General features: G+C 44.6%; 48 protein-coding genes and 1 tRNA gene (1 of these 49 running past the window's edge). 38 read left to right on the forward strand and 11 right to left on the reverse strand.

Features of this window, described 5'->3' with window-relative positions; all coding sequences use genetic code 11:
- From AC27FN_RS08685 to AC27FN_RS08745, 13 genes are all read left to right on the forward strand, one after another.
- Positions 1-178 carry the 3' portion of a glycoside hydrolase family 73 protein gene (locus tag AC27FN_RS08685; protein ID WP_487167589.1) on the forward strand. It extends 506 nt beyond the left edge of the window, so the window shows 178 of its 684 coding nt (coding positions 507-684); the start codon falls outside the window, past its left edge; its stop codon occupies positions 176-178.
- A gap of 179 nt (positions 179-357) precedes the next feature.
- Positions 358-1554, forward strand: a complete 1197-nt coding sequence (locus AC27FN_RS08690; protein ID WP_487167590.1) for an ATP-grasp domain-containing protein — start codon at positions 358-360, stop codon at positions 1552-1554.
- Positions 1555-1754: 200 nt separating this feature from the next.
- A complete protein-coding gene (pcrA, locus tag AC27FN_RS08695; protein WP_487167591.1) occupies positions 1755-4061 on the forward strand; it encodes a DNA helicase PcrA in 2307 nt (768 codons plus the stop codon).
- Positions 4062-4083: 22 nt separating this feature from the next.
- The gene (gene ligA / locus AC27FN_RS08700; protein ID WP_487167592.1) at positions 4084-6123 is read left to right on the forward strand and encodes an NAD-dependent DNA ligase LigA; all 2040 of its coding nucleotides are present in this window, start codon (positions 4084-4086) and stop codon (positions 6121-6123) included.
- A gap of 25 nt (positions 6124-6148) precedes the next feature.
- The gene (locus AC27FN_RS08705; protein ID WP_487167593.1) at positions 6149-7285 is read left to right on the forward strand and encodes a CamS family sex pheromone protein; all 1137 of its coding nucleotides are present in this window, start codon (positions 6149-6151) and stop codon (positions 7283-7285) included.
- A gap of 223 nt (positions 7286-7508) precedes the next feature.
- Positions 7509-9569, forward strand: a complete 2061-nt coding sequence (locus AC27FN_RS08710) for a KUP/HAK/KT family potassium transporter (protein ID WP_487167594.1) — start codon at positions 7509-7511, stop codon at positions 9567-9569.
- A gap of 242 nt (positions 9570-9811) precedes the next feature.
- A complete protein-coding gene (gene gatC, locus AC27FN_RS08715) occupies positions 9812-10123 on the forward strand; it encodes an Asp-tRNA(Asn)/Glu-tRNA(Gln) amidotransferase subunit GatC (protein WP_487167595.1) in 312 nt (103 codons plus the stop codon).
- Complete coding sequence (gene gatA, locus AC27FN_RS08720) at positions 10123-11592, forward strand: Asp-tRNA(Asn)/Glu-tRNA(Gln) amidotransferase subunit GatA (protein ID WP_487167596.1); 1470 nt, start codon at positions 10123-10125, stop codon at positions 11590-11592. Before gatC ends, gatA begins: the two co-directional genes overlap by 1 nt.
- Positions 11592-13019: an Asp-tRNA(Asn)/Glu-tRNA(Gln) amidotransferase subunit GatB gene (gene gatB, locus AC27FN_RS08725; RefSeq protein ID WP_487167597.1), complete on the forward strand. Its 1428-nt coding sequence runs from the start codon at positions 11592-11594 to the stop codon at positions 13017-13019. Before gatA ends, gatB begins: the two co-directional genes overlap by 1 nt.
- Positions 13020-13124: 105 nt before the next feature.
- Positions 13125-14150 carry a diacylglycerol kinase gene (locus AC27FN_RS08730; RefSeq protein WP_487167598.1) on the forward strand — a complete coding sequence of 342 codons (1026 nt, stop codon included), beginning with the start codon at positions 13125-13127 and terminating at the stop codon, positions 14148-14150.
- A gap of 174 nt (positions 14151-14324) precedes the next feature.
- On the forward strand, positions 14325-15692 hold the full coding sequence (gene rlmD / locus AC27FN_RS08735; protein ID WP_487167599.1) for a 23S rRNA (uracil(1939)-C(5))-methyltransferase RlmD: 1368 nt from the start codon (positions 14325-14327) through the stop codon (positions 15690-15692).
- Positions 15693-15874: 182 nt separating this feature from the next.
- Entirely contained in the window at positions 15875-17341 is a 1467-nt protein-coding gene (locus tag AC27FN_RS08740; RefSeq protein ID WP_487167600.1) for a gamma-glutamylcysteine synthetase, read from the forward strand.
- 59 nt (positions 17342-17400) lie between these two features.
- A complete protein-coding gene (locus tag AC27FN_RS08745; RefSeq protein WP_487167601.1) occupies positions 17401-19215 on the forward strand; it encodes a DUF2207 family protein in 1815 nt (604 codons plus the stop codon).
- A 210-nt stretch (positions 19216-19425) separates the two neighbouring features.
- Here AC27FN_RS08745 and AC27FN_RS08750 read toward each other — a convergent pair whose 3' ends face one another.
- The 3 genes from AC27FN_RS08750 to gntK all read right to left on the reverse strand — a co-directional run bounded on the left by AC27FN_RS08750 (position 19426) and on the right by gntK (position 24228).
- Positions 19426-20784, reverse strand: a complete 1359-nt coding sequence (locus AC27FN_RS08750) for a gluconate:H+ symporter (RefSeq protein WP_487167602.1) — start codon at positions 20782-20784, stop codon at positions 19426-19428.
- Between the two features lie 197 nt (positions 20785-20981).
- A complete protein-coding gene (locus tag AC27FN_RS08755; RefSeq protein WP_487167636.1) occupies positions 20982-22337 on the reverse strand; it encodes a gluconate:H+ symporter in 1356 nt (451 codons plus the stop codon).
- 337 nt (positions 22338-22674) lie between these two features.
- Positions 22675-24228, reverse strand: a complete 1554-nt coding sequence (gene gntK, locus AC27FN_RS08760; protein ID WP_487167603.1) for a gluconokinase — start codon at positions 24226-24228, stop codon at positions 22675-22677.
- 472 nt (positions 24229-24700) lie between these two features.
- Here gntK and AC27FN_RS08765 point away from each other — a divergent pair, with 472 nt between their 5' ends.
- From AC27FN_RS08765 to AC27FN_RS08785, 5 genes are all read left to right on the forward strand, one after another.
- Positions 24701-25525 (forward strand): MurR/RpiR family transcriptional regulator, encoded by an 825-nt coding sequence (locus tag AC27FN_RS08765; protein ID WP_487167637.1) that lies wholly within the window; start codon positions 24701-24703, stop codon positions 25523-25525.
- Between the two features lie 66 nt (positions 25526-25591).
- Positions 25592-26374 (forward strand): GH25 family lysozyme, encoded by a 783-nt coding sequence (locus AC27FN_RS08770; RefSeq protein ID WP_487167604.1) that lies wholly within the window; start codon positions 25592-25594, stop codon positions 26372-26374.
- A 37-nt stretch (positions 26375-26411) separates the two neighbouring features.
- On the forward strand, positions 26412-26843 hold the full coding sequence (locus AC27FN_RS08775; protein ID WP_487167605.1) for a hypothetical protein: 432 nt from the start codon (positions 26412-26414) through the stop codon (positions 26841-26843).
- Positions 26843-27640: a D-alanyl-D-alanine carboxypeptidase family protein gene (locus AC27FN_RS08780; protein WP_487167606.1), complete on the forward strand. Its 798-nt coding sequence runs from the start codon at positions 26843-26845 to the stop codon at positions 27638-27640. Before AC27FN_RS08775 ends, AC27FN_RS08780 begins: the two co-directional genes overlap by 1 nt.
- A gap of 25 nt (positions 27641-27665) precedes the next feature.
- Positions 27666-28088, forward strand: coding sequence for a hypothetical protein (locus AC27FN_RS08785; protein ID WP_487167607.1), 423 nt, complete (start codon positions 27666-27668; stop codon positions 28086-28088).
- Positions 28089-28150: 62 nt separating this feature from the next.
- On the opposite strand, the gene AC27FN_RS08790 is transcribed toward AC27FN_RS08785, so the two are convergent.
- Entirely contained in the window at positions 28151-28561 is a 411-nt protein-coding gene (locus AC27FN_RS08790; protein ID WP_487167608.1) for a DUF4828 domain-containing protein, read from the reverse strand.
- 281 nt (positions 28562-28842) lie between these two features.
- On the opposite strand from AC27FN_RS08790, the gene AC27FN_RS08795 reads away from it, so the two are divergent.
- From AC27FN_RS08795 to AC27FN_RS08815, 5 genes are all read left to right on the forward strand, one after another.
- Positions 28843-29844 (forward strand): Gfo/Idh/MocA family protein, encoded by a 1002-nt coding sequence (locus tag AC27FN_RS08795; protein ID WP_487167609.1) that lies wholly within the window; start codon positions 28843-28845, stop codon positions 29842-29844.
- A gap of 25 nt (positions 29845-29869) precedes the next feature.
- On the forward strand, positions 29870-31201 hold the full coding sequence (locus AC27FN_RS08800) for a DEAD/DEAH box helicase (protein WP_487167610.1): 1332 nt from the start codon (positions 29870-29872) through the stop codon (positions 31199-31201).
- Positions 31202-31203: 2 nt separating this feature from the next.
- Entirely contained in the window at positions 31204-31587 is a 384-nt protein-coding gene (locus AC27FN_RS08805) for a tautomerase family protein (protein WP_487167611.1), read from the forward strand.
- A 40-nt stretch (positions 31588-31627) separates the two neighbouring features.
- A tRNA-Arg gene (locus AC27FN_RS08810) sits at positions 31628-31700 on the forward strand.
- A gap of 211 nt (positions 31701-31911) precedes the next feature.
- The gene (locus AC27FN_RS08815) at positions 31912-32205 is read left to right on the forward strand and encodes a hypothetical protein (protein WP_487167612.1); all 294 of its coding nucleotides are present in this window, start codon (positions 31912-31914) and stop codon (positions 32203-32205) included.
- Positions 32206-32318: 113 nt separating this feature from the next.
- Here the strand turns inward: AC27FN_RS08815 and thiD are convergent, their stop codons facing one another.
- A complete protein-coding gene (gene thiD, locus AC27FN_RS08820; RefSeq protein WP_487167613.1) occupies positions 32319-33125 on the reverse strand; it encodes a bifunctional hydroxymethylpyrimidine kinase/phosphomethylpyrimidine kinase in 807 nt (268 codons plus the stop codon).
- A gap of 176 nt (positions 33126-33301) precedes the next feature.
- On the opposite strand from thiD, the gene AC27FN_RS08825 reads away from it, so the two are divergent.
- The 3 genes from AC27FN_RS08825 (at position 33302) to AC27FN_RS08835 (ending at position 35799) form a co-directional block, all read left to right on the forward strand.
- The gene (locus tag AC27FN_RS08825) at positions 33302-33871 is read left to right on the forward strand and encodes a MarR family winged helix-turn-helix transcriptional regulator (protein ID WP_487167614.1); all 570 of its coding nucleotides are present in this window, start codon (positions 33302-33304) and stop codon (positions 33869-33871) included.
- A gap of 242 nt (positions 33872-34113) precedes the next feature.
- A complete protein-coding gene (locus AC27FN_RS08830; protein ID WP_487167615.1) occupies positions 34114-34734 on the forward strand; it encodes a DNA-3-methyladenine glycosylase in 621 nt (206 codons plus the stop codon).
- Positions 34735-34896: 162 nt separating this feature from the next.
- Complete coding sequence (locus AC27FN_RS08835) at positions 34897-35799, forward strand: YihY/virulence factor BrkB family protein (RefSeq protein ID WP_487167616.1); 903 nt, start codon at positions 34897-34899, stop codon at positions 35797-35799.
- 75 nt (positions 35800-35874) lie between these two features.
- Here AC27FN_RS08835 and AC27FN_RS08840 read toward each other — a convergent pair whose 3' ends face one another.
- Positions 35875-36282 carry a GtrA family protein gene (locus tag AC27FN_RS08840; RefSeq protein ID WP_487167617.1) on the reverse strand — a complete coding sequence of 136 codons (408 nt, stop codon included), beginning with the start codon at positions 36280-36282 and terminating at the stop codon, positions 35875-35877.
- A 154-nt stretch (positions 36283-36436) separates the two neighbouring features.
- Here AC27FN_RS08840 and AC27FN_RS08845 point away from each other — a divergent pair, with 154 nt between their 5' ends.
- Complete coding sequence (locus AC27FN_RS08845; protein ID WP_487167618.1) at positions 36437-36862, forward strand: GtrA family protein; 426 nt, start codon at positions 36437-36439, stop codon at positions 36860-36862.
- A 61-nt stretch (positions 36863-36923) separates the two neighbouring features.
- Here the strand turns inward: AC27FN_RS08845 and AC27FN_RS08850 are convergent, their stop codons facing one another.
- From AC27FN_RS08850 to AC27FN_RS08860, 3 genes are read right to left on the reverse strand one after another with little or no spacing between them, the layout of a single operon-like run.
- Positions 36924-37091 (reverse strand): hypothetical protein, encoded by a 168-nt coding sequence (locus AC27FN_RS08850; protein WP_487167619.1) that lies wholly within the window; start codon positions 37089-37091, stop codon positions 36924-36926.
- Between the two features lie 15 nt (positions 37092-37106).
- A complete protein-coding gene (locus tag AC27FN_RS08855) occupies positions 37107-37562 on the reverse strand; it encodes a flavodoxin (protein WP_487167620.1) in 456 nt (151 codons plus the stop codon).
- An 18-nt stretch (positions 37563-37580) separates the two neighbouring features.
- Positions 37581-39011 (reverse strand): oligosaccharide flippase family protein, encoded by a 1431-nt coding sequence (locus AC27FN_RS08860; RefSeq protein ID WP_487167621.1) that lies wholly within the window; start codon positions 39009-39011, stop codon positions 37581-37583.
- Between the two features lie 312 nt (positions 39012-39323).
- Between AC27FN_RS08860 and AC27FN_RS08865 the strand changes: the two genes are divergently transcribed.
- From AC27FN_RS08865 to glf, 8 genes are read left to right on the forward strand one after another with little or no spacing between them, the layout of a single operon-like run.
- Positions 39324-39953, forward strand: coding sequence for a sugar transferase (locus tag AC27FN_RS08865; RefSeq protein ID WP_487167622.1), 630 nt, complete (start codon positions 39324-39326; stop codon positions 39951-39953).
- Positions 39954-39974: 21 nt separating this feature from the next.
- Positions 39975-40607 carry a Wzz/FepE/Etk N-terminal domain-containing protein gene (locus tag AC27FN_RS08870; protein WP_487167623.1) on the forward strand — a complete coding sequence of 211 codons (633 nt, stop codon included), beginning with the start codon at positions 39975-39977 and terminating at the stop codon, positions 40605-40607.
- Between the two features lie 27 nt (positions 40608-40634).
- Positions 40635-42020 carry a hypothetical protein gene (locus AC27FN_RS08875; protein WP_487167624.1) on the forward strand — a complete coding sequence of 462 codons (1386 nt, stop codon included), beginning with the start codon at positions 40635-40637 and terminating at the stop codon, positions 42018-42020.
- Complete coding sequence (locus AC27FN_RS08880) at positions 42021-42785, forward strand: DUF4422 domain-containing protein (protein WP_487167625.1); 765 nt, start codon at positions 42021-42023, stop codon at positions 42783-42785.
- Position 42786: 1 nt separating this feature from the next.
- The gene (locus AC27FN_RS08885; protein ID WP_487167626.1) at positions 42787-43710 is read left to right on the forward strand and encodes a glycosyltransferase family 2 protein; all 924 of its coding nucleotides are present in this window, start codon (positions 42787-42789) and stop codon (positions 43708-43710) included.
- Positions 43711-43729: 19 nt separating this feature from the next.
- Positions 43730-44683 (forward strand): glycosyltransferase family 2 protein, encoded by a 954-nt coding sequence (locus AC27FN_RS08890; protein ID WP_487167627.1) that lies wholly within the window; start codon positions 43730-43732, stop codon positions 44681-44683.
- Positions 44680-45636, forward strand: coding sequence for a glycosyltransferase family 2 protein (locus AC27FN_RS08895; protein WP_487167628.1), 957 nt, complete (start codon positions 44680-44682; stop codon positions 45634-45636). Before AC27FN_RS08890 ends, AC27FN_RS08895 begins: the two co-directional genes overlap by 4 nt.
- Before the next feature lie 27 nt (positions 45637-45663).
- On the forward strand, positions 45664-46788 hold the full coding sequence (gene glf / locus AC27FN_RS08900; protein ID WP_487167629.1) for a UDP-galactopyranose mutase: 1125 nt from the start codon (positions 45664-45666) through the stop codon (positions 46786-46788).
- A 55-nt stretch (positions 46789-46843) separates the two neighbouring features.
- Here the strand turns inward: glf and AC27FN_RS08905 are convergent, their stop codons facing one another.
- On the reverse strand, positions 46844-47752 hold the full coding sequence (locus AC27FN_RS08905) for a glycosyltransferase family 2 protein (protein WP_487167630.1): 909 nt from the start codon (positions 47750-47752) through the stop codon (positions 46844-46846).
- Between the two features lie 170 nt (positions 47753-47922).
- Here AC27FN_RS08905 and AC27FN_RS08910 point away from each other — a divergent pair, with 170 nt between their 5' ends.
- From AC27FN_RS08910 to AC27FN_RS08920, 3 genes are all read left to right on the forward strand, one after another.
- Positions 47923-48474, forward strand: a complete 552-nt coding sequence (locus AC27FN_RS08910) for a DUF402 domain-containing protein (RefSeq protein WP_487167631.1) — start codon at positions 47923-47925, stop codon at positions 48472-48474.
- Between the two features lie 75 nt (positions 48475-48549).
- Positions 48550-49665, forward strand: coding sequence for an AI-2E family transporter (locus AC27FN_RS08915; protein ID WP_487167632.1), 1116 nt, complete (start codon positions 48550-48552; stop codon positions 49663-49665).
- Positions 49666-49758: 93 nt separating this feature from the next.
- Positions 49759-50889 carry an acyltransferase family protein gene (locus AC27FN_RS08920; protein WP_487167633.1) on the forward strand — a complete coding sequence of 377 codons (1131 nt, stop codon included), beginning with the start codon at positions 49759-49761 and terminating at the stop codon, positions 50887-50889.
- 254 nt (positions 50890-51143) lie between these two features.
- Here the strand turns inward: AC27FN_RS08920 and AC27FN_RS08925 are convergent.
- The coding region (locus AC27FN_RS08925; protein ID WP_487167634.1) for a glucosaminidase domain-containing protein at positions 51144-51951 on the reverse strand (808 nt) is incomplete at its 5' end.

The raw sequence follows: 51951 nt of genomic DNA on the forward strand, positions 1-51951 counted from the left end.
TGTTAATGGCGTGGATTGGAATCCAAATAAGTATGCAGACGTTTTAGCCGCGACTAATTATCATGATGGCGCGATTGCGCTGCAAAAGGATGGGTATGCAACAGATCCTGCTTATACCGCGAAAATCATCGCCATTATTGAAAAATATCGACTAGACCGTTATGACCAACCGACATAAATGGCTTCGGCTTCAAACGTGGACCTAGTTGCTAGGTAATAATCGACAAGAGGACCGATCAGAAACGGTCGGATCAGACAAGGGCACCCCGGCTGAGCGCATCCGAATTTTAAGCGGGTAACTTGTCAATTGCTTACATATCACCTACACTAAGTGCGAAAAACAGGAGGAGATACATTTTGGCAGAGCAAGCGCTTTATCCAGGACATACGTTAGGGATCATTGGCAACAGTTCAAATGGACCGCTGTTGGTCAACGCTGCACGTCGCGTTGGGCTAAACGTGGCAACATTTACATCTGAATCTAACAGCGAAATTGCAAGTTTAGCCGATGCCGTTTTTATTGGCGCTTTTTCAGATCGGCAACGCTTGCAGGCGTTTGCCGAAAACTGTGACGTCGTGACCTATGAATCAGAGCATGTTCCTGCCAGCGTCATTGAATTTATCAGTCAGTTTACCCGCGTGCCACAAGGGGCAGAAACATTGACGATGATGCAAGATCGTTCTTTGGAACGCGCCTTTTTTGAAAGTTTAAACATCAACATCCCGCCGTATGCAACGGTGGTTGAGTTAGATGATATTTATGCTTCAGCTGCGGCTATCGGCTATCCAGCTGTTTTAAAGCCACTTCAAAAGGGGATCGAGACCGAGCAACAATTGACCTTGCGCTCACAAGCTGATGCACCTTTGGCTGCGGATATGTTACAGCAAGGACCGCATATTTTAGAAGCTACGATTCCCAAGGCCCAAGAAATTTCGGTTCTTGTTGCCAAAGGGTATCCGCAAGTTAATCAACTAGATGATCAAATCCAAGTGTTTCCAATCATTGAAACTAATTATCAACAAGGGCGGCTGTTACGTGCACTGGCGCCAGCACGTTTGTCAGCTGATGTTACTGCGGAGATCAAACGTATGACGGTCAATATTGCGACGCATCTTCATTATTACGGAGTATTTCAACTGAGCTTTTTGCTGACTGAGACTGGCAATCTATTCTTGCGGGATTTAGTGCCCGCCATGGATCGATCAGGGTTAGTTTTTGATAAAGGGGCCACCCAAACCATGTTTGAAGTTCATTTACATGCAGTAGCTGGTTTACCATTGGCAGCCCCAACTCAATACGCGGCCACTGTGCTGGCTTCCTTTGACGATGATCAACTTGAAGCCATTCGTACGCAATGGCTGCTGAAAGCAACTTGGGAATTTGTTTTTTATCATAAAAGTGGACGACAAATTTCACCAGCGGCGGGGCACGTGTTAATTCAAGCGCCGACCGTGCAAGATGCATTGAATCAATTGTCAGCAACGACAATTTGGGATCCGGCGCGGCCAGTTCCGCCAACACCGAGTCGAATTGAACGAAACCAGTCGTTGTAAAAGGGTGCATAACAGACAAAACGTTCCAACTTTTTAGAGTGCGGAGCGTTTTAATTTTGGCAAAAATCAATGGTCTCGGTGTTAAGTTTGCTGAACATGGACCGATAAAATGGTGAAACGTATGTTCGCAATGATGGTTTGCTTGGCGTGAATTTGGTATACTTGACCTACTGATTTTCAATGAGAGGGAGACAAAATTCGTGAGTGCAAGCACATTATTAGCAGGTTTAAATGACAAACAAAAAGAAGCGGTGCAAACGACGGCAGGACCGTTATTAATTATGGCAGGTGCTGGATCAGGAAAGACGCGAGTATTAACGCATCGAGTTGCTTATCTGATCGAAGAAAAAAATGTGATGCCTTGGCGAATTTTAGCGATCACATTCACGAATAAAGCAGCGCGAGAAATGCGTGAACGAGTCGGGCAGTTGCTTGGTGAGAGTGGAGAAGCTGTGTGGGTGTCAACCTTCCATGCGCTTTGTGTGCGAATTTTGCGGCGCGATATTGATCGTTTAGGCTATAACAAGGCATTTACGATCACTGATACAGGTGAACAGCGAACCTTGGTTAAACGTATTTTACGTGAGCAAAATATTGATCCTAAGCAGTATGATCCGCGGTCGTTACTAGCGGCGATTTCCAATGCTAAAAACGAATTACAAACTGCTGCGGATTACGCGCAGGTAGCGAACACTCCATTCGAAAAAATTACGGCAACCGTTTATGATAATTACCAACGTGAATTAAAAGCTAATCAAGCGCTAGATTTCGATGATTTAATCATGTTAACCATTGAATTGTTTGAAAAAGCACCGGATGTTTTAACCTTTTATCAAGAGCGGTTTGAGTATATTCATGTGGATGAATATCAGGATACTAACGATGCGCAATATAAACTAGTTAGCCAATTAGCTGGTAAATACAAAAACCTATGTGTCGTCGGTGACGCCGATCAGAGTATTTATGGCTGGCGTGGTGCCAACATGAATAATATCTTGGATTTTGAAAAAGATTATCCGCAGGCCCATACGGTAATGCTCGAACAAAATTATCGTTCCACCCAGACCATCCTAAATGCGGCCAACAATGTGATCGAAAACAATGTGTTACGGCGAAAAAAAGCCTTATGGACAGATAACGGTGACGGCGAAAAAATCGCCTATTACCGTGCTCAAAGTGAACGTGATGAGGCCCATTACGTTATTAGCAAAATTGAACAACAGATGCGTGATCACCACCGAAATTATGGTGATTTTGCGATTTTGTATCGGACAAATGCTCAATCGAGAACGATTGAAGACGCGTTAGTCAAAAGTAATATTCCATACAATATGGTTGGTGGACACAAGTTCTACGATCGTAAGGAAATTCGTGATATTTTAGCTTATTTAACCCTTGTCGTGAATCCAGATGATAACTTAAGCTTTGAACGAATTATTAACGAACCTAAACGCGGCTTAGGTAGTGGTTCCGTTGAAAAATTACGAGCTTTCGCTAATGAAAACTCGTGGTCGTTGCTGGCGGCCGCGCAAAATGTCACCATTGCCAACGGAATTCCGGCGCGAGCACGCAATGCGTTTGAAGAATTTGGCCGATTAATGGCCGATTTTGCTAAAATGCGTGAATTTGTTAGTGTTACGGATTTGACTGAGCAGCTTTTGGATAAAACCGGCTACTTGCCGGCGTTAAAGGCGACCCATTCGTTAGAAGATGACACACGTGTTGAGAACTTAGAAGAGTTCTTGTCCGTGACTAAGCAGTTTGATGACAACTATGAACCGAGCACGGCGCTACCGACCGACGTGGAAGCGGCCAGTGAACCGATTCCGGAAGGCAGTGGCGATAAGTTCGTTGATTTTCTGGCTGATCTGGCGTTAGTTTCCGATTTGGATGATGTCGATGATGATAACGGTGCAGTGACTTTGATGACTTTACATGCTGCCAAGGGACTTGAATTTCCGGTCGTCTTCCTAATGGGGCTTGAAGAAGGTATTTTTCCACTCTCACGCGCCATTATGGAAAATGATGAGCTTGAAGAGGAACGACGATTGGCTTACGTGGGGATTACCCGTGCTAAGGAAAAATTGTATCTAACAAATGCATTTTCTAGGTTGTTGTACGGACGGCCGCAAACTAATCCCGCTTCGCGTTTTATCGATGAAATTAATCCAGAATTATTAGCCAGTGAGAACCAAAGTGCCGGTAGTTTGACATCAAGCCGATTGCAGACACCATTTGATCGCCGGACAGAAGGTGGTGTTTCAACGACTTATCGGCGGCAACCAGTCGGTACGAAAGCCACCAAAGTTGATCGTACTCAGGGTACGGGAGCTGATAAAGTAAGCTGGGCGGCTGGTGACAAAGTAACCCATAAAAAATGGGGCGAAGGCACGGTCGTTAAGGTCAGTGGTGAGGGCGAGGGTGCCGAGTTAGACATCGCTTTTCCTCAAGAAGGGGTTAAGCGGCTGTTAGCTGCATTTGCGCCGATTACAAGAGTAACGAAATAAGTTAGACAAAGGAGCAGACACAATGGCAGATCAACCGGTCTCAGACATGGATGTGCAAACCGCCAATGAAGCGGCTAGCAAGTTACGTGATCAGCTAAATTTGTGGCGACAACAATACTATGTCGCCGATTCTCCCACAGTAGAAGATCACACCTACGATATGGCTTATCAGAGATTATTGGAACTAGAAGCTGCTTTTCCTGAAATCGTGACGCCAGATTCACCCACCCAGCAGGTGGGCGATGTCACTTTACCGGGCTTTAGCAAGGTTACGCATGCTGTCCCAATGCTGTCGATGGGCGATGTGTTCTCTGTTGGCGAACTGGCGGAATTTGATCAACGCACCAAGAAGAGTCTCGGCCAGGACGAAGTGACCTATAACTGTGAACTTAAGATTGATGGTCTAGCCATTTCCTTAGTTTACGAAAATGGTCGCTTCGTTCAGGGATCAACCCGTGGCGACGGTCGAATTGGCGAAGATATTACGGAGAATTTGCGAACAGTGGCGTCCATTCCAACGACATTACCTGAGCCGTTGTCGATTGAAGTTCGTGGTGAATGTTATATGCCAAAAGTTGCGTTTGCTAAATTAAATGAACGACAAGAGGCTGAAGGTAAGACGCCGTTTGCAAATCCGCGTAATGCGGCGGCGGGATCGTTGCGGCAATTAGACACACGAGTGACAAAAGCTCGCGAGTTAGCGACTTTTATTTATTACACGCCCGATTTTGGCGGACTGGGTGTCGACACCCAAAGTGCAGCACTAAAACGCTATGAGGCCCTTGGATTTACCGTTAATCCGCACGCACGGGTTTGTCATAATATGGCTGAAATTCAACATTACATTGATGAATATACAGCTCAGCGAGAAAGTCTAAGTTACGGCATTGATGGTATCGTCGTCAAAGTCGATCCTGTTGATCAGCAGGACGAATTGGGTAATACAGTTAAGGTGCCGCGGTGGGAAATTGCCTACAAATTTCCGCCAGATGAGCAACAGACGATTATTCGGCAGATCGAATGGACCGTGGGTCGTACTGGCATTGTGACGCCCACGGCGATTATGGATCCAGTGCAGTTAGCGGGAACCACGGTGGCAAGAGCGTCGCTACATAACCCGGATTATTTAAATGAAAAAGGGGTCCGTCTAGGGGATACGGTGACCTTGCACAAAGCTGGCGACATTATTCCAGAAGTTGGCGAAGTCATCCTCAGTAAACGACCGGTTGATAGTCAACCCTATCCAATCCCGACTGAGTGTCCTTCTTGTAGCCGAGAACTCGTTCATGTAGACGAAGAGGTTGCGTTGCGGTGTATTAATCCCAGTTGTCCGGCTCAAGTGACCGAGGGTTTGACCCACTTTGCGTCTCGTGATGCGATGAATATTGATGGATTGGGACCGGCGATTGTTACCCAACTGTTGGAACGACAACTTTTAACGGATGTCGCTGGTTTGTATCGACTTAAATTCGAAGATTTGTTAACTTTAAATAAATTTGGCGAAAAATCGGCTCATAATCTGTTGACAGCGATTGATAATAGCCGCAATAATTCGTTGGAGCGGTTATTGTTTGGCTTGGGCATTCGTCATTTGGGTGCGAAAGCTGCGCAGCAGGTTGCTGCCCACTTTCATACCTTGGCAGCAGTCATGGCGGCGACACCTGCTCAGATTGCGGAAATCGACGGCATGGGTTTAGTCATCGGTGACGCTGTTAGCCAATATTTTCACACATCCGCTGCAAAAGCATTGGTTGATGAATTAACGGCTGTCGGAGTTAATATGACATATACGGGTGTTGACCAACAACAAGCGGCAGACGATCCTTTTTTTGGTGGTAAACGGGTCGTCTTGACGGGTAAACTAACTCAGTTTACTCGCCCACAAGCAACCTCTTGGTTAACTAACCATGGGGCAATAGTGGTTGGCAGTGTTTCAAAAAAGACTGACTTAGTGATCGCTGGAACCGATGCAGGTAGCAAGTTAACAAAAGCAGAAACATTAGGTATCACGGTGTGGGATGAAGCACAATTTGTTAAAACCATGGCTGCTGATCCAGATTGAGTGAAATGAAGAGGAGACTGAAACGGTGAAAAAGGTGCGCATTTTGGTGGCATTGTTGTCAACCATGATGGTGCTTGCTGCGTGTGGCAATATTAATACGACGCAACAATCCCCATCGACCACGAATAAAAAGAAAACACAAACGACTGGTCAGACCGATAGTGGGAATTACCAAGGGGTTATTACCAATGGTCATTATTTGACCAGTAAATCGCGGGGTGTGACCAATGATCAGGATGCTAACCAACTTAATTTGAAGAGTTTTGAAAACGGGCTATTGAACGTTTCCAAGAAACAATTTAAACCGAGCAAGTATGTCTTTCAGGAAGGTCAGTACTTGTCTTCGGGCACCGTTACCGATTGGCTAGGGCGAAAATCAAAGGATAATCCGGAGGGGTTGAACCCTGTGGATAACGGACAAAAGGATGCAGATAAGCGCAATCCGTTGTATTTGCAGGCGATTGAAGAGCAAGATTACATGACCCAAAATGGGAATGATTTGAAGCTGGGTGGCATTACAATCGGGATTGGCCTCAATTCAGTGGACTATTATACAAAGGAAAAGTATGGCGCTCAATATTCGACCAAAATTTCCGATGAGCAGATGAAAACGCAGGGGCGTGAAATTGCCGCCAAGGTGCTTCAACGGTTGCGACGGACCAAAGGCGTTGGCGCTGACACCCCAGTTGTAATTGCGTTATACAAACAAGCGCCAGATGACAGTTTAGTTGGTGGCACGTTCTTTAGTTACGAGGTTAGCGATGGAAAAACGCTTGGCAATTGGCAAGCAATTAATCAGCGGAATGTTGTATTCCCTTCAGCCGGTGGCACTAGTGAGTCAGGCACGAGCAATGATGAAAGTAATTTTGAAAACTTTAAAACTCAGGTCCAGAATTTCTTTCCTAACTTAAGCGGTGTTACCGCGCAAGCTCAGTATCAAGACAATAATCTAGCGGGGATGAACGTCACGATTACCACCCAGTTCTATAGTGAAACAGAAATTATTAGCTTTACGGAATATTTGGCTCAAGTGGCACCGAAATATCTGCCAGCAGGTGTGCCAATTGATATTACAGTGCAATCCACCGAAGGCGTACAGTCATTTTTGAGTCGAGATGCTGGTCAGCGTAAATTCACTACGCACGTCTTTGGTTCGTATTAGTTGGTTGTTGATGTAGACGGGTTATTTCAATGAATTCACAGCCCTTTTAGGGTGCAGGGCACAAGTTGCAGTAAGCGACTGGTGCCCTGCGCTTTTTGTTTTAGCTGCGCCGCTGGCAATAAGAAAATAATGAGAATAGGCGTTTGGCTTTTCTTTTGTCTGAAAATGGTTAGAATTGATTCGAGTTTCAAAAATAGCCAAATTAATTTGGGGTAAAGAAAAAATGGGAAGCAAAGCACGGACAAAACTGTCGGCCGCTGGATTGCTGGTCACACTCGGGATTGTATACGGAGATATTGGGACTTCACCGCTGTATGTTATGAAGACCATTTTGACCGACAATGGCGGGTTAACGACCGCCAGTCGGGAATTAATCATCGGCAGTATTTCACTGATTTTTTGGACGGTCATGCTGTTGACAACCGTTAAATACGTTTTGATCGCCTTGAATGCGACGAACCATGGTGAAGGTGGCATCTTTGCCCTTTATACGCTGGTTCGACGGCAGGCTAAATGGCTGATCTTTCCTGCTTTGATCGGTGGCGCAGCGTTACTAGCCGATGGAATGCTCACACCAGCCGTAACGGTCACGACCTCAATCGAAGGTTTAAAAGGGATCGTCTTTCATCACTTTGAACCAGTTCACGACCAAACTGATGTCATTGTCATCACCATTGCTATTCTGTCACTGTTATTTGTTATTCAACGGTTTGGGACGAAAGCCATTGGCCATGCTTTTGGTCCGATCATGACGATTTGGTTTACTTTCATTGGGGTCGTGGGCTTCATCAATGTGATGCCAGATCTGAGCATGTTTAAAGCCTTAAATCCTTACTATGCGGTCGCAATTTTAACTAGTCCTGATAACAAAGTGGGCGTGTTTATTTTGGGGAGCGTCTTTCTAGCAACAACTGGGGCGGAAGCGTTGTATTCGGATATCGGGCATGTCGGCAAAGCAAATATTGATGGCAGTTGGCCATATGTTTTCGTCTGCTTAATGCTGAATTATCTGGGGCAAGGCGCTTGGGTGCTCAACAATGTCAATAACACACAGTACGCTAAGATGGTTGACTTTAACCCGTTTTTTGAAATGTTACCGGGAGATTGGCGCTTTATTGGCATTGTGTTGGCGACGCTGGCCGCAATTATTGCTTCGCAGGCTTTAATTACCGGTTCGTACACGTTGGTCGCTGAAGCGGTTCGCTTAAAACTATTGCCACGTTTAAAAATCAGTTATCCGACGATTAAGCAGGGGCAAATTTATGTGCCAATGGTCAATGGTATTCTGTGGATCGCTTGTATTGGCATTGTCCTATACTTTCGCACGTCAGCGCACATGGAAGCGGCCTACGGATTGGCGATTACAGTGACGATGCTGATGACGACACTCTTGTTGTACCAATATTTGCGGCTTCGTCACACAAACGTTGTCTTAGCTTGGATCATGGTGCTATTTTTCGGTACTTTAGAGAGCATGTTTTTCTTAGCTTCGATGGTTAAGTTTGTTCACGGTGGGTATGTAACTGCGCTCTTAGCTGGTCTGATTTTGCTAGTGATGTACATCTGGTATTACGGTAATAAGATTCGTGATCGTGATGAGTTCGAGTCTGCTTATGTTGATTTAGATGACTACACAGATCAATTACAAGCATTGAGTCATGACGAGAACTACCCAACGTTTGCAACAAATTTGGTTTATATGGCCAAGGTGCGTCCGGGTCATTTAATTAAACGCGAGATGCTGTATTCGATTTTGGATAAGCGGCCTAAACGAGCCCAGGCTTATTGGTTTGTGACGGTTAATGTGACCGATGATCCTTATACGGCCAAGTATGATGTGGATATGCTCGGTACAGATAACGTGATCAATGTGCAGCTATATTTGGGTTTTCGTCGGGAACAACGGGTCAACGTTTATTTGCGGGCGATTGTTCAAGAATTGATTGAAAGTGGTGACTTACCTGCGCAACCGCAGAAATATACGATGATGAAGGATCGCAATGTTGGTGACTTTAGCTTTGTCGTCATTCAAGAAGAAATTTCGCCAGAGACCCGGATTAAGCCGTTTGATAAATTAATGATTCAGGCCCGAGTTCGCTTACAAAATCTGACCGGTTCTCCTGCTTCATGGTTCGGCTTGGAGTTCGCCGATGTTGTTGTCGAACATGTGCCCTTAATTTTAGGGCGCCGACGACGGCCAATTTTGCGACGGATCAAACACAATCTGGGGCCCGACTCCCACAGTGGCACGGCCCCAGCGGGAAGCCGAGAATTAAAGAAATAACCAAACCGATGAGTAGTGGCGCCGACTAGGGCGTGCTGATGGCTTATGGGCAAATAATTTGAAGTTTCAAAGGGCGACCATTTCACTAAAGAAATTGGTGGCCTTTTCTGATTTCATCGAAAAGACGATCCTAATTTTTCCCCCGGGCTCCGGTCCTTTGTCGTATAATGTTAGAGATATAGAGCTTTAATCAACATGAGGTAAACTTGATTATAAGTTTACGAGAGAAAGAAGGATTAATGATGGCAGTAGAACCAATTTCACGTGAGGAAGTTGAACACGTGGCCGAGCTTGCCAAGCTGTCACTGACAGATGAACAGGCGCAAAAATTTACCAGTCAACTTGATGAAATTATTGAAATGATCGAAGGACTCAATGAGGTCAACACTGACGAAGTGGCGCCAACGACGAATATGGCCGATGCAACGGCGATTTTACGTGAAGATGTGGCGGTTAATGCCCAACAAAAGGCGGCGCTGTTAGCTGAAGCCCCTGATACGGAAGATGGCTTTATTAAAGTGCCAGCTATTATTGATGAAAGTGAGGATGCCTAATGACGCGCCCATATGACAATTTAACGGATTTGCATCAGGCGTTGGTGAAGCAAGAACTATCAGCGACTGAATTGACCAAACAAACATTGGCTAATATTCATGAACATGAGGACCAATTGAATGCTTATGTGACAGTTAATGACGACGGCGCCTTAGCGCAAGCACAGGCAATTGATGCCGCGGGTATCGATCCTGACAACCTGTTTTCTGGGGTGCCGGTTGCTTTGAAAGATAACCTGACGACAAATGGGTTATTGACAACGGCGTCTTCAAAAATTCTGGCTAACTTCACACCGATTTATGACGCGGATGTGGTGGAACGTTTGCAAGCAGCTGGGGCAATTACGATTGGTAAGACGAATTTGGATGAATTCGCGATGGGCGCTTCGACAGAGACGTCATTTTATGGAACGACGCATAATCCTTGGGACACAACTAAAGTTCCCGGCGGTTCATCTGGTGGTTCAGCGGCAACGGTCGCTGCTGGGGATGTTTTAGCCTCACTAGGCTCAGACACCGGTGGTTCGATCCGTCAGCCAGCCGCGTTCAATGGTATTGTGGGCCTCAAACCGACGTACGGTCGGATTAGTCGTTGGGGGTTAATTGCCTTTGCTTCTTCATTGGATCAGATTGGGCCAATGACGGCTAATGTTACCGATGCAGCCGCAATGTTACAGGTTTTAGCCGGTCGTGATGAGCGCGATGCCACATCTTCCAGTCAGCCAGTGCCCGATTATGTTGCTGGCTTAACTGGTGACATTAAAGGATTGAAGATTGGTGTGCCAAAGGAATTCTTGGCCGATGGCATCGATGCTGGCGTCCGTGATCAAATTCGTTCGGCAGTTAAACAGCTTGAGCAACTCGGGGCAAAAGTGGATGAAGTTAGTTTGCCTCACAGTACGCACGGGATTCAGGCGTACTACATTTTGGCACCATCAGAAGCATCCTCTAATCTGCAACGTTTTGATGGCATTCGTTATGGTTATCGGACCAGCGCTGCAAAGAACTTGGAAGAACTGTATGTTAAGACTCGGTCAGAAGGTTTCGGCGATGAAGTTAAGCGCCGGATCATGTTAGGAACGTTTGCCTTATCGGCTGGCGCATTTGATGCCTTCTTTATGAAAGCGGCCAAGATTCGAACCTTGATCATTGAAGACTTTAAACGAGTTTTTGCCGACTATGATTTAATTGTTGGGCCAACAGCACCGACACCAGCTTTTGGCATCGGTGAAGAGACGAAAGACCCAATGACGATGTACATGAACGACATGTTAACCGTCCCTGCTAATTTAGCCGGTCTGCCTTCCATTTCTGTGCCTGCGGGTTTGGTTGATGGCCTACCAGTCGGCTTACAGATTATCGGTCAGGCATTTGATGAAACGCGGGTCTTGAACGCTGCTTATGCCTTTGAACAGAACACTGAATTTCACACGCTAAAACCAACATTGAGTGAAGGAGGTCAGGCTTAATGAATTTCGAAACGACCATTGGGCTTGAAGTCCATGTTGAGTTAAAAACCAATTCAAAAATTTTTAGTCCGTCACCCGTTGAATTCGGGGACGAACCTAACGCGAACACTAACGTCATTGATTGGGGCTACCCTGGGGTTCTACCGACGCCAAATAAAGGTGTCGTTGAATATGGCATGCGCGCTGCTTTGGCTTTACACGCCAAGATTAATCAGCACACCCATTTCGATCGAAAGAATTACTTCTATCCTGATAATCCCAAGGCCTATCAGATTTCTCAATCTGATGTGCCACTGGCTGAAAACGGTTGGATTGAAATTGAGGTTGATGGGCAGAAGAAAAAAATCGGTATTGCTGAGATGCACATCGAAGAAGATGCTGGTAAAAACACGCATAATCCCAATGGCTATTCTTACGTTGATTTGAACCGGCAAGGGACGCCGTTGATTGAAATTGTGTCAAAGCCTGATATTGCTTCGCCAGATGAAGCTTATGCTTATTTGGAAATCTTACGTCAACGGATTCAGTTCACTGGCGTCTCCGATGTCAAAATGGAAGAAGGCTCAATGCGGGTTGATGTGAATATTTCCATTCGACCGTATGGTTCAACTCAATACGGGACTAAAACCGAGCTAAAGAACCTGAACTCGTTTAATTACGTGCGCAAGGGCCTTCAATTTGAAGAAAAGCGGCAACAACAGGTCTTGTTATCTGGCGGAGAAATTCAACAAGAGACGCGGCGCTATGATGAGAATACCAATGAAACGATCTTAATGCGGGTGAAGGAAGGTGCCGACGATTATCGTTACTTCCCAGAGCCAGATATCCCGAACGTTGAAATTGCGGATGACTGGATTGAACAAATTCAAGCAACGATGCCTGAGATGCCTGAAAAGCGGCGTCAACGCTATGTTAACGACTTAGGACTGACCGATTATGACGCGATGGTCTTGACGCAGACGAAGGAAATGGCGGATTTCTTTGAAGCGACAGTCGCGGACGGGGCCGATGCTAAATTGACTTCGAACTATTTACAAGGTGACGTCAACGCATATCTGAATGATAATAAGTTGGATCTGCAGGAGACTAAGTTGACGCCAGCCAATTTAGCCAGCATGATCAAGTTACAAATGGACGGGACGATTTCTTCCAAGATGGCTAAGAAAGTCTTCGTCGCCATTACAAAGGGTGAAGAACCAGCAGCCTACGTCAAAGCACACGGTTTAGTACAACTGTCTGATCCTGAACAACTCCAGCCAGTGATCGACGGTGTCCTTGATGCCAATGAACAGTCGGTTGTGGACTTTAAAAATGGTAAGGATCGAGCGGTTGGTTTCTTGGTTGGTCAAATTATGAAGCAAACGCACGGCCAAGCTAATCCGAAGGTTGTCAATCAATTGTTAATGGCTTCCTTAAATGCCCGTTAAGCTGATTGTTTAATTGAGAAATAACCGTTACAATAAAGCCTCGTTATCTGTTTATAACGAGGCTTGTACATAGCAATAAGATCTTGGTTTATTGGAGGAGCAACGATGGCACAACGCGCACGGGTGATTTATAATCCGACTTCTGGTCGAGAGGCTTTGAAGCGGGATTTGATCGATATTTTAAATGTTTTTGAGCAAGCAGGCTATGAAACCAGCGCGTTTGCGACCACGCCAGCGGCCAATTCTGCCAAAAACGAAGCGCGGCGCGCCGCTAAGGCTGGCTTTGATTTGATCGTGGCTGCCGGTGGTGACGGGACGATTAATGAGGTCGTCAACGGTATCGCAAACCTCAGAAAGCGACCAAAGATGGCGATTATTCCAGCGGGGACGACTAACGACTATGCACGGGCCTTGCGGATTCCCCGTGATGAACCGTTAGCGGCAGCTAAAGTCGTTTTGAAGAATCAGACGGTTAAGATGGACATTGGTCAAGCTGGTGACACGTATTTTATTAACATTGCCGGTGGTGGTTTGCTAACGGAACTGACTTATGACGTGCCATCGGATATGAAGACAATTTTTGGCTATTTAGCTTATTTGGTCAAAGGTGCGGAGCTGTTACCCCAGATCAAACCAATCCAGATGTCGATCGAGTATGATGATGGCAAATTTGAAGGCGAAGCTTCGATGTTCCTATTGGGGTTAACTAACTCCATTGGTGGTTTTGAACAAATCGTCCCTGACGCTTCATTAGATGACGGTAAATTTAGTCTCTTAATCGTGAAAACAGCGAGCATGCCCCAGCTGTTGCGGCTGATGACATTAGTGCTTAATGGCGGGCGCCATATTAACGATCCACATATTATCTATAAAAAGACCCGCAAGGTCATCGCTAAACCGTTAGATCAAAATGACCGAATGATGATTAATTTAGATGGGGAGTATGGTGGGGATGCGCCGATGACATTTATTGATCACAAACAGCACATCGAAATGTTCGCCGATCTAGATGCGATTCCTGATGAACAAATTACCGGTGAAGACCGTGCAATTGAGGCCGATGCCCGTAAGTTTGTCGAGGAAGTGGACAAATTACCGCAGGATCAGGCAGATTCAGAAATGAAGGCCTAATTAAGTGAACGTGAGCCAGGTTGAGTCAGTTATGCATGGGACTCAGCCTGGCTATTTAGTTAGATTGAGCATGCAATTGATGTTTTGCTTTTGTCCCAAGCGCTTTTGCGTTACACTAACAAGGTTATTTTTTCCAACCAATGACCGTCGAAACAGTCGAAAGGAATTTTTAGAATGAAATTTACAGCACCAGTTACGAAGAATGAAACTTACACTGGCACGATTATAGATTTGACCTATCAGGGGATGGGCGTTGCCAAGCTGGATGGTTTCCCGATCTTCATCGCTAACGCATTACCTGGCGAACAAGTGGAATTTGCGGTGACCAAGGTGGCGAAGACATACGCTTTTGGTCGCGTAGTGAAATTTATTGAACAGAGTCCGCAACGAGTGGATAATGTTGATGTCACATACACCCAAACTGGCATTGCGCCCTTGCAACACCTTAGCTATTCAGGACAGTTGACGTTTAAACGTGATCAGATGGTCGAATTGTTTAACAAGGCGCATATTAACGTTAACATCAATGACACGATCGGAATGGCAACCCCATATCATTACCGCAATAAAGCACAGATTCCCGTCCGTGAACTTAATGGTCAACTGGAAACGGGTTTTTATCGTCGGGGCTCACATCAATTAGTGCCAATTGAAGATTTTTACATTCAAGATCCTAAAATTGATGCAGCAATCGTCGTTGTTCGTGATTTATTACGACGTTTTCACCTTGATGCATATGATGAAGTGAACAACACCGGTGTTGTGAAAACAATCATGGTGCGCCGTGGTTACTATAGTCATGAAATGATGATCGTTATCGTAACCAAGACGCATAAATTATCAATGGTTAACGAGTTAGTTGCAGCTATCACTAAAGCGTTACCAGAGGTTAAGAGCATTATCCAAAATGTTAACCCAAAACCAACTAATGTGTTGCTCGGCGAGGTTGACCGGGTTCATTTTGGGAGTCCAGTGATTCATGATCAGCTGATGGGGCTGACGTTTGAAATCTCTGCACATTCATTTTATCAAGTCAATCCGCAGCAGACGGAACGACTTTATCAATTGGCCATTGAAAAAGCACAATTAACCGGTCATGAAACGGTAATTGATGCCTACTCTGGTATTGGGACCATTTCCCTAGCAGTCGCCAACCATGCCAAAATGGTCTATGGCGTTGATATCGTCCCGGCAGCAATTAGTGATGCGAAGACAAATGCCAACTTGAATCACATCGATAATGCTAAGTTTGTGGTTGCCAAAGCGGAAACACAGATGGCTCGTTGGCAAGAGGCCGGATTAAAGCCTGACGTCATCATGGTTGATCCGCCGCGTAAAGGATTGGCCGAGGAATTCATTGAAGCAGCCGCCAAAGTTAATCCGCAACGGATTGTTTATATCAGCTGTAATCCGGCGACATTGGTGCGCGACGTACAACAATTTATGGCTCGCGGGTACCATGTAGATGGACCAATTCAACCTGTTGATCAATTTCCACAAACCACCCATATTGAAAGTGTGACTGTGCTTATTAAGGATTAAGACCTTCCTAGATAAGTAACGTGCATGTCATTTTGAATCGTTGTTAGCCAGAATGCTGTGGCTAACAACGATTTTTTTGGTCAGAATAAATATGCCGTAATTCGCAAGCTTAACCATGTTGCACTTTAAGTGAACTGTGCTAAACTCACCAGCAAATCGATTTAAGCTAAGGTGGCGGTTTGATGGTTACTCAAATGATGGATGATTGGTGGACACCAATCACGGCACGATCACTATGGTCAAGCCAGTTGGGCGTGGAAGTTGAAACGCAACGCATTGATCAACAAGGGCATTTAAGCCAGCAACCATATCCGAATTCATTAGGATCGAGGTCGACACACCCCTATTTGCAGACGGATTTTGGTGAAACACAGACCGAATGGATTAGTGATCCGCAGTCAGATAACCAACGACTGATTGAGCAGCTCACTGCCCTACGGAGCACCTTTTTACATCATGTGTCGACCACTGATCGTCTGTGGTTATTATCGATGCCACCAGCGCTATCAAATGAGGATCGTCAATTTGTTCGCGATCATTTTGGTCGTCCGCAATATCAACGCTATCGCGATTATCTGGATGGCAAATTTGGCATTGCTCATGGGCTGGTGACAGGGGTACATCTTAACTTTAGTCTGCCGCAGTCACTGCTTTTGGAATTAGCAGAGGAGCAAAAGCGACCGGTCAATGCGATTCAGAATCAGGTGTATTGGCGTGTCATCCAGAATTTTTTAAAGGCGCGCTGGTTGTTGACGTATTTTTTCGGCGGCTCGCCGATTGCTGAGGCGGGGTACTTTCCAAGCCAACCCACGGCACTGGCACAGCCGGTCCGCAGCATTCGCAATAGTCGGTTTGGATTTAATAACGGTGGTCGTATCAAAGTGCCCTATACAAGCTTGTCACAGCATGTGCAGGCACTGACAAAGGCAGTTGAGACCGGTGATTTATATGCGCCGATGGAATTTTATGGACCCATTCGGATCAAGGGGCAGGAACACTTGGCTGACTTTTTAACGAAGGGTATTCAATATTTAGAACTACGGACTTTTGATACGAACCCGTTTTTTGCACTAGGCTTTGCGCCACAACAACTTGATTTTATGCGCGCGATGCTTGCTTACTTTACGGTCACTCCAGTGGACCAGGCGTCAATTGGCGCAACGTTGACGGAGGCGGCTACCTTAAATGATCAAGTGGCGCTCCAATCGCCGACTAAATCATTGCCTCAAGCAGCCGTGGCCAACCAATTTTTAGATATGGTGATCAACCGATTGCTGAAACTGGGGGCGCCCGCAGCTTTATTGGCAGCGGTACGTTACTATCAACAGCAATTAAGGCGACCAGAAGATACATTGGCGGCTCAGCTAACCGCCGGCATAGAGCAGGATAGTTTAGCGACATTAATGCTACGGCTAGCTGAACAGTATCAACAGAAGTTTGTCACTGATTCGGCGATTTTAGCAGGTACTGCACTGTCGCCAGCCAATCAGGCATTGTTGCGCGTTGCAATTCAGCGAGGGATCCGCTTTAAAGAACCATTAGTCAATCAGGATGGACTTACATTAATCGTTAATGGACGACCACACCAGCTTCATGGACGAACCACGGACTTAGTTGCCATTGATCACCAATTAGCTTCACTTAATTAAACAAGCTTGATTCGGGTCATGGTACACTTAAGTCGAGTGAATCATGACGGAGGATAGCGATGAGAAAATTAACTAGCAGCCTGCTGGGTCTAACGATTGCCATCATGTTGTTAATGATGGGGACGCTAATCGGACGTGCAGATTCGTATGACATTAAGGGTTATGTTGTTCATGTGGATGTGCTGGACAATGGGGACGCCCAGGTTCAACAGCAAATCACCTATCAATTCGATGGGGCTTTTCATGGGGTTTACTACAATCAGGACCTAAAAGGGATCAAGGGGGTTAGTGATCCCACGGTAACGGTACAAAATCATAACGAGCGGGCAATTCCATTAGTGGCGAGTGCAACTGGGGAAAATAATTCGTTTAGTGTGACGAAAACCGCGTCAGCTATGAAGCTAAAAGTTTATCACAGTATCGAGGACGCCTCAGCGACATTCACTTATCGCTATCGACTTAAGGGGGTCGTGACCAACTATCAGGATACTGCTCGACTAAATTGGAAGGTGATTGGCAGTGGTTGGGATCAATCATTAAGTAACGTCAAAATTGTCATCCAATTGCCTCAACAAAATGTTGCTAAATTACAAGCATGGACGCATGGCCCGTTAGCTGGTCACACAACGGTTGATCGAAAGGCTGGGCAAGTGAAGATAACCTTGGCGAATAATCCGGCAAATCAATTCGTTGAGTCTGATTTATTGTTTCCAACTTCTGTTACATCCAACAATCCTAACCAAGTTGATCAGTCTGTAAAGACACAAGTTCAACAACAGGAGGCGACGTTGGCCAAGCAGGCTAATGCAAAACGTGTTCAAGCGCGACATACGCTATATGTGATGATCAGTATTGTTTTAGGCATGATGGTTGTTTCATTAGTCGGCACGTCGATTTATCTGTGGAGGCGACCGATTCACCACCACACGCCGTTAGTTCCGATTCATCACTGGTATGAGGTACCTAACGTTGGTCCGGCTGTTGCAGAAAGTTTGGTCAATCATAAAGAACCTGATTCACGTGGCTATACCGGCGAATTACTTCAATTAGTCGCCAAAAAGGCTGTTACATTAACTTCTGACGACAATACCTATGTGTTGGCTAAGGCTGGTCAACAGCGTATCGACGAGCCACTAACCGAGTTTATGATTAAACACATTGGTGACGGTGATCAAGTTACGATGGCGGCGGTTGAAAAATATGGTAAAAGAGATCAAAAGGGCCATTTACAACAGCATTTTCTTCAATGGCAACACCGTATTTCCGACCAAGTGGCCACTTACGAAGATGACCATAATCTTGGCGTTCGTCGTTGGCTATTAGCTTTGTTAATTGGCAATCTCGCTTTAGCTGGATTAGTGGCGTTGCTAATTGGCGCTGGTCCGGCTCAAGTTAAGTTGGCTTGGTGGTCAGGATTGGCTGTCTTTGCTGGATTAGTAACCGTAATCATCGTTTGGCAACGGCAACGGATCAACCGATACACTGTTGATGGCGATCAGTTGGTTAATGAGCTGCAAGGACTCAAACGAATGCTCCACGATGTCGGTCATTTTAATACAGCCGAAGTTGGCGACCTAGTCTTATGGGAGCAGTTGTTGCCGTACGCGGCAGCCTTTGGCTTGGCTAGGCAGGTGACTCAAGCAGTGGCGAAGGATTTCGGTTCGGCTACACTTGCCACAACCGGAATTTTGTTCCCGTATTATTATGGCTTCGGAAATCACCCGATTAATTTCGACCAGGCATTTACTGGCACCTTTGCTAATTCAATTTCTGCTAGTAGCAGCGCTTTGTCTAGCAGCAGTGGCGGATCTGGTGGCTTTTCAGGTGGGAGTTCTGGCGGCTTTGGTGGCGGATCCGGCGGTGGCGCTTTTTAAGGCTAAGGCTAGGCGCAGGAATCAGACTTTGTGACATAAGTATACGTGGGACGAACATTGCCTCAATAACGCGCGCTAACCTCATGCCAATTCCGGCCTAAATTAATAGCACTGCTTCCCAAAAATTTCGGGAAACAGTGCTATTTTCGTTGGTCCTTGTTGGCAAAGCAGAGTGATGTTACTGCTCTTTAAAAATCATGAGTGATCTGCTTAATGTAAGACGACGTTCAATAATAAAACCATCAATAAACCGACTACTGAAATAATTGTTTCTAAGACCGTCCAGATACTTAATGTCTGCTTTACGGAAAGATCGAAGTATTCAGAGAACATCCAGAATCCAGCATCGTTAACATGGGAGGCGGCCAGCGAGCCAGCACCAATGGCGAGTGCCATCAAAGCAGGATCAGCACCGGCTGCGTGCATGAGCGGTACCACTAAACCAGCAGCGGTCATACCGGCGACCGTGGCAGATCCGAGTGCAACCCGTAAAATTACCGCAATCAACCAGCCCAGTAAAAGCGGTGAAAGACTGGAATGAGCCATTAACTGCTGGACGGCTTTACCTACGCCACCATCAATGAGGACTTGCTTGAAGGCAGCACCACCGCCAATCACCATCAGTAACATCGCAATCGACTTGATCGCGTCTTCAATCGTGCCACTAATTTGTTTCATTGTCCGACTACGATGAAAGCCCATGGACCAAATTGCAAATAACAGCGAAATGACCATTGCAATGACGGGGTCGCCAAGCATGATCATAATTGAGGCAAAGCCCTGAGGATGAACTGGCTTAACGCCATGCAAGACGGTCATAGTGTAAATGGTCGAAATGGCCATGAAGATAACCGGGAAGAGGGAGGTCAAGGCCGCTAAGCCGAAACTAGGTGTTTCATCAAGCTTGTATTCTTTTACCTCACCAAAAGCCGGTAATTCCTTTTTGATGACAAAGACGCCTGGTTGAAGCCGTTGCATAATTCGGGTAAAGACAGGTCCGGCGATGATGACACAAGGGATCGCTACAATAATGCCAAGTAATAAGACCATCCCAGTATTTGCGCCGAGGGCTGTTGAAACAGCGGTTGGGGCTGGCTGAGGTGGTAAGAAACCTTGGGTGGCCGATAAGGCGGCCGCCATTGATAGACCAAGGTATAAGAACGGCACTTCAGCTTCTAGGGCAACCGCGAAGACAATTGGGGTCAATAAGACCAAGCCGACTTCGAAGAATAAAGACATCCCAATGATAAAGGAGGCAATTACGATTGCTAATTGCAAACGTTTCTTACCAAATGCGCTGATCAGTGTCTTGGCGATCCGATAAGAACCACCAGAATCTGAGACTAAACGGCCAATCATGGCACCAAAACCGAAGACGATGGCTAGTTCGCCTAAAGAACTCCCAATCCCATTCTTAATGGACGTTGCAATGGCAGCCGGGTTCATGCCGAGCCCCAAAGCGACTAAAATCGACGTCACAATTAAGGAAACAAAGGTGTTCAGTTTGAACTGAATAATAAGTACTAGCAATAAAGCAATGCCGAGAATCAAAACAATGAACGGTGACATAAGCAAAACTTTCCTCTCAAATGCATTTGTTAAAATAAAACGACCACACCATTCTACTCGTCTTGAAAACGAAGTAACACAGTTTAGAGAAAACTTTTTTCAGGTTTTAACTCAATCAATACTAATCAATGGACAATAAAAAGTGTTGCTACCCCGATGGCTAGCAACACTTTTGGCATACATTGATGAAATTCGTTTTAGTGGAAAACCATATTCAGCAAGAGCACGCCGATGATTCCGACCACCGCAATGATCGTTTCCAAAACAGTCCAGATACTCAATGTCTGCTTAACTGACAAGTCGAAGTATTCTGAGAACATCCAGAAACCAGCGTCGTTGACATGGGAAGCGGCTAATGAGCCAGAACCAATGGCGATAACCATTAGCGCCGGATCAACTCCTGCCTGAGCCATTAACGGGGCCACGATTCCGGCAGCAGTCAGAGCCGCAACGGTGGCTGAACCAAGTGCGATCCGCAAAATAACCGCGACCAGCCAACCTAGTAGTAACGGGCTGAAGTTAGTGTGAATAAACATGGTCGCAACGGCTTTACCAACCCCACCATCGATGAGGACTTGCTTAAAGGCACCGCCACCACCAATAACTAACAACAGCATCGCAATGGATTTCACCGCATTTTCCATCGAGGTCATAATTTCTTTAGTCGATCGCTGACGGCGCCAACCCATAGCCCACATCGCAAAGATCAACGATAAGACCATGGCAATACTTGGACTACCGATAAAGGCGATAAATTGATCTAAGTTACTTGGGTGTTTTGGTAGTTCACCATTGGTAAAGATGAGTTGATACAAGGTGGTGATTGCCATGAAAATAACCGGGAAGAGGGAAGTTAAGACGGATGAACCAAAGCTAGGTGTATCTTCTAACTTAAATTCTTTAATCTCCCCAAATGAAGAAAGATTACCTTTCCGTTCAAAGGCGCCAGGCGCATAACGCTGAGCGAGCCGGGTGAAAACTGGTCCAGCAATATAAACGGTTGGAATCGCGATGATAATCCCGAACAACAGCACACGACCAGCATTGGCATGTAAAGCCGCTGAGATTGCCACTGGTGCCGGGTGAGGTGGAAGAAATCCGTGAGTAACAGACAGTGCTGTGGCCATCGGAATTCCTAGGTATAAAATTGGAACTTCTGCTTCAACCGCGATGGCGAAGACGATTGGAATTAATAGCACCATCCCAACTTCGAAGAACAAGGCGATTCCGATAATAAACGAAGCCAGCACGATCGCCAACTGCAACCGCTTTTTACCGAATCGTTGGATCAAGGTGGTCGCAATCCGATAAGCACCACCGGCGTCGGCAACTAACCGACCTAACATCGCTCCAAAACCGAAGACGATTGATAATTCACCGAGTTGACTGCCAATCCCGTTTTGCACGGAGAGGGCAATCTTGTCCATTGGCATCCCTAAGCCAAGGGCAACTAACACGGCGGTAATGACTAATGCGAGGAAGGTGTTGATCTTGAAACGAATAATGAGAACCAATAAGAGGGCAATTCCCAAGAACAACACCACAAAAGGCATAACTCCTGACATGATGTATAGCTCCTTCCAAAGAAAAAAATGAATAATGAATAACTTACTTGAAAACGATACCAAAAAAAAGACAAATAAGAAAGCACTTACATTCGTAAAGTGAATAACTTTTTCAAACCAGTAAGCAAAGTTGCTCACACAGATGCGACTAATTAGGGATTACACAAGAAAAAAGATCAGCCGGATCACGAAAACTTTTTTCCTGATGAATTTAATTTACATCAAGATAATTAGACACAATCAGCTACGTTTTTGATAAGATGTTGAATCTTTTTATCAAAAAAAGACCTCATCATTCGATGGGGTCTTTAAACAATGGTTTTGATTAGTCAGTCGTTTCACCAGGTTGAGCATGTTTCTTTTGGAAGTTCGCAATATTTGAGTATTCCGTTTGTAATTGACGACTTAAGCGGATATAAATTGGCACCAATTCACGATACACTTCGAAGTTTGCTGGATTTGGTTGGTACGTGTGTGTTTCGCCGACAAAGCGTTTAACTTCTGAAAGATCATCGATCAAACCTAATGACTTCATGCCGACCACAGCAGCACCTAAACATGAGGATTCAAAGGATTCTGGAATCGTGACTGGTTGCTCAAAAATATCAGACAACATCTGACGCCAGAGCTCTGACCGGGCAAAGCCACCAGTAGCCATAATTGATTTTGGTTCACCGACGACTTCTTCTAAGGCGAGCAACACCGTGTACAGATTGTAGACGATACCTTCTAACACGGCGCGAATCATGTGTGCGCGAGTGTGCATTTGTGTCAATCCGAAGAATGACCCACGGGCGTCGGCATCCCAGATTGGTGCGCGTTCACCACCTAAGAAGGGGTGGAACAGTAGGCCGTTAGATCCTGCCGGAACCCGTTTGGCAATATCAGTCAACAGATCATAGGAGTCTTCTTGTAGTAAGGCCGCGGTGCTCTTTTCAGCATCAAACAGGTTGTCACGAGCCCAACGGAAGACGACACCGCCATTGTTAACGGGGCCCCCGACTACCCATAAATCCTTAGTCAGTGCGTAACAGAAGACACGTCCTTTGGGATCAATAACCGGATGATCAGTAACCACGCGGACGGCACCTGAAGTTCCGATAGTGACAGCGACGACGCCTTTTTCAATGGCGTTAACACCCAAGTTAGATAACGCACCATCAAAGGCCCCTTGAATAAAGGGAACATCCTTGGGGTAGCCGATTACCTTGGCGTATTCTTCGCGCATCCCAGTCGACTGTGCATAACCGTCGACAATTTTTGGCAACTGCGCTTCACTAACACCAGTCAAAGCTAGTGCATCTTTGTCCCATGCTAAGTCGAAGATATTAAAGATCCCCGTGCCACTAGCTACGGAAATGTCCATTTGCCAAACGCCGAGTAAGCGATAGAAAATATATTCCTTAATGCCACAGTAGTAAGCTGCTTGATTATAGATATCAGCTTTTTCGTTCTTAAGCCACAGTAACTTGCTGAGCAAAGACATCGGGTGGATTGGAGTTCCGGTGTGTTCATATAAAGCCTTACCGGTACCATCCGCTTTTAGCTGATCGGCATATTTCGTGGCCCGGGTGTCAGCCCACGTAATTACTCGAGTTAACGGCTTGTGATCTTTGTCTAGGGCGATCAAACTTTGGTTGGCACTTGAGAAGGAAACGCCGTGAAGTTTGCCATTCTTAAGATCGGCCTTGCGTAAAATTTCTTGCAAGCCGTTAACGACAGCTTCAAGGATTTCCTCAGGGTCTTCTTCGGCCATTCCTGTGGCATCCCGGTATAACGAGTACAGTTTGTTGGTGTAGGCCAAGACGTTACCATCTAGGTCGTATAAAACGGCCTTGGTGCTGGTCGTTCCTATATCCATTCCGACCATATAATCCATAGTGAAATGCTCCTTTTTTAGTAGACATGCGATAAAACTCAAACCGGTATCACAGCTGAGTTGCTCACGTGCTTGATTGATGAATCTACGGACACCAGTATAGGTGAAAAGGCGATCATTCACAACCAAAATAGGTCAAATGCAATGCTTGTTATCACAAGGTAGCGTGACTATCGACAAGAATTTAAGCGAGTTGGGGTGAATTAAGCGTCTTGTCGAATGGAATTTACGAAAATGGTTGTACCATTAATGAAACTTGTCCGGAGGCCAACCAAGAATTCTATGTTGGGAGTTCGAGCCACCCAGTGATGACGACTCGTTCATCCTCGTCCTTATATGATGACCTTTCTTAAAGCGCGTGCAAATTTGGTCCGGATACGGCATAATAAGTTTAGAAAATTTTTTACATTAAGAAATAAATTGATTTTCATGAAAGGATGCGAGGATCATCGCACGAACAAGCGTTAGTACGATTCGGGCTAATTATCAGCACCTTACGGGAGCTGATAAAAAAATTGCTGACTATATTTTAGCTAATCCGACGACTGCTAGTGAAAAAACCATTCAAGAGTTAGCGGCCAGTGTGAAAGTGTCCACTGCGACCGTAAGTCGCTTTGTGAAACGAATCGGGTGGCACTCATTTCGCGAGTTTAGTCTGGGTTTTGGGCGGGTAGAGCGCCAGACAGATAGTTTTTTCAGTGAAATTGAGGAGGACGATCAGCCTAATGTGGTGGTCGACAAAGTATTCCAAGGAGCTGAGAATGCTTTAGATGCGACCCGTTCGTTGTTAAAAGAAGCTGATCTAAATGCCGCGATTGAATTGATTACTGAAGCGAACAGTCTAAGCTTTTTTGGCTTTGGTGGTTCTTCGATCGTGGCTTTAGACGGCTATCACAAGTTTTTGCGAACGACGGTGCATGCACAATTTCATCCCGATGTGGATATTCAGTTGATGCAGGCGGTTAATTTAGGCTCCCAGGATGTTGCGATTCTCATCTCTCATTCTGGACGTAATCACGACACATTAATGGTGGCTGATCAGTTAAAGCATAATCAAGTGCCAATGATTGCCATCACGAGTTATCCGGCTTCACCGCTAGCTAAGCGTTGTGACATTGTCTTTCAATCAGTAGCTGAAGAAGTTAATTACCGTAGCGAGTCAATGAGCTCCCTCATTGCTCAGTTGACGATTGTGGATAGTTTATTCACATTGGTCGGTGCTAAAGGCGCCAAGACGGAAAGCGGCGAGGGGTTGCTCAAGGATATTCGTCACGCCATGGAAGTTTCCCGAGAATAATGAACGTGAAAGTATTCAGCGAAAAAATGACCGAAGTTAAGCGATGCGTAGGGTGGTGATTGTTTGATGGCTGAGTCGCAACCAGTTCCAAGTCGTCTGAATCGGCGGCAACATCGACAGCGGCACCCTAAATGGTGGCCTTGGTTAGCAGTTGGCATCACGATCATTGGGATTATGGCGGCTAGTTTCTGGGGGGTGCACTGGTGGCATTTACGGCATCAGATCGTCTTAAAAAAATATCCGGTGACTGGTGTTGCGATTGATCAGGATGCTGGATTCATCGATTTTCAAGCCTTGTCCAAAACTGGCTTGCAATTTATTTACCTGAAGACAACTGTTGGCAATCGTTATACAGATGATGACTTTGCGGATAATTATCAACGTAGCGTTGGCAGTTCCTTAAAAATCGGTGTCTATCTAACTTATAGCCCTAATAGCACGATTACGAGTCAGGTTCGGTATTTTCATCAACAGGTGGGCCGTTCGACCGGCACATTGCCGATCATGATCGTTGTGCCAAGTAGTGTTGGTGATCTCGGCGATCCGGCAGTTCTTAAAAAGACAACGCAACGTTTGACCACGATGCAGGCGCAATTGGAGCAGCTAACTGACCAGCCAGTTGGTTTATGGGTCACGCCTCAACAAGCGACCAAGTTGGCTAAAAGTAAGACGTGGCGAACGTTAACTTTGATCGATGAGCCATTAAAGCAGCATTATCGGTCCGACATTGATTTTATTAGTTACGATGACAACGGTTCAATTATCGTGGACGGTTCTCGGCAATCCTTGAACTTAATGGTCTATAATGGCACCAAGAAAATGTTTGAAACGCTAGCCACTGAGAATTGAGATAAACAAAATCAACTAAGTGAATGTGGGTGATTATATGGCAATTTTTGGTAAAAAGAATTCAACAGATCCTAGTACTAACCAGTCAATGACGATCGACCAAGCCCAAACAATGATTCTTGATGCAGTGACGCATCAATTCGGTGACTCGCAGACCGTCTTGCCAGATTTTTCTGTTGTGTCTGGGTGGGCCAGTGCAGATTTTGTTGCCTTTCGGAGTTTTGATGTACAGATTAAAATTGGTGTTAAACCAGAAAATGCGCGCGATGTTAATCGACTCAAGATTCTGGTGGCGATTGGGCCACGATTGGTTCCTTTATATGATCTATTAGAGAGCGACTTGCGGGGTCAATATGAACGAATTTGTAGTCCGGAACACTTGGCGACGGATGTGCAACTTTTGGAACACTATCTAGCTTGGCGTTTAACATCGGAGCAGCGCCGTAAGTTTGGCCTGACAACGGATTGATGAGGCGGTGGACAGGTAGCCTTATTGGCGTCATTGTCATGGTAGCGCTGTTGTTAGTGGGGCAAACGGCGCGAGCGGCAGTCATGGATCCAACGATTAATAGTCGGGCCGCGATGGTAATTGATGAGCAAACCGGTCAGATCCTAGCTGCTAAAAATCGAAACGAACGATTACCAATTGCTTCCATCTCAAAATTATTGGTGGTCTACTTAGTTGAACAAAAGATTGCTAGCAAGGCATTATCGTTACAGGAGAAAGTTCCAATTGATCCAAAAGTTGCCCGATTAAGTACTTCACCAGCATTGACGAATGTGCCACTGAGTGCAGATCGCCAGTATACAATTGCGGAGTTGCTAGCTGATGCACTGCTACCCTCTGGAAATGCCGCAGCGGTGGCACTGGGAGAGTCAGTGACCGGTAGCGTGTCAGCCACAAATAGCGCCATAACCCGTTTACTAAGACGCTGGGGAATCCAGACACCGAAGTTTGTTTCCCCAGCCGGATTGCGGAATGGTGATATAGGTGAGTTACGCGATCCCAAGCAACCAGATACCGCAGAAAATAAACTATCGGTGACCGAGTTAGCGGTGGTCAGCCGCCACTTACTGATGGATTACCCTGAAGTTCGCGACATTACCAAACACGCTCAGTTAACAACTACCGGGGTCAATGGGGAGCCGTACTCAATTGTTAACACTAATGCGTTGACTAAGCATCAAAGCGGTAAGTACATCTTTACGGGGGGTCAAAACAGGTTCCTCTCCGTCGATCGGTGGAAATTTCGTTGGGGAAACTAAGTTAGCTGGCCAGCAGGTCATTACAGTGGTTTTAGGTAGCGGCGATTATCTTGACCAACACACCCGTTTTGATGAAACCATCCACATGTTAGATCAAGTGGCTGCTAAATTAAGACCGATTCGTCCAGGCAAACGAGGACCAGTCGTTTATTTGCAGCAGGCGAACACATCACGTGGCCGAGTGGACACACAATATCGACGTCGACCAACGTTTTTTGTGGCTCGGCGACAGGCACAACCGAAACCGATGGTGACTGGCAAATTACACGTGAAAGCATCGCGATTATTGCCATTGCGAGCTAAACAGACGCTTGGATGGGCAACACTAACACCAGCCGGGGCACAATTTGTCGATGGGCGTCCGCAAGTTAAAGTCGTTTCCAAACAACAGGTTGGTCAGGCCAGTTGGGTGACACAAATGTGGCGAAAATTGTTTGTAAATCATTAAAATAGCGCAAAAAACGCGATCTCGAAAGAGATCGCGTTTTAGGGCTAGGAATGCTGATTTAATTAGGAATCGGCCAGTGTCGGCTTGGATTGAGATTGTTTAGGCGTCGGTTTAGCTACCACCAAGACATACGTTGCATTGTCGGCTTCATCATAAAGGGCGACGGGGCGCTGCTCATTAGCCTGGATTTTGAGATGATAACCAAAGCTGTCCAGATAAACGAGTTCTTGGCTGTTGATTTGTTCAACTGTGGCCGGTTCAATGTGATTGTCAATGTGTAAACTTAGATCTGGGTTAATTTGAATTCGATGGATGCGATGATCATCGTGATCAGAATAGGTCCATGTGCCAGAATATAATAATGGTAATGATGATTGTTGGGTCGTATGTTTGCGACTTGACCGCGTAAAAACACCTGTTAAGCCCGCAATAACTGATACGCCGAACAATGTCAGATTTCGTTTGACTGACACAGAACCGTCCTCTCTTTCCCCGCTTGGTACGCTCTCTTAATAAATATAAATATAGCACGTTTAAAAAAGTTTTCCTTATTGAAACCATTGACGTAACGGAATTAACACATTTCTGCAACCAATCTGACCTGATTACTGAAACTTGCTGATAAAATTGGTAAACTAGAGACATTAACAGGGACGCACGCGTGCTCGCTTGCAAATAAATGGGGCATGTTAATTACGGATTTGGTCGCTGGTAACCGCATGAAAAAATTCATTTCAAAATGGAGGATTTGCGCATGTTAACTTTAGGTGTTGTTGGGACCAATTGGATTACGCAACAATTTGTCGAAGCCGCTGCTGCTAGTCAGGAGTATCAGTTAACGAGTACGTATTCGCGCCACGAGGATACTGGTCAGGCCTTTGCAGATAAAAATGGCGGTCAAGTTTTCACTGATTTTGGCGAGTTTTTGCGAGATGGCAACGCACAAGTGATTTATATTGCTTCGCCAAATAGTCTACATGCTAAGCAAGCCTTAGCGGCAATTAATGCAGATAAGCAAGTGATTGTGGAAAAGCCACTCGTGTCCAATCCACAAGAGTTTGCTCAGATTAAGGCTGCGTTGGCGGCCCATCCGAATGTTCGCTTATTTGAAGCTGCACGGCATATTCATCAGCCAAACTTCCGGGCTGTTCGTAAACAGATTGCGGCCATGGAGACCTTGAACGGTGCCATGTTAACGTACATGAAGTATTCGTCTCGCTACGATGATGTATTGGCCGGGAAGGATCCGAATGTTTTCACCACAACTTATAGCGGTGGGGCGCTGCAGGATTTAGGGGTCTACGTCGTTTATGATGCCGTGGCCTGGTTTGGCAAGCCGAATCGGGTCCACTATTACGCAACGCCGATTCGCACGGGTGCCGATGGCAAAGGCGTCGCCGTCCTTGGCTATGATAATTTTGACGTCACGCTTAACTTTGGCAAAAACACAAATTCTTATTTACCATCAGAAGTTTACGGCTTAAAGGACACCATTGTGATGGATAATGCCGCCGAATTGAACTCGGTGATCTATCACGCCGCTGATGGATCGACGAAAAAATTGTCAGAAGAACCGGATGACAATCCAATGCTGGCCGAGGTTCGTGACTTTGCGGAAGTCATTAATAACCCTAAAGATCCAGACAACGCGCGCCATTATCAAACTTGGTTCCATCTGAGTGAAATTGTGAATGGCGTGCTCTACGATTTGCGGCGGAAAGCCAGTCTTGTCTTTCCAGCCGACAGTCAGGATTAATTGATAAACAGAAATGAGCGTGTTCATGGATAAACGTTTTGAAACCCATTTTCAAGAATTGGGTTATTCAGCACCAACAATGATTCAAACGGCGGTGGCAATCCCCTTAGCTTCCGGCGAGAACGTGGTCGGCTTGGCGCCCACTGGTTCTGGTAAAACGGTCGCTTTTACCTTGCCATTATTAGCAAAATTATTACCAGGAGATGGGACTCAGTTATTAGTCTTAGCACCTAGTCAGGAATTAGCACAGCAGACAGCCACGGTAATGCGCGACTGGGCCAGCCTGATTGGTTTAAAAGTAGCGGCCCTGACTGGCGGTGCTAATGTTAAACGTCAGATTGAGAAGTTAAAGCAAAATCCTGAAGTTGTCGTCGGTACACCGGGACGCGTGCTTAATCTGGTCTCAGATCGACGGCTAAAACTTCATTTATTGGTCAGCATTGTCATCGATGAAGCGGATGAGTTATTAGTCGGCGAAACCCGGACTGATGTTGAGGATATTATTCGCGAAGCACCTGGTGATGTGCAACTGAGTTTTTTTTCAGCCACCGCTTCAACGGCATTGGGCGAGTTAACCCAGGAATTCGGCGTGGATGTCACCACTATTGATGTTCGTGACCAAGATCAGACACAAGGTGAGGTTACTCATGGTTTGATGGATTTACCAGCCAATTTACGGGCGACAATGTTACGGCGCTTTTCACGAGTGGCTGGCTTTCAAGCCTTAGTCTTTTTTAATCAGTTGGGAGCCTTGGAGAAGGCCGCCGCAACCCTACGTCATGAGCACGTGGAGGCCGTTTCATTAGCGGGCAAGCAGCGTCAGGTACAACGGGCAGATGCCATGCGTAACTTCCGACAAGGTAAGGTGAAGTTTTTACTGACAACCGATGTGGCTGCGCGAGGTCTCGACATTCCCAACTTACCCGCAGTGATTAACTTTGACTTACCCGATTCGGCAGTGACTTATACACATCGAGTTGGACGAACCGGCCGGATGGGAGCCCATGGTTTAGTCATTAATTTTGGTAATGACCATGATTTACGGCGCTTAAAGCAAACCTTGAAGACCACTGATTATCAGTTAAGCCCACTGTATTTCGCCGAAAATACGTTTGTGGATCATCGACCAACAAGCGAGCGCCCGCATGTACAGGATCGGCTAGGTGCGACGGAGCAGCCGGTCCAATCAGAGAAACAACACGGTGGTCAGCCAACCCACAGGGTCAAAGCGGAAAAGCAGCGGCCGGCAGCCCAATCCCCGCAATCCACTAAGGCAACAGTAGCCCATCGTAAAAAGAATAAACATTCTAAAAATAAAGGCATGCGGCATAAACACCGGATGCACCAGGAGGATTAACCATGCCACTAGTGAAATTTGACGTCCAAAAGGGGCGCACCGCTGCAGAATTAAAGGCATTATTGGATGCAGAACACAAAATCTTAGTTCAGGATTTTGGGGTTCCAGAACGTGATCGTTATCAAATTGTGACCCAACATGAACCTGAAGAAATGATCATTGAGGATACTGGTTTTGGCATTGAACGAACTGAACGCTTTGTGATGATTCAAATTACGATGCGTGGTGGGCGGACTGAAGCGCAAAAGCAAGCATTTTACAAAGACTTAGTTGCTGAATTGCAAACGACGGCTGGCACGAAGCCTAATGATGTGATGGTGGTTATTTCAGAAAATGGCAGTCCTGACTGGAGTTTTGGTAACGGTGAGGCACAGTTTTTGAATTAGTGTATACTAAAAGCCGATCAACAATTTGATCGGCTGTTCTGACCCTATAGTTTAACTGGATAAAACTGCCGCCTCCTAAGCGGCTGCTCCCAGTTCGAGTCTGGGTGGGGTCATCTAGATAGGTTTTAAGGAAAGGCTCAAGGTCGCTGATATAGCGGCCTTTTTTAGGCTCAAAACGTACGGAATATATGGTGCACTGCCTGATTATTCATCCAATAGCCTGATTTTGACCTATAGATAAAAGTTTATTCGATTAATTCCAACCTTTTGTCGTAGAATTGAGTCAAGATGTTGTGAATGTGAAGACAAGGGTGGAATTAATCGATGGATGACAAGGTAGCGTTAGTTGATAATTTAATTGCAGCAATTGACCGTAATGGGAAACCTAAGAAAGTGTTGAAGAACGATCACGCGCGGTCAATCGGTTATTTAGTGCATCTGGGCGAGCCGTCTTTTTCATCGCGACAAACGATGAGCGTTTTAATTAAGGCTATGCAAATGGGGATGATTGAATTTGTCAGATCAGAACCACGCATCGAATGGAATGAAACGGATTTTCCAGTCTTTATCGTACCCGCTAAACGTGTCCGTCAAGAACTGCTTGATTTATTAAATTAAAATGATGTTAATAAGTTTGTAGTGACAAAACGAGTCCTAGATAAACACATACCGCAACGATGATGGCGAAGACTAAACACGCAAAAGTGGATGGTCGTAACGCCGTTATTTAGTTAGCCTTGAAAGGCCCAATGATTGATTGGCCCGAACTTATGGCCAACCGCAATTTCATTAGCGATGGAGATATTAACGTATTTTTTAGCGAGAATAATCGCCGTTTTGATGGATTGACCCTTGGCAATTTCAGCCGTGATGCAAGCAGATAGTGAATCACCGGTCCCGTTGACTCGATCCGTGTGGACATAAGGCGCTGACAACCACATAATTTCACCATTTTCTAGGAGGACACAGTCACGAACTTGAGTCTGGCTTTCATCGTGATGTTGTCCCTTGATCACCACGTTGTTGGCGCCCATGTGTTGCAGACGTTTGGCGGCAGTCACCATGTCCGCATCGGTATGAATCGTTTGTTCCGTCAGTTTTTGAGCTTCATAAAAATTAGGGGTCACCACGGTTGCTAACGGCAGTAAGCGCTGACGCAACGTAGTAAAAGCTTCTGTTTCCAACAACATTGCGCCATGTTTGGTGACAATCACTGGGTCAACCACTAATGGCCCAAAATCAACTTTTTGATAGTTTTCGACCACCGTGTCAATTAAGCTAGCATCGGCTAACATGCCTGTCTTGGCAGCGCGAACATGAAAATCAGCTGCTAAGGAGTTAAACTCTTGTTCAATAAACGATTTTGGCATTGCCGTGGCATCTTGAATGCCAAAAGAATTGCCGGCTACACAAGCGGTCACAATCGACATGCCATAGACATGGCGAGTGAAAAAAGTGTTTAAATCAGCTTGTAGGCCAGCGCTGCCATCTGAGTCAGAACCAGCGATGGTAACCGCTTGCGGAAATTCATTTGTCATGATCATTGACCTCACACATTTTAATAGTAGCGTAGCACAAAATGAACGTAAATCGGTAGTTTTTCGTGTTTGCTAAGACGCAAATGTTTGGCTGAGCAAATCGATTGACAAATACTTAGGCGCCTATATAATAGACATCATTAGGTACCTAATTAACCCTAAAATGGAGGAAACACATGACAACAAATAACGATGATTTATTTCGAACAATGATGGACGTGATGAAGCAAATGCAGCGTTACGGCTTTGCAAAGCGACGAGACGAGCATGGTCACCATCATGGATTTGGCCGTGGACGTCTGCTTAAATTGATCGCTGATCACGAGAACGTGACCCAAAGTGAACTAGCTGAGCTGCTGGATATTCGGCCATCTTCACTATCAGAAATGCTGAGTAAACTATCGGATCGTGGCTTGATTGAGCGGCAAGTTGATGACAACGACAAGCGAATTACGCATGTTGTTTTGACGGAGGCTGGTAGCGCAATCATCAAAGAACGTGAAGATGCAGCCGATGCCTATCTGACTGACTTGTTTGACGGACTCGATGACGATGAAATCACGCAATTGCAAACTTTGTTGGCCAAGCTTGATGATTCGTTGAAGGATAAATTAAGCAACTTCGATGAAGCACCAGATTTTCCACCATTTGGTGGACCACATCGGCATGGCGGGCATCCAAACTTTGGTGGTCCTCGCCGACGCCACATGGATGATCGACCACGATTTTTTGGTGGCTGGCGTTAAGCGTCACTGAGCTAGATTTAAATGGGTGTTAGTCACTAAAGCACGACCTGATCGTCATGCACTAAGTTCTGTCAAGTTGACAAGATTTAGGGCAAGGCGCCTCAGGTCATGCTTTTTTGGTTTCAATAGTTGAAGGGGTTAAAGCCACCGTGTTCCCACAGAACTGAGCGATTCTCATTGGTTCGTTTTCGCAGGTGCGCTAGAATAAATTTATCGATCAGTATTTGAAAGGGGATGTAAGCATGGCACTAACGGCAGCTTTCTTTTCCGGTCGGCCCACCGAAGAAATTGCAAAATCACTTCTTGGAACGGAATTGATTTTTCATCATGAAGTTGGTGATGTCGGCGGTTTAATTGTGGAGACAGAAGCTTATCTGGGCGACGAAGACACGGCGGCCCACGCCTTTGGTCATCGCCAGACCCACGCAAATCGCGCACTGTTTGGTGCACCGGGAACGTTATATTTTTACACAATGCGCGGGTTAATTCTGATGAATTTGATTTGTCAGCCAGCAGGCACACCACAGGGGATTTTGATTCGGGCCCTGCAGCCAACGTGGGGTGTAGACCTGATGAGGCAAAATCGCCCTAGAGAGGGTGTCGAATTAACTAATGGGCCAGCCAAACTCACTGCTGCACTAGGAATCACTGATTTGCGGTGGAATGAATTAGCACTAACAGCAGCACCCTTTTTATTACAACCTCGAAAAAAGCCCATCGCCATCGCACAGTCGCCACGGATCGGCGTTAGCCAGGGAAGTTGGCATGATCATGAGTTACGCTTCTTTGTCGCTGGAAATCCCTATCTTTCAAAAAGTCGCAAACGAGATCAAGATTGGACAACGATGGGCTGGCAAGCTTGACGGAGCCGTCCGTCAGGAATGAAAGCTGACAGACAGTAACCGGATAAATTTTTCGGTTGGCACTCAAAGCCACCCTTAACCGATGCACACGTTAGGTAAAATTATTGCGATGAGCTGTTTTTTCAGCAATAATGGAATTGTTAAGGAATGGGGGAGGCTCAGGTGAAACGGTTCATTCAAATTTTTATTAAACGCTTTACCACGGCGCAAGTTAGTAACTCGGCCGTTATTTTGGCTTGGTATTCGTTACTGTCCATTTTTCCTGCGGTGATCGTCATTGGTAATTTATTGCCGATCTTAGGCATTAATGCCAAAACAGTCCTCACCTATTTGCAAACGGCGGTTCCGGCGGATATTTATCAAACCTTAGCGCCAGCAATTCTGTCCTTTTTGCAGCGTGGTAGTGGCGGATTAGTCTCTATCGGGGCTGTCGTAGCCTTGTGGTCGACGAGTCAAGTAGTGGCCGCTTTTCAACGAACGATTAATCAAGCATATGGTGTGGCAGAAAATCAAAGCGCCATCAGCAATCGGTTTTTTTCTTTTCTGTGGATGTTATTAATGATCGTGATTATGGCAATCATTATTCTATTCTTCACGTTGAGCCAATTGATCGTGCGCCAGTTGACGCCCATTTTGCATCTAGGTCGAGATGTCTTCGATGTGGTGAGTTCGTTAAAGTGGCCGGTAACGGCGGGCTTGTTATTTCTTTTATTGCTATTGATGTATTATTTCCTCCCGAATGCCCGACTAAAATGGCGGTACGTTTGGGTGGGAGCGGCCGTTGCAACTGTTTTTTGGTTATTGCTTTCTCAATTATTTTCACTGTATGTGGATTACTTTGCCCGTTCAGTGACGACGTACAAAACGGTGGGATCCGTGATTGTTATTATGATCTGGCTTGATTTCTCTGGTATCGTTATTTTAACCGGCTCAGTTATTAACGCCACATTGCAGGAATTTTTTGGCGGTGAAATCATCGAGAGCCGGCAGTCGCTGCATTGGTTTACTCGTGGTTGGCGCTGGCTGATGCGGCAGTTGAAACGATTAATTAGACATGAAAGTTAAATAAAAACCGTCGCATTTTTTGAAGTGCGACGGTTTTTAAGGACTTATTTAGATGACTCGTTTAATTTGATACGGCTAATTAACGCTTTTAAAGATATACCAACGGGAGAAAAAGTAATTGGCAATATTGGTTAGTCCTTGATCGATCAATTTAACTAGCACATCGTTGCCTTTAAATAAGGAAATTCCGATAAACAAAATGATGATATCTAAGACTAGCGTGAGGGCACGGAAAAAATAAAAGGAGAGCGTTTCACGGAACAATTGGTTGATGGTTGTGGCATGCGTCGAAAAGACCCATAACTTGTTGGTGAAGAAAGCGAAGGTCGTTGCCAAAAACCAACCGATTGCATTGGCAATTTGATAATTCATCGGTGTCCAAACATCAAGCACGGTAAAAACCGATAAGTTAATCAAAAACGCACAGGTACCCCAGACGACATATTCAATTGCGGATTGATGCTGTCTCAACCAAGCAACCATCAACTTGCTCCTTTCATTTATCAATGCCCATTAATATAGCATGTTTATTCTTGGAATTTAATAAATTTTTTTGATAAGTCTGCCGTTTCTGCCATTTTTATCGGTCAAGTGCTGTATCATGACAAAAGTATTCTAAATGATTGGATGTAGAAAGATGAAGTTATGGCGGTGGGGCGTTAGCCTGTTCAAACGATATCAATCGGTAATTGCTTATTTATTCTTTGGTGGTTTCACCACGGTAGTCAATATTGCGACTTTTGTGATCTTAAATAACTTTTGCCATTGGAACTACCAAGTTGCTAATATTATTGCGTGGTTTTTATCAGTCTTGTTTGCGTATATCACCAATAAATTATGGGTCTTTGCCTCGCATGCCCATGGGTTTCGTGAGACAGTGCGGGAAATTAGTTCATTCTTCTTTTTCCGCGGGTTGACCTTAATCCTGGATGTTTTGATTATGTATGTGGGGATTAGTCTGCTTCATGGCAATGAAATTGTTGTAAAACTGATCGACCAAGTGCTGGTTATCGTGGCCAACTACTTCTTTAGTAAGTGGTACATTTTTAAGGCTAGTAACTAGGTGTTTGGTGGTTTCAAAAAGGATCGAGACTTCAAAATGAAGTCCGATCCTTTTTGAGTTGCTATTTAAAATAGGCTTGGCTAATGCAGATAACGGCAAAGATGAATAAGGCGACACTCACAATTAAGCCGCTCACATGGGAGCGGGGATTTTCATGAGTGAAATATATGACAGCGCCAACGGCAACGATCAGTAACAACAAACCAATGATTAAAAAAATAAGTCCCATAGATTGCCTCCACAATTAATCCTGTTGCGGTAATGCCGCAACCAGTGACTGAGCAAATTGATCGAGTTGACTAATATCGTCTTCATCAGGAGATAAATTAATCTTTAGTTTAGCCGCACCGCGGGTAGCACCGGTGTTAGCGAGGCGTTCATCAAAACGATCAACAGCAGTCCCATAATCATCGCCGTAAAAGACATCGCCAGATCCAGTGACACCAAAAATTTTTCCGGTTAAATCGATATCGGCTAAGTCATCGAAGAAGTCTAAGCCTTCCTCTGGTAGGGCACCTTCATCATAGGTGTAGGGCACAATGACAATGATGTCATTGTCAGTTAGATCTGATACATCAGTTTGCGAAATTTCTGATTCGGTTACCGTGACATCTAAGTCTTCCAAAGCTTCGGTAACAATATCAGCGACGTCCTGGTTATTTCCAGTGATGGTTGCATAAACGACACTAGCAGTGGTCATTTCAGTTCCTCCTAAAAATTAGTTGTGATTCAAGCGACTGCGGATGACACGACGAACTTCGTCAATAATCTGTGCGCGCACCAGTAAAATACAGATAACGTAGACAGCGCCACCGACAGCGACATCAATGATAATGTGCAGGATTGACATCGACCAATAATTCGTCAGTTTTCGGACGATGAAGAACATAATTGCTCCACTGACCAAATATTTCCACTGTCCTTGAAACATGCGGCGTAATTCTAGTGAATCCTGTACGGTCCAAACTTGGTAAATGGTGACGGCTGCCTCAGCAATGACCGTGGCGATTGCTGCACCCACAGCACCGAAGTTCAGGATTAAAGGAATGTTAGCGACAACATTGACCACGGCACCAATGGTTACTGAAGTTGTGTACTCACGCATTCGTTGAACTGGCATCAGATACTGACGACCGATGACGGTACTCCAAGCAATTAAGACGATGATCGGTGCTTCAGCAAAGATAACTTGTCCAGAGATGAGATATTGTGGACCGAAAAATTTTGGTGCAAAGCGTTCTCCCATTGCGGCCAGGCCAAACATCAGAGGAAACGAAATGGAAGCGACAAAGTTCATGTTTCGGTAAAGGCTCTCATGAACCGCTTTTAAATCACCGCGAGCGAACCGACTGGCAATCCGTGGCAACATGACTGCGCCAGTGGCGGTGACGATCGCCAGCACTGTTTTAACGAGGTTATCACCAAACGTAAAGAACGACAGCGCTGAAAAAGAGTCAAAGTGTTTTAACATTGATTTGTTAATCACCGAGTAAACCTGAATGGCGATGTTGGGTACAAATAACACCAATGAAGGCTTTAAATGACGAAAAACATTTAGCTTTGACCATTGAACTGGGACAATTGTTTCTCGTAAATAAGGCCACAATGTCAAAGCGCCAAGCAATTGGGCGGCACCTTGAATCACGGCGTATTTCCAAAGATCGTCGGGTGACTTAACGAAGATAAAAATCAGCGAAACTGATGCTAGTTTAACGATTGTGTTGCGAATGACTGTTTTGCCAAAGTCTTCAAGGGCCATGAAATACCAAGAAATGTCGATCCCAGCGGCCACTAACCAGAAAAGCTGAATCAGTTGAATACTGAAGTTATGGCGGTCAAAAGCAACGAAGATGAAGAAGCAGATCGCGGCACAAGATGTTGTGAGAATTTGTAACAATTCAATTTCCCAAAAAATTTTAGAACGATCGAGTGGACTATCGCGATGGTAAGCAATTTCACGATTAGCATAGACGGAAATACCGAGGTCGCCAATCAAGATGAAATATTGCATCGTATTATATGTATTTGTATAAATCCCGTTTCCAACCGGCTGCAGCACTCTTGAAATGTAAGGTTGGGTAATTAAAGGGATGAGCAAAATCAAAAGTTGGTAGGAGGCATTATAAAAAAAGTTCTTCAGAGCTTTCAACTTTTGTCCATCCTTTCTAAATAGGACAGTAGTTCACAAAAGGGAAGTGTTAAAATGTGCTTAATAAGTCACAAGCTACATTATCTAACGACTCTTTTTTTGATAAACTATTGCCGATGATTGATTACTAGTGAGAATAACGTTGTTCATCATGCCAGATGTCAAGGTTAAACACAACCGTTCAGCCGTTAACTAAGTGTCCGACGCTGTCCAGTCTTGTTCACTAATATCTTTCATGATATGCTAACATTTGTGTCAATTAAACTAAGTTTAGTAAATCTTGGAAAAAATATGGAAATAGATCGGGTTCACATGCAAAAAAAATCAATGGGGTATTTGTTCTTCAAACGACTTTTTGATGTCATTTTGTCACTCATTGCCTTAGTTATTCTTAGCCCAGTCTTTCTGGTGGTTTACTTAACCTATCAATTTGGGGTTAATAAAGGTCCAGTTATTTTTCGTCAAAAGCGGGTTGGGTTGGCTGGCAGAGACTTTTATATTTTAAAATTTAGGTCAATGGTCGTAAATGCTGATGAAAAGCTAAAGAGCGACCCAAAATTATACGCGAAATACGTTGCTAACAACTATAAACTTGAACCTAAGCAAGATCCACGAATTACTGCATTTGGTCGATTACTACGAAAGACGTCAATCGATGAATTGCCGCAGTTTGTGAATATTTTGCGCGGGGATATGAGCCTGATTGGACCACGCCCCGTGGTTAGAGAAGAACTTAAAGAGTACGGCGATCAGGTTGATAAATTGCTATCAGTAAAGCCTGGAGCAATGGGGCTCTGGCAGGCCAGTGGTCGTAGCAACATCGGGTATCCTGAGCGTTGTGAAATTGAACTTCGTTACGTGGATGAGGCCTCACTATGGTTTGATTTCACGATTTTAATTAAAAACATCTTTCGGATTTTTACGTCCGAAGGTGCGTATTAAACGGTATTTTGGAGGAGAGTCATGTTAAACGGGTCCTTTTCGCTTAAGCAGCTCTGGCGAATTTTTGTCGTCAACATCTTGGTAATTGCAATCGGTGCGTTGGTGTTCGGTGCGGGTGGGTATTTTTATGCTCGGCATAAAAGTTCAACGACTTATACGGCAAATCGCAGCTTGATTTTAACACCCACTGTTTTGGCTGGGGGCCGTACTTTTGATCAAGTTCAGGCTAATATTGCGTTAGCGAATACATATGCTAATGTTGTCACCGATCCAGTGATTACTGATCGAGTAAACACTCAATTAAAGCATTGTTCTGACTACACTTATGATCAAGAATCTTTACCAGATCAAATTAAAGTTACGACTCGACCGGGTGCGGCGTGGCTGCGGATATCTGGCTCAGCCAAGAGCAAGAAATTAGCGATTGCGATCGCTGATACGACGGCAAAAGTTACCCGTAAGAATTTAGCACACGATAGTGGCTTAGGGACTAAAGTACGTTTGTTAGCGACCGCAAAGCGCAATGGTGTGTCCTCTGAAACCACACCAAGTGTTAAAAAAATGACAGTTTTTGCCGCTGCAGTGGGCATCGTTATTACCGGTCTCATTGTTTTCACCTGGGATATTTTCAGGGGTGGTCGTCGTGACGCATAGCTACAAAATGGGGAAGGAGCATTAGGTATGTCAAGTTTACTAATTCCAATTAGTTTGTTTGTTCGGACATTCACCTATGCGGTTCCAGTGACAACAGCTGGTCTTCCATTTGTACTTTACTTATTAATCGTTGGGGTCGGATTATATCGAAATGACTTATCAGCGATGCTAGCAGACCCGTTAATCACCAAAAAGGGCCTTTTTTTTGTTTTACTGGCATTAGCCACTCAATGTGTGGCCATGTTTCTTAGCTTCCAACGTTTTGGTACGTCAACACAAAATGCTGGCTTGATTCACGGGATTTTAGATATCTTCTTAGTGGTCCTTAGCATCGTGTTGGCTTGGTTCGCGGTTAAAGTATTGATTTTGACTGATCAAGACATTTTGCGATTTATGCGTGGTCTGATCGTGGGGCTTTTTGTTTATAGTTTATTGGTTCTGCTGCCGCAAATCATCGCAACCATCGGGCCGTATATGCATGATTGGGTTAACTTTGTGGCCGGCTTATTTGAAAAACATTGGTACCAACGAGATTGGTATGACTTGGGTAGCTATGCGGTCACTATGCATCGAGTGAACGGTTTCGAAGCAGAAGCTGGTTATTTGGCGGCGCTAATTGGTTGCGTTTTTCTACCACCAATCATTGCCGCGTTAGTCAATCACTATGATTTTTTTACCAATGATCAGCATCACCATCGTTGGATTTACATCGGTTTATTAGTCTGGCTATTGATCGTCTTAGCTTTGGCCCGAACTTCGACCGGCTTTCTTGTTATCGGTCTGGCGCTGATAGCACTATTTTGGAAGTCAGACACCGGACACAAGGTGTTCTATTATCTGTTAGCTATCGTTGTGAGTGTCCTAATTGTATTAGCGTTCGAGAATGTGGATGCCTTTCAAACCCTGCTTAACCAGTACATCTTCCAAAAGGGCGGGACCGACAATCGCTTGGGTGGCACGATTGGGTTATTGATCACGTTTTTGCATCACCCAATTATCGGGGTCGGCAATAATTGGACTGGAAATTATCTCATGGAATTCGTCCCTCGGGCCACAAGAAATAATCCGGAATATTTGTTTGTCTATATGAAACAACAGTATCCAGCGTTGAGTAACTGGGGGGCATGGCTAGCTCAGTATGGGCTAATCGTTGTCGGCCCAATTTTATACTATATTTGGAAACGGGTCAGGTTAGGCATTAAACTCAAGCCTCAGCTACGGGCTTCAACCGTGCCGAATAAGTCATTGTATCTCACAATCATTGATGCTTTCGAAATCTTTTTGTGGATGTATTTGATTTTATCGATTTTGGTTTTTTCTTGGAACGATTACTATATGACGATTTCTTTCTTCTTCTACGTGGCCGTCATTACTATGGCGAATAAAGCCGTCCAAAAGGAGCAATCTGTGTAAATGGATACAAAAGTGTTAGTTGCAACACATAAGAATTATGAGATGCCAGCTGATCAATCATTGTATTTGCCAATATTTGTTGGCAAAGCTTTACATCCGGATGTCAATCAGACTTTTCAAGGAGATAATACAGGCGATAACATTTCCCTCAAAAACTCGACATATAATGAGTTGACAGCATTATATTGGGCGTGGAAGAATCTCAATGCTGACGCCGTAGGGTTGGATCATTATCGGCGATATTTAAGTTTACATCATCAAAAAAACCTAACCACGATCTTAACTCGGGCTCAAATCGACACCTTATTTCAAAAAACTGATTTAATTTTGCCGAAAAAACGCCGGTACTATATTGAAACGAATTATAGCCATTACATTCATGCACATCCCCAGCAGCCGTTGGATGAGGCTCGTAAGATTATTGGCGAGCAGACGCCTTCGTATTTAACAGCTTTTGATGATGTGATGGCGAAACGTTCAGCACACATGTTTAATATGTTCATCATGAAACGACCGCTATTTAACCAATATTGTGAATGGTTATTTGCCATTCTGTTTGAACTTGAAAAGCGGACTGATATTAGCCAGTACGATGATTATAACAGTCGAGTTTACGGTTTTGTCAGTGAACGCTTATTGGATGTCTGGATTGAGGCCAATCAGTTAAGCTATCATGAAGTTAACTTTGTCTTCATGGAACATCAAAATTGGTTCATCAAGGGCGGCAGATTTCTGCAGCGCAAGTTCTTTCCGAAGATAAAATGAGGTGAAACCTATTAAGTACGTTAGCGTTATTGTTACCTACAATCGTAAGCCTTTACTCATCGAAGCTATTCACAGTATGCTAGCTCAAACCACGCCGGCTCAAAAAATCGTGGTCGTTGATAACTGTTCGACTGATGGGACAGATCAAGCCGTGGCGAGTGAGTTTGGCGATAATGAAAAAGTCGATTATTTACGTTTGCCAGAAAACGTTGGCGGTTCGGCCGGTTTCTATCAGGGATTGGCCCGGGCGAAAACATATGTGGCGGATTGGATCTGTTTGGCTGACGATGATGCCATTTTTGCGCCAGATTATTTCACTAAATTGTCGCAGGCCGCTAAGCAGTACCCTAATTATCGAGTGCTGACGGGAACTGTCCGTCTTGCCAGTGGACCGATTGATCATCCTCATCGTGAGCGATTGACGAACACGGCCACGCTGTCCGTTAAACCAGTGGTGGATGCAGAGTATGAGCATAATTTTGAATGTGATATTTTTTCCTTCTGTGGGGTTGTCTTACGCCGCGATGTAATTGATCAAATTGGTATGCCAGAGAAAGATTATTTTATCCGGTTTGACGATTTTGAATATGCCTTGCGTGCTCAAAAGCTGACAAAATTCTATAATGTGTCAGACGCATTAATCACGCATAAGACGACCGATGAAGGCCACAAAATTTCGCCTTGGAAGGAGTATTATGTGACTCGTAACCGTGTTGCAATGACCAAAAAACACTCGACCAATATGGCGATCGCGCATTTATATTTAGTTTACGTTATGATTCGAAAGTTGACCGCTATGTTAGTCGTTCCTGACCGTCGTAAAGTGGCATGTTATTTGACTAAGGCTTATATTAATGGCTATGTTGACGGTTATCGTAATCGGTTGGGCCGCAATGAGGCCTTTTTACCGGGCAAAAATTATTGAATGATAGGACGAACTTCTGATGAGTAAAGGAAAACAACGCTATGTGGCGGTGGTCGTGACTTACAATCGACGTGAGCTATTAACTGAAGCAATCGAGTCCCTTCTTCAACAAACGGTCTCGCCACAAAAGATCCTCGTGATTAATAATGCGGCAACTGATGGGACCGAAGCATTATTCGAAGGCTCTGGTCGTTTTGCCAATGAACCGGTGGTGGAGCAAATTAAAATGTCGTCGAATTTAGGTGGTGCGGGCGGTTTTGCCCGTGGTGTTGCTTTAGCACAGAAAATCGACACTGATTGGATTTCATTGTCCGACGATGACGCCATTTTTGCGGATGATTACTTTGAACGCTTACTTCAGTCTGCTGACGAAACGCCGGACGTTGATGGCTTTGCTGGTCAGGTGATTTTGCCAGATGGTCGTATTCAAGTCGATCAGCGACAAATCATTCGGAACTGGGACCGTTTAAAAACATATTCGGTACCGGAAAAAGATTACCGCCGGGAGATGGTGTCGATCGATGCGTTCACTTTTTGCGGAGCCTTCGTTAAGCGAGCGTTGATTCAGAAAATTGGTGTGCCTGACGCTGATTTTTTTATTTGGGGCGACGACATTGAATATTCGCTGCGCATTCGGGCACATAGTCAGATACAGCTCGTTACCGCAGCTAAATTAATTCATAAGACGAAAGTGCCTTCGATTGATTTTGCTAGTCAATATCAACCGGATTGGCGAGAGTATTATGGGTTGAGAAATCATGTTGCCACGGTGCTGAGCCATGCGCGCTCGCCACTATTTGGTCGAGTGTTGTTATTTGGCTGGATGGCAGCCAAGTATGGCTTAACTTTGACACCACGATTTAGAGGATATCGTCGGCACGTTCAGCGGGTTTATTGGCACGCATTTGGTGACGGACTACGTGGCAAGTTAGGTAAAAATGAACATTATTTACCGAAGGGAGCTTCATTGTGACTGAGATTAACATGCGTTACGCTGCCGTGGTGGTGACCTTTAATCGTAAACGGCTGCTAGTTGAAGCGCTTAATAGTTTGCTCAAACAAACCATCTCGCCGGTTAAGATTGTTGTGGTTGATAATCATTCAACCGATGGCACACCCGATGAGTTACATCGTGTCGGGTTCGATCAAAATCCTTTAGTTGAGATCCATCGATTACCAGAAAATATTGGTGGTTCTGGTGGCTTTAATGAGGGAGTTCGGTTAGCCGCTCAATTGCCAGACGTTGACTGGCTGGCACTGTCTGACGATGATGCCATTTATGAACCGGCTTACTTTGAAAAGCTGGCATTAGCCCAGCGCAAGCATCCCGATATTCAAGCTTTTTCCGGGAACGTTATGTTGACAGATGGTCGAATTCAAAGTGATCAGCGCGGGATTGTTTCTAACGAATATTGGGTGAAGAAATCATTGTTGCCGGCTAGCGCGTTTGAAGGAGTAGCGGAAACCGCCATTGATTGGTTTAGCTTTTGTGGATGTGTGTTTGCGACCGCTTTAGTCGATAAAGTAGGCCTGCCAGAAAAAGATTATTTCATTTGGTGGGATGATTTTGAATATTCGTTACGTTTGCGTACACATACCAAACTGTTAAATATCAATGACGCGCAGGTCATCCATAAAACAGCGATTCCATCAATGGATACGCTTGCTAAATATCAACGTGATTGGCGTACTTACTATAACGTTCGTAACAAAGTGTTAACGATGAAGCGGCACGGTAAAAATTCCTTGGTTACAGGGTTATATTTGACCTACTGGTATCCGCGGCTGATGACGACGATTATGCAAAGTAAGTTTGCGGGTAATCGGCGCTTTGTCTTTAACCAGTATAATGCCGGATTCTGGGATGGTGTCCGCGGCCGCGGTGGCAAGTCACTCGCACATTTACCTGGTAGTGAATCACGCTGAGTAATAGTAGATTAGTGGAGGATAATAATGACTGAATATGATTATTTGATTGTGGGTTCAGGACTTTTTGGCGCAACGTTTGCTTATGAAGCTGCCAAGCGAGGCAAACGGGTTAAAGTGATTGAAAAGCGTGATCACATCGCCGGCAACATCTATACCAAAGAACAAGATGGGATCCAAGTACACCAGTATGGCGCGCATATTTTCCATACCTCAGACAAAGATATCTGGGACTATGTACAACAATTTGCGGAATTTAACCGCTATACGAATTCACCGGTGGCCAATTACAAGGGTGAACTGTACAACTTGCCATTTAATATGAATACGTTCAACAAGCTATGGGGCGTCGTTACCCCGGCTGAAGCGAAAGCTAAGATTGATGAACAAAAAGCCGCCGCGAATCTAAGCGCTGGTGAACCGAATAATCTTGAAGAACAGGCGATTTCGTTGATTGGCACGGACATTTACACGAAGCTCATCAAGGGCTACACGGAAAAGCAATGGGGGCAAAAGGCCACGGATCTACCCGCCTTTATTATCCGCCGGTTACCTGTCCGCTATACCTTTGACAATAACTACTTCAATGATACATATCAAGGTATTCCGGTCGGTGGGTATACCCAAATTGTTGAGAAGATGTTGGCCAACGAGTTGATTGATGTGGAAACGGGCGTTGATTTCTTCGATCATAAGGATGAATATCTGTTGGATTATCCGCGAGTGATCTTTACTGGGATGATTGATCAATTCTTTGATTATCAACTTGGTGAGTTACAGTACCGTTCCTTGCGCTTTGAAACCGAAGAGATGGACGTTGATAATTATCAAGGTAACGCGGTGATCAATTATACGGACGCCGAAACACCGTATACCCGGGTCATTGAGCATAAGCACTTTGAATTTGGTAAGGGTGATAAAAATAAGACGATTGTCACGCGTGAATATCCGGCAACTTGGCACCGTGGTGACGAGCCTTATTATCCAGTTAATAACAAGACGAATAACGACCTATACACCCAATATCGGGCATTGGCTAAGAGCCAGCCAAAAGTGCTATTCGGTGGGCGTTTAGGGATGTATCGTTATTATGACATGCATCAGGTGATCCATGCCGCATTGACGGCGGTTAACCAAGAATTTAATAAGTAATCCAAACGAAAAACACATCGCCAAGCTCTGGGATGTGTTTTTCGTTTGGTTGGATTTATTTTGCAGATTGATCAGTTTGTGAGACAAAATCAACTTTAGGTTTAAAGAAGAAGCCCGCAAATTGTCCACGTAATAAGGTGCGCACACGCAGCCATTTATGATCGGGACTGTGTCGTAGGACATGTACTAGATCAAGCATGGCCTGTAAAAATTGTTTGAAGGCACCTTTGTGGCCCTTATATTTTCGCCAAGTGGAATAAAGATTGCGGTAGGAATAAAAGTAGCGAGGAATGCGGCCTAAACTGTCAGTGACAATATCGGCGCCCACATTGTTGCCAGTCTCATGAATGACCTTGCTGTCAGCAACCAAATAGGAAGCGCCCACGGCTTGTAGTCGGGTGCTGTACTCAATATCATCTGACCAGATGAAGTATTCCTTATAGGGTAATCCCAATTTTGTCACTGACGTTCGTTTGAACAAGAAAGAGACGAATGTTGCGTATTGAAGTTGGATTAAATGATCATCTAAATTGCTGGTCCAAAAACGTTGGGTTAATGGTACATTCATTTGATTAGGCGTCCCATCTGTCCATCGAGGATCACTGACCAGAAAGCCAAATTTGTCGGCTAATGTATCCGTGGCCGTTAACAAGTTTTCTAAGCAGGTGACTTGGGGCATCGTATCATCATCCATCAGCCAAAAGTAATCATCGGTTGTTTCCTGATAAGCAGTTTTAATACCCCAGGCAAAACCACCAGCACCGCCAATGTTTTGGTGCGGGTTGGTAGTGATGATTCGTGAATCAGACAAACTATTTAAATAGTCTTCCGTGTCATCGGTGCTGTTATTATTGACGACAATGACATGGCTGACAGGTGTTGATTGGTCGAGGATGTGTGTTAAACAACGTTTTAAATATTCGAGTCGATTATAAGTTACGACAATACAACTGACGGTTTTCAAGAAACGCCTCCGCTATGTAATCAAGTTAAATTAATGATGATTGAAAATCATGCTCATTAATTTTACCATACATATTTCAGAAAATGCGGTGTACCTGCGTGTCTACGACTTAAATTCTGGTATACTAACACTGGTTTACTTTTCACCAGGTTAGGAAAGTTGGGAGATTTATGACACGTGAAGCTGCAGGCCCCAGAGAAGGGGACTATGTGGCCATCAAAAGTTATAAACACGACGGGAGCTTGCACCGAACGTGGCGTGACACGATGGTGCTGAAACAAACTGAAAATGAATTAATCGGGCTTAACGACCACACCCTTGTCACTGAAGATGACGGTCGTCGTTGGGTCACGCGAGAGCCGGCGATTGTTTATTTTCATAAACATTTTTGGTTTAATATCGTTGCGATGATTCGTGATAACGGCGTTTCATATTATTGTAATCTGGCGTCGCCCTACGTATTAGATCACGAAGCAGTTAAGTACATCGACTATGATTTAGACGTGAAGGTGTTTCCAAATGGTGAAAAGCGATTACTAGATGTTGACGAATATCAAAGTCACGGAGCGACGTGGCATTATTCAAATGAGCTTGATCATATTTTGAAAGCTAATGTACGGGTGCTTGTGGACTGGATTAATCAAGGAAAGGGCCCATTCTCACCTGCGTATATTGAGCTTTGGTATCGGCGTTATCAAGAGCTTTCCCGTCGTGAACGTTGATGGCTAACTGAGGCAATCAGTTTCGAAATGAGACTGGTTGCCTTTCGTTTAAAATGAATTGTTGGAGGTAAGAAAATGTTGAATCGATTGAAAAATTCCAACTTGATGTTCTGGTCGATTGAGATTTTAGTCGTCGTCACCTTAATTTTGGTTTGCACAAAGATTAATTTTATTTTTCGACCGATCGGGACCTTTATTTCTGCTGTGTTTGTACCAATTATCGTGGCCGGTTTTATGTTCTATATGCTTAATCCATTGGTGAAGTTGTTGATGCGCGTTCACTATAAGAAATTTCGGCTGACGCGGACATGGTCGTCACTAATCGTCATCTTATTGTTAGTTGGGCTGATTGTGGTCGGGGTGCTTTCTCTAATACCGCCGCTAACAGGACAGGTTAGCCAATTAATTGCTAGTGTGCCCCATGTGGCAACCCAATCACAAAAAGAATTGACGAAATATGTCGAACATTCACATATTTTGGATAATCCTGATGTAGCCAAATATTTGAAATCTGTGGAAGCGTCGCTGTCTTCTTGGGCGCAAGGATTCATTGGTAATATTACGAGTGGGGTTGGTAATTTAATTGGTACAATTACCGACATTACGATCACGGCCATTACTGTACCGGTGATTTTATTTTACATGTTGCGGGACGGTGGGAAATTGGTTCCTTCAATTGCTCGTTTCTTGCCAGAAAGTCGGCAGGATCGGATTATCGAATTGTTATACAAAATGGGCGATACAATTTCTCAATACATCAGCGGACAAGTTATTGAATGTCTGTTTGTCGGTGTGTTTACTTCGATTGGTTATATGTTTATCGGCATGCCTTTTGGCTTATTGCTAGGAATTATTGCCGGATTATGCAACATCATCCCATATGTTGGCCCATACATAGGCATTACGCCAGCCTTGATTGTTGGTTTAATCATGGCGCCAAATAAACTTCTGTGGATTATCGTGGTTGTGGTTGTTGTGCAACAGATTGACGGTAACATTATCTATCCAAATATCATTGGTCGTTCTCTTAAAATTCATCCACTGACCATTATCATTTTGTTATTAGCAGCTGGTCATATTGCCGGGATCCCCGGGATGATTCTGTGCATTCCGTTTTATGCGGTGGTGCGGACGGTGGTGCAGTACGTGTGGAATATTTGGCAGTTGCGGGATCAAGGAAAGAAGTTATAAATATATTTCTAAAAGGTCTATAAAGTATATGAGTTGGCGTTAATAAAAGGGTAAGCAAAACAACTACTAACAGGTAGAACGGAGTGATTGATTTTGAAGCGAATTGAATGGATTGACGTGACTAGGGGAATTGCAATGGTCATGATCATTATTGGCCATTCGATGTATGTATATTCGACATCTGGACTAGTGAGATTGTTTTTCGCAGTTCATGTTCCCATTTTCTTTGTATTATCTGGTTACTTATTTAAGCAGCGCTCTTGGGGCCGATTGCTTAAAGGACTGACGGGTAACATACTGTTACCCTATTTTGGAACAGTACTAATTATTATGTTTTTGTCCTGGTTAGCGCCTGGGCTTCCAGGTTGGGTAGGAATTAAAGGATTGGGTAGCTTTTCAAAAGCAGCATTTGCTGGAATAGCTGGTATCGGCACACCGCTTCCCTTGTCTAAAGCAGCACTTTTTGGGATATCTGGCGTTGATACACCGGTTCCATTTATTTTTGACCATAGTATGAATGTCCCTGCAATTGGCGCTATTTGGTTTTTACTAGCCATGTTTCTAGGTAACATTGTATTTAACGGCCTGCTCAACGTTAGACGTCACTTTAAATGTTCGAATATGGCCCTCTTTTTATTAAGTATTGTGTTAACTGGAGTTGGCTTTGGATTAACGAAATTTGGGGTGTTGCCTTGGTCCTTAAATGCTGCACTAATTAGCCAATCTTTTTACTGGTTTGGTTTTTGGCTAAGAAAAACCGACCTAATTGATACATGGGTTAAGCATAGTTGGATATTAGTAGTTGCCGTTATTTTGTGGGGATTGTCTGCTTGGATTGGACCATTTTATTTGAATATCGGCTTTGCGGCTAATCCATTTTTTGCAGTTATTGGGGCAATGGGAGGCAGTCTTGCAATTATTATTTTTGCGAAATGGCTAAGCAAGTTTGATCGCAAGCGCTTAGCATGGTTAACGTTGTTTGGTAAAGAGTCTTTGATTGTGATGTGTATCCATGTGATTGATTTAGATAATTTAAAGCTAGGCGACTTTATATTTGCACATAGCAATGCACTATTTGGCCCTTTATTGGGGGTTGTTTTAGTGATTCTGTACCGCATTTTACTTACAACTGTCGCAGTTTATTTGATCCCATATTTGCCCTGGATCAGGTCTGTTTATATGCATCGTCAGTTTCCATTTAAGCGGAAAAAGGTACTTTCATGAAGGCGCTTTTCGACATAAGCAAAAGTATAAATACAAGGTAAAAAGTTTTAGCCGCATTTAAAGCTGTGTAGCTACACAGCTTTATTTATAGGACCAAACTGAGAATCACAATGTTTGAATTATTTTTCTTGATTTTATAAATGGAAAAAGAGTCGAATTAAGGTCCCCCTCAAGAGGGACCTTAATTCGACTCTTTGATATTCCTTGATCCATTTAAAACAAAATAAACGCGATATGAAATTAGAGTATTGATATTATAAAAATGCCAATTGATCCCAAACGTTTAGATGGTATACTGCAATCACATTCCTAAGCGCAGCCGTATAATTTGGATCCGTTGCGTAACCATCTTGTCTAATCAAATTGGTGACTATGTCCGAATTTTTAACCCACAGTAAATTATGGTATCGAGGGTTTTCTGTTAAAAACTCGGAATGATCCAAAACGCTAGCAGAAGCATTTGGATAAGCACGAAAGGCAGCGTTAACGTATTGATAAGACCCGTTAAAATATTCATATGTTGGTAGATAAATGGATTGACCGTTGTAGGCCCCTTTGATGCCAAAAAGATTATGGTATGTCGCGGCTAATGATGACGCACCCCAACCACTTTCTAAAATGGCTTGCGCAGCTGTGAGAGAAGGCAAGATGCCATACTGTTTCCACCCTTGAATAGCACCTTGCATAATACTGTTAAGAAATTGGTTCTGACGGCTGTTTTGATTGCCGTTAATATCAGTATTCACAATAACGCCGTTATTATCAAAAGAGATGTTACCAAAGCCCAAATTCATTGTCGTATTTTTAATTAAGGCGCCGGTATTGCCAAAGTAGTAAGTGTTGCCCCAGTTTTGGTAAAAGCGGTTTGTGTAACGAATGCCATCACCGTCAAAGTAATACATATTTCCATCATCGTATAAGAACTGATTGGTATAACGAACGCCGCCATCACCAAAGTAGTAAGTATTGCCCCAGTTGGAGTAATACTGGTTGGTATAGCGAGCACCGTCATTTCCAAAGTAATACATATTACCCCAGTTATAATAAAACTGGTTAGTATAG

It is taken from the genome of Furfurilactobacillus sp. W61-4, assembly GCF_057545565.1.

Excerpts from the sequence above, each read along its gene's own strand:
- ligA (WP_487167592.1), top strand. The coding sequence starts at position 4,084 with ATGGCAGATCAACCGGTCTCAGACATGGATGTGCAAACCGCCAATGAA.
- AC27FN_RS08710 (WP_487167594.1), top strand. The coding sequence starts at position 7,509 with ATGGGAAGCAAAGCACGGACAAAACTGTCGGCCGCTGGATTGCTGGTC.
- gatC (WP_487167595.1), top strand. The coding sequence starts at position 9,812 with ATGGCAGTAGAACCAATTTCACGTGAGGAAGTTGAACACGTGGCCGAG.
- gatA (WP_487167596.1), top strand. The coding sequence starts at position 10,123 with ATGACGCGCCCATATGACAATTTAACGGATTTGCATCAGGCGTTGGTG.
- gatB (WP_487167597.1), top strand. The coding sequence starts at position 11,592 with ATGAATTTCGAAACGACCATTGGGCTTGAAGTCCATGTTGAGTTAAAA.
- AC27FN_RS08730 (WP_487167598.1), top strand. The coding sequence starts at position 13,125 with ATGGCACAACGCGCACGGGTGATTTATAATCCGACTTCTGGTCGAGAG.
- rlmD (WP_487167599.1), top strand. The coding sequence starts at position 14,325 with ATGAAATTTACAGCACCAGTTACGAAGAATGAAACTTACACTGGCACG.
- AC27FN_RS08740 (WP_487167600.1), top strand. The coding sequence starts at position 15,875 with ATGGTTACTCAAATGATGGATGATTGGTGGACACCAATCACGGCACGA.
- AC27FN_RS08745 (WP_487167601.1), top strand. The coding sequence starts at position 17,401 with ATGAGAAAATTAACTAGCAGCCTGCTGGGTCTAACGATTGCCATCATG.
- AC27FN_RS08750 (WP_487167602.1), bottom strand. The coding sequence starts at position 20,784 with ATGTCACCGTTCATTGTTTTGATTCTCGGCATTGCTTTATTGCTAGTA.
- AC27FN_RS08755 (WP_487167636.1), bottom strand. The coding sequence starts at position 22,337 with ATGCCTTTTGTGGTGTTGTTCTTGGGAATTGCCCTCTTATTGGTTCTC.
- gntK (WP_487167603.1), bottom strand. The coding sequence starts at position 24,228 with ATGGATTATATGGTCGGAATGGATATAGGAACGACCAGCACCAAGGCC.
- AC27FN_RS08770 (WP_487167604.1), top strand. The coding sequence starts at position 25,592 with ATGGCTGAGTCGCAACCAGTTCCAAGTCGTCTGAATCGGCGGCAACAT.
- AC27FN_RS08775 (WP_487167605.1), top strand. The coding sequence starts at position 26,412 with ATGGCAATTTTTGGTAAAAAGAATTCAACAGATCCTAGTACTAACCAG.
- AC27FN_RS08780 (WP_487167606.1), top strand. The coding sequence starts at position 26,843 with ATGAGGCGGTGGACAGGTAGCCTTATTGGCGTCATTGTCATGGTAGCG.
- AC27FN_RS08795 (WP_487167609.1), top strand. The coding sequence starts at position 28,843 with ATGTTAACTTTAGGTGTTGTTGGGACCAATTGGATTACGCAACAATTT.
- AC27FN_RS08800 (WP_487167610.1), top strand. The coding sequence starts at position 29,870 with ATGGATAAACGTTTTGAAACCCATTTTCAAGAATTGGGTTATTCAGCA.
- AC27FN_RS08805 (WP_487167611.1), top strand. The coding sequence starts at position 31,204 with ATGCCACTAGTGAAATTTGACGTCCAAAAGGGGCGCACCGCTGCAGAA.
- AC27FN_RS08815 (WP_487167612.1), top strand. The coding sequence starts at position 31,912 with ATGGATGACAAGGTAGCGTTAGTTGATAATTTAATTGCAGCAATTGAC.
- thiD (WP_487167613.1), bottom strand. The coding sequence starts at position 33,125 with ATGACAAATGAATTTCCGCAAGCGGTTACCATCGCTGGTTCTGACTCA.
- AC27FN_RS08825 (WP_487167614.1), top strand. The coding sequence starts at position 33,302 with ATGACAACAAATAACGATGATTTATTTCGAACAATGATGGACGTGATG.
- AC27FN_RS08830 (WP_487167615.1), top strand. The coding sequence starts at position 34,114 with ATGGCACTAACGGCAGCTTTCTTTTCCGGTCGGCCCACCGAAGAAATT.
- AC27FN_RS08840 (WP_487167617.1), bottom strand. The coding sequence starts at position 36,282 with ATGGTTGCTTGGTTGAGACAGCATCAATCCGCAATTGAATATGTCGTC.
- AC27FN_RS08845 (WP_487167618.1), top strand. The coding sequence starts at position 36,437 with ATGAAGTTATGGCGGTGGGGCGTTAGCCTGTTCAAACGATATCAATCG.
- AC27FN_RS08850 (WP_487167619.1), bottom strand. The coding sequence starts at position 37,091 with ATGGGACTTATTTTTTTAATCATTGGTTTGTTGTTACTGATCGTTGCC.
- AC27FN_RS08855 (WP_487167620.1), bottom strand. The coding sequence starts at position 37,562 with ATGACCACTGCTAGTGTCGTTTATGCAACCATCACTGGAAATAACCAG.
- AC27FN_RS08865 (WP_487167622.1), top strand. The coding sequence starts at position 39,324 with ATGCAAAAAAAATCAATGGGGTATTTGTTCTTCAAACGACTTTTTGAT.
- AC27FN_RS08870 (WP_487167623.1), top strand. The coding sequence starts at position 39,975 with ATGTTAAACGGGTCCTTTTCGCTTAAGCAGCTCTGGCGAATTTTTGTC.
- AC27FN_RS08875 (WP_487167624.1), top strand. The coding sequence starts at position 40,635 with ATGTCAAGTTTACTAATTCCAATTAGTTTGTTTGTTCGGACATTCACC.
- AC27FN_RS08880 (WP_487167625.1), top strand. The coding sequence starts at position 42,021 with ATGGATACAAAAGTGTTAGTTGCAACACATAAGAATTATGAGATGCCA.
- AC27FN_RS08890 (WP_487167627.1), top strand. The coding sequence starts at position 43,730 with ATGAGTAAAGGAAAACAACGCTATGTGGCGGTGGTCGTGACTTACAAT.
- glf (WP_487167629.1), top strand. The coding sequence starts at position 45,664 with ATGACTGAATATGATTATTTGATTGTGGGTTCAGGACTTTTTGGCGCA.
- AC27FN_RS08910 (WP_487167631.1), top strand. The coding sequence starts at position 47,923 with ATGACACGTGAAGCTGCAGGCCCCAGAGAAGGGGACTATGTGGCCATC.
- AC27FN_RS08915 (WP_487167632.1), top strand. The coding sequence starts at position 48,550 with ATGTTGAATCGATTGAAAAATTCCAACTTGATGTTCTGGTCGATTGAG.